This is a genomic window from Thauera sp., from assembly GCF_035444905.1.
Lineage (GTDB): Bacteria > Pseudomonadota > Gammaproteobacteria > Burkholderiales > Rhodocyclaceae > Thauera.
In genome coordinates this window covers 1-55,629 of record NZ_DAOMPS010000028.1, presented here as the reverse complement: position 1 = coordinate 55,629, position 55,629 = coordinate 1, and the positions used below count along the sequence as shown (strand labels likewise).

At 68.3% G+C, this 55,629-nt stretch carries 52 protein-coding genes (1 of these 52 only partly in view); 10 read left to right on the top strand and 42 right to left on the bottom strand.

Going from position 1 to position 55,629, the window contains the following annotated elements; genetic code table 11:
• On the top strand, positions 1-440 hold the 3' portion of the coding sequence (gene rsmA, locus PLC66_RS13350) for a 16S rRNA (adenine(1518)-N(6)/adenine(1519)-N(6))-dimethyltransferase RsmA (RefSeq protein ID WP_324541200.1). It extends 376 nt beyond the left edge of the window; 440 of the gene's 816 nt are visible here — the last part of the coding sequence; its start codon lies off the left edge, out of view; the stop codon is at positions 438-440.
• 79 nt (positions 441-519) lie between these two features.
• Here rsmA and PLC66_RS13345 read toward each other — a convergent pair whose 3' ends face one another.
• The 21 genes from PLC66_RS13345 to PLC66_RS13245 all read right to left on the bottom strand — a co-directional run bounded on the left by PLC66_RS13345 (position 520) and on the right by PLC66_RS13245 (position 20,763).
• Positions 520-711 (bottom strand): YgaP family membrane protein, encoded by a 192-nt coding sequence (locus PLC66_RS13345; RefSeq protein ID WP_324541198.1) that lies wholly within the window; start codon positions 709-711, stop codon positions 520-522.
• A gap of 127 nt (positions 712-838) precedes the next feature.
• Positions 839-1,555 carry a Crp/Fnr family transcriptional regulator gene (locus PLC66_RS13340; protein ID WP_324541196.1) on the bottom strand — a complete coding sequence of 239 codons (717 nt, stop codon included), beginning with the start codon at positions 1,553-1,555 and terminating at the stop codon, positions 839-841.
• A 39-nt stretch (positions 1,556-1,594) separates the two neighbouring features.
• Positions 1,595-2,359, bottom strand: coding sequence for an exodeoxyribonuclease III (gene xth / locus PLC66_RS13335; RefSeq protein WP_324541194.1), 765 nt, complete (start codon positions 2,357-2,359; stop codon positions 1,595-1,597).
• A 117-nt stretch (positions 2,360-2,476) separates the two neighbouring features.
• Complete coding sequence (locus PLC66_RS13330; RefSeq protein WP_324541192.1) at positions 2,477-2,884, bottom strand: helix-turn-helix domain-containing protein; 408 nt, start codon at positions 2,882-2,884, stop codon at positions 2,477-2,479.
• Positions 2,881-3,165, bottom strand: coding sequence for a type II toxin-antitoxin system HigB family toxin (locus tag PLC66_RS13325; protein ID WP_324541190.1), 285 nt, complete (start codon positions 3,163-3,165; stop codon positions 2,881-2,883). The genes PLC66_RS13330 and PLC66_RS13325 overlap by 4 nt, the downstream gene beginning before the upstream one ends.
• Before the next feature lie 94 nt (positions 3,166-3,259).
• Positions 3,260-5,356, bottom strand: a complete 2,097-nt coding sequence (locus tag PLC66_RS13320; RefSeq protein ID WP_324541188.1) for a M3 family metallopeptidase — start codon at positions 5,354-5,356, stop codon at positions 3,260-3,262.
• Between the two features lie 116 nt (positions 5,357-5,472).
• The gene (locus PLC66_RS13315; protein WP_324541186.1) at positions 5,473-6,246 is read right to left on the bottom strand and encodes a DUF2189 domain-containing protein; all 774 of its coding nucleotides are present in this window, start codon (positions 6,244-6,246) and stop codon (positions 5,473-5,475) included.
• Positions 6,247-6,416: 170 nt separating this feature from the next.
• Positions 6,417-7,352, bottom strand: a complete 936-nt coding sequence (locus PLC66_RS13310) for a phosphoribosylaminoimidazolesuccinocarboxamide synthase (RefSeq protein ID WP_324541184.1) — start codon at positions 7,350-7,352, stop codon at positions 6,417-6,419.
• 120 nt (positions 7,353-7,472) lie between these two features.
• Positions 7,473-7,865, bottom strand: a complete 393-nt coding sequence (locus tag PLC66_RS13305) for a type II toxin-antitoxin system VapC family toxin (protein WP_324541183.1) — start codon at positions 7,863-7,865, stop codon at positions 7,473-7,475.
• Positions 7,862-8,200 (bottom strand): FitA-like ribbon-helix-helix domain-containing protein, encoded by a 339-nt coding sequence (locus tag PLC66_RS13300; protein ID WP_324541181.1) that lies wholly within the window; start codon positions 8,198-8,200, stop codon positions 7,862-7,864. Before PLC66_RS13300 ends, PLC66_RS13305 begins: the two co-directional genes overlap by 4 nt.
• Positions 8,201-8,304: 104 nt before the next feature.
• Positions 8,305-8,829, bottom strand: coding sequence for a peptide deformylase (def, locus tag PLC66_RS13295; protein ID WP_324541179.1), 525 nt, complete (start codon positions 8,827-8,829; stop codon positions 8,305-8,307).
• Between the two features lie 107 nt (positions 8,830-8,936).
• Positions 8,937-9,599: a dioxygenase family protein gene (locus PLC66_RS13290; protein ID WP_324541177.1), complete on the bottom strand. Its 663-nt coding sequence runs from the start codon at positions 9,597-9,599 to the stop codon at positions 8,937-8,939.
• Positions 9,600-9,755: 156 nt separating this feature from the next.
• Entirely contained in the window at positions 9,756-11,054 is a 1,299-nt protein-coding gene (locus tag PLC66_RS13285) for a DUF3422 family protein (protein WP_324541175.1), read from the bottom strand.
• A 244-nt stretch (positions 11,055-11,298) separates the two neighbouring features.
• On the bottom strand, positions 11,299-12,348 hold the full coding sequence (gene fba, locus PLC66_RS13280) for a class II fructose-bisphosphate aldolase (protein ID WP_324541173.1): 1,050 nt from the start codon (positions 12,346-12,348) through the stop codon (positions 11,299-11,301).
• 27 nt (positions 12,349-12,375) lie between these two features.
• A complete protein-coding gene (locus PLC66_RS13275) occupies positions 12,376-13,614 on the bottom strand; it encodes a phosphoglycerate kinase (protein ID WP_324541171.1) in 1,239 nt (412 codons plus the stop codon).
• Between the two features lie 34 nt (positions 13,615-13,648).
• Positions 13,649-15,676: a transketolase gene (gene tkt, locus PLC66_RS13270; RefSeq protein WP_324541168.1), complete on the bottom strand. Its 2,028-nt coding sequence runs from the start codon at positions 15,674-15,676 to the stop codon at positions 13,649-13,651.
• Positions 15,677-15,855: 179 nt separating this feature from the next.
• Positions 15,856-16,737, bottom strand: coding sequence for a phosphoribulokinase (locus tag PLC66_RS13265; RefSeq protein ID WP_324541166.1), 882 nt, complete (start codon positions 16,735-16,737; stop codon positions 15,856-15,858).
• Between the two features lie 19 nt (positions 16,738-16,756).
• Entirely contained in the window at positions 16,757-17,845 is a 1,089-nt protein-coding gene (locus PLC66_RS13260; protein ID WP_324541164.1) for a class 1 fructose-bisphosphatase, read from the bottom strand.
• 67 nt (positions 17,846-17,912) lie between these two features.
• Complete coding sequence (cbbX, locus tag PLC66_RS13255) at positions 17,913-18,815, bottom strand: CbbX protein (protein ID WP_324541162.1); 903 nt, start codon at positions 18,813-18,815, stop codon at positions 17,913-17,915.
• 29 nt (positions 18,816-18,844) lie between these two features.
• Entirely contained in the window at positions 18,845-19,270 is a 426-nt protein-coding gene (locus PLC66_RS13250; RefSeq protein WP_324541160.1) for a ribulose bisphosphate carboxylase small subunit, read from the bottom strand.
• A 26-nt stretch (positions 19,271-19,296) separates the two neighbouring features.
• On the bottom strand, positions 19,297-20,763 hold the full coding sequence (locus PLC66_RS13245; RefSeq protein ID WP_324541158.1) for a form I ribulose bisphosphate carboxylase large subunit: 1,467 nt from the start codon (positions 20,761-20,763) through the stop codon (positions 19,297-19,299).
• Between the two features lie 140 nt (positions 20,764-20,903).
• Here PLC66_RS13245 and PLC66_RS13240 point away from each other — a divergent pair, with 140 nt between their 5' ends.
• Positions 20,904-21,824, top strand: coding sequence for a LysR substrate-binding domain-containing protein (locus PLC66_RS13240; protein WP_324541156.1), 921 nt, complete (start codon positions 20,904-20,906; stop codon positions 21,822-21,824).
• 56 nt (positions 21,825-21,880) lie between these two features.
• Here PLC66_RS13240 and fba (PLC66_RS13235) read toward each other — a convergent pair whose 3' ends face one another.
• Positions 21,881-22,945, bottom strand: coding sequence for a class II fructose-bisphosphate aldolase (gene fba, locus PLC66_RS13235; RefSeq protein WP_324541154.1), 1,065 nt, complete (start codon positions 22,943-22,945; stop codon positions 21,881-21,883).
• Positions 22,946-23,101: 156 nt separating this feature from the next.
• On the bottom strand, positions 23,102-24,556 hold the full coding sequence (gene pyk / locus PLC66_RS13230; RefSeq protein WP_324541152.1) for a pyruvate kinase: 1,455 nt from the start codon (positions 24,554-24,556) through the stop codon (positions 23,102-23,104).
• A gap of 169 nt (positions 24,557-24,725) precedes the next feature.
• Between pyk and PLC66_RS13225 the strand changes: the two genes are divergently transcribed.
• Positions 24,726-25,139 (top strand): hypothetical protein, encoded by a 414-nt coding sequence (locus PLC66_RS13225; RefSeq protein WP_324541150.1) that lies wholly within the window; start codon positions 24,726-24,728, stop codon positions 25,137-25,139.
• 58 nt (positions 25,140-25,197) lie between these two features.
• Here PLC66_RS13225 and PLC66_RS13220 read toward each other — a convergent pair whose 3' ends face one another.
• From PLC66_RS13220 to PLC66_RS13200, 5 genes are all read right to left on the bottom strand, one after another.
• Positions 25,198-26,382 (bottom strand): phosphoglycerate kinase, encoded by a 1,185-nt coding sequence (locus PLC66_RS13220; protein WP_324541148.1) that lies wholly within the window; start codon positions 26,380-26,382, stop codon positions 25,198-25,200.
• A 67-nt stretch (positions 26,383-26,449) separates the two neighbouring features.
• Complete coding sequence (gene gap, locus PLC66_RS13215; protein ID WP_324541146.1) at positions 26,450-27,478, bottom strand: type I glyceraldehyde-3-phosphate dehydrogenase; 1,029 nt, start codon at positions 27,476-27,478, stop codon at positions 26,450-26,452.
• 136 nt (positions 27,479-27,614) lie between these two features.
• A complete protein-coding gene (tkt, locus tag PLC66_RS13210) occupies positions 27,615-29,630 on the bottom strand; it encodes a transketolase (RefSeq protein ID WP_324541143.1) in 2,016 nt (671 codons plus the stop codon).
• Between the two features lie 162 nt (positions 29,631-29,792).
• On the bottom strand, positions 29,793-30,668 hold the full coding sequence (locus PLC66_RS13205) for a phosphoribulokinase (RefSeq protein WP_324541141.1): 876 nt from the start codon (positions 30,666-30,668) through the stop codon (positions 29,793-29,795).
• Between the two features lie 119 nt (positions 30,669-30,787).
• A complete protein-coding gene (locus tag PLC66_RS13200) occupies positions 30,788-31,597 on the bottom strand; it encodes an inositol monophosphatase family protein (RefSeq protein WP_324541139.1) in 810 nt (269 codons plus the stop codon).
• 51 nt (positions 31,598-31,648) lie between these two features.
• Here PLC66_RS13200 and PLC66_RS13195 point away from each other — a divergent pair, with 51 nt between their 5' ends.
• Positions 31,649-32,371 (top strand): 16S rRNA (uracil(1498)-N(3))-methyltransferase, encoded by a 723-nt coding sequence (locus PLC66_RS13195; RefSeq protein ID WP_324541137.1) that lies wholly within the window; start codon positions 31,649-31,651, stop codon positions 32,369-32,371.
• 161 nt (positions 32,372-32,532) lie between these two features.
• On the top strand, positions 32,533-34,014 hold the full coding sequence (pap, locus tag PLC66_RS13190; RefSeq protein ID WP_324541135.1) for a polyphosphate:AMP phosphotransferase: 1,482 nt from the start codon (positions 32,533-32,535) through the stop codon (positions 34,012-34,014).
• 19 nt (positions 34,015-34,033) lie between these two features.
• Here pap and PLC66_RS13185 read toward each other — a convergent pair whose 3' ends face one another.
• From PLC66_RS13185 to paaN, 13 genes are all read right to left on the bottom strand, one after another.
• Positions 34,034-36,694, bottom strand: a complete 2,661-nt coding sequence (locus PLC66_RS13185) for a bifunctional acetate--CoA ligase family protein/GNAT family N-acetyltransferase (protein WP_324541133.1) — start codon at positions 36,692-36,694, stop codon at positions 34,034-34,036.
• Positions 36,695-36,883: 189 nt separating this feature from the next.
• On the bottom strand, positions 36,884-37,981 hold the full coding sequence (locus PLC66_RS13180) for a 2Fe-2S iron-sulfur cluster-binding protein (protein WP_324541131.1): 1,098 nt from the start codon (positions 37,979-37,981) through the stop codon (positions 36,884-36,886).
• 19 nt (positions 37,982-38,000) lie between these two features.
• On the bottom strand, positions 38,001-38,510 hold the full coding sequence (gene paaD / locus PLC66_RS13175) for a 1,2-phenylacetyl-CoA epoxidase subunit PaaD (RefSeq protein ID WP_324541129.1): 510 nt from the start codon (positions 38,508-38,510) through the stop codon (positions 38,001-38,003).
• 11 nt (positions 38,511-38,521) lie between these two features.
• Positions 38,522-39,304, bottom strand: a complete 783-nt coding sequence (gene paaC, locus PLC66_RS13170; RefSeq protein ID WP_324541127.1) for a 1,2-phenylacetyl-CoA epoxidase subunit PaaC — start codon at positions 39,302-39,304, stop codon at positions 38,522-38,524.
• Positions 39,304-39,600, bottom strand: coding sequence for a 1,2-phenylacetyl-CoA epoxidase subunit PaaB (paaB, locus tag PLC66_RS13165; protein WP_004299876.1), 297 nt, complete (start codon positions 39,598-39,600; stop codon positions 39,304-39,306). The genes paaC and paaB overlap by 1 nt, the downstream gene beginning before the upstream one ends.
• A complete protein-coding gene (paaA, locus tag PLC66_RS13160) occupies positions 39,597-40,604 on the bottom strand; it encodes a 1,2-phenylacetyl-CoA epoxidase subunit PaaA (protein ID WP_324541123.1) in 1,008 nt (335 codons plus the stop codon). Before paaA ends, paaB begins: the two co-directional genes overlap by 4 nt.
• 111 nt (positions 40,605-40,715) lie before the next feature.
• On the bottom strand, positions 40,716-41,501 hold the full coding sequence (locus tag PLC66_RS13155) for an enoyl-CoA hydratase/isomerase family protein (protein ID WP_324541121.1): 786 nt from the start codon (positions 41,499-41,501) through the stop codon (positions 40,716-40,718).
• A 16-nt stretch (positions 41,502-41,517) separates the two neighbouring features.
• Complete coding sequence (pcaF, locus tag PLC66_RS13150; protein WP_324541119.1) at positions 41,518-42,723, bottom strand: 3-oxoadipyl-CoA thiolase; 1,206 nt, start codon at positions 42,721-42,723, stop codon at positions 41,518-41,520.
• A 10-nt stretch (positions 42,724-42,733) separates the two neighbouring features.
• A complete protein-coding gene (gene paaK, locus PLC66_RS13145) occupies positions 42,734-44,059 on the bottom strand; it encodes a phenylacetate--CoA ligase PaaK (RefSeq protein WP_324541117.1) in 1,326 nt (441 codons plus the stop codon).
• 36 nt (positions 44,060-44,095) lie between these two features.
• Positions 44,096-44,563 (bottom strand): hydroxyphenylacetyl-CoA thioesterase PaaI, encoded by a 468-nt coding sequence (paaI, locus tag PLC66_RS13140; RefSeq protein ID WP_324541115.1) that lies wholly within the window; start codon positions 44,561-44,563, stop codon positions 44,096-44,098.
• Positions 44,556-46,028 (bottom strand): 3-hydroxyacyl-CoA dehydrogenase PaaH, encoded by a 1,473-nt coding sequence (gene paaH, locus PLC66_RS13135; RefSeq protein WP_503012206.1) that lies wholly within the window; start codon positions 46,026-46,028, stop codon positions 44,556-44,558. The genes paaI and paaH overlap by 8 nt, the downstream gene beginning before the upstream one ends.
• Before the next feature lie 68 nt (positions 46,029-46,096).
• Positions 46,097-46,891: a 2-(1,2-epoxy-1,2-dihydrophenyl)acetyl-CoA isomerase PaaG gene (gene paaG / locus PLC66_RS13130; protein WP_324541111.1), complete on the bottom strand. Its 795-nt coding sequence runs from the start codon at positions 46,889-46,891 to the stop codon at positions 46,097-46,099.
• 10 nt (positions 46,892-46,901) lie between these two features.
• Positions 46,902-48,569 (bottom strand): phenylacetic acid degradation protein PaaN, encoded by a 1,668-nt coding sequence (gene paaN / locus PLC66_RS13125; RefSeq protein WP_324541109.1) that lies wholly within the window; start codon positions 48,567-48,569, stop codon positions 46,902-46,904.
• A gap of 460 nt (positions 48,570-49,029) precedes the next feature.
• Here paaN and paaX point away from each other — a divergent pair, with 460 nt between their 5' ends.
• Positions 49,030-49,974: a phenylacetic acid degradation operon negative regulatory protein PaaX gene (gene paaX, locus PLC66_RS13120; protein ID WP_324541107.1), complete on the top strand. Its 945-nt coding sequence runs from the start codon at positions 49,030-49,032 to the stop codon at positions 49,972-49,974.
• Between the two features lie 94 nt (positions 49,975-50,068).
• On the opposite strand, the gene paaY is transcribed toward paaX, so the two are convergent.
• Positions 50,069-50,686 (bottom strand): phenylacetic acid degradation protein PaaY, encoded by a 618-nt coding sequence (paaY, locus tag PLC66_RS13115; protein WP_324541105.1) that lies wholly within the window; start codon positions 50,684-50,686, stop codon positions 50,069-50,071.
• An 80-nt stretch (positions 50,687-50,766) separates the two neighbouring features.
• Between paaY and PLC66_RS13110 the strand changes: the two genes are divergently transcribed.
• The 4 genes from PLC66_RS13110 to PLC66_RS13095 all read left to right on the top strand — a co-directional run.
• Positions 50,767-51,585, top strand: coding sequence for an IclR family transcriptional regulator (locus PLC66_RS13110; RefSeq protein ID WP_503012205.1), 819 nt, complete (start codon positions 50,767-50,769; stop codon positions 51,583-51,585).
• A gap of 160 nt (positions 51,586-51,745) precedes the next feature.
• Positions 51,746-52,894 (top strand): ABC transporter substrate-binding protein, encoded by a 1,149-nt coding sequence (locus PLC66_RS13105; protein ID WP_324541101.1) that lies wholly within the window; start codon positions 51,746-51,748, stop codon positions 52,892-52,894.
• 122 nt (positions 52,895-53,016) lie between these two features.
• Positions 53,017-54,054, top strand: a complete 1,038-nt coding sequence (locus PLC66_RS13100) for a branched-chain amino acid ABC transporter permease (RefSeq protein ID WP_324541099.1) — start codon at positions 53,017-53,019, stop codon at positions 54,052-54,054.
• The coding region (locus tag PLC66_RS13095; protein WP_324541097.1) for a branched-chain amino acid ABC transporter ATP-binding protein/permease at positions 54,051-55,629 on the top strand (1,579 nt) is incomplete at its 3' end. The genes PLC66_RS13100 and PLC66_RS13095, both read left to right, overlap by 4 nt.

Here is a 55,629-nt window from a genome sequence, read left to right as displayed (position 1 = left end):
TGTTCCACCTCGCGGACTTCGCCGACCGGGTGAAGGACATGACCTTCATGCTGCAGAAGGAGGTGGTGATGCGCATGGTGGCCGAGCCGGGCACCGAGGAATACGGCCGCCTGTCAGTGATGCTGCAGTACCGCTTTCGCATGGGGCGGCTCTTCGATGTGCCGCCCGGGGCGTTCCGCCCGGCTCCGAAGGTGATGTCGAGCATCGTGCGCATGGCGCCGCTGCCGCGCGAGCAGCTCGGCGCGCAGGACGAGGCGCTGCTCGGGCGCATCGTCACCGCCGCCTTCGGCCAGCGTCGCAAGACGCTCAAGAACACGCTGCGCGAGTTCATCGGCGATGCCGACTTCGAGGCGCTGGGCATCGACAGCGGCTTGCGTGGCGAGCGGCTGGCGGTCGAGCAGTTTGTCGCCATCGCCAACCACTGCGCGCGACGGGGCTGAAGGGCAGGGTGGGCCGGCGGCGGTCGGTCAACGAACAAAGCCGGGTCGCCCCGGCTTTGTCTTGTCTGCGCCCTGCCGCTTACTTCTTGCTCAGCGGGCAGGTATTGACGCCGATCAGCATGTAGGCCGGGCACCAGCCCATCAGGCCGGTCACCAGCGGCAGGATGCCGATCCAGGCCCACACCGGGCCGCCGAACAGCGCCCATGCGATCAGCGCGACGCCGACCAGGATGCGCAGGATCTTGTCGATGCCACCAACGTTCGTCTTCATGGAGTTCTCCTTGCTGCCGATGAATGAGTGAGTCCATTGAAGCACGCCTGCAACAGCGTGGTCTGTAACCACGGTTACATAGCGACTGCATCCGATCGACAGCGGCAAGGGCGCAAGGTGCCGGTGCTCATCCCGCCTTGGTCGAGCCGTCGGTAGCGAGCCGGCGCAGCCCGGCCGGATCGAGGATCTCGACCTGCTCGCGGCCGAGGCGCACCAGGCCCTGCTCGGCGAGCCCCTTGAGCAGGCGGCTGACGATCTCGCGCACGCTGCCAAGCTCGTCGGCGAGCTGCTGGTGCGTGACGTGGATCGTGCGCCCCTTGCCAAGCAGCACCGCGGCAAGGCGCTGGTCGAGCTTGCGGAAGGCCACTTCCTCGATCAAATGCATCAGGTCGGCGATGCGCTCGGCGAACAGGTGGAAGACGAAGTCGCGGAAGGCGGGTTCGCCCATCATGGCGTCGAAGACCGGCTTGGGCAGCAGCATCAGCACGGTGTCGGCCTCGGTGACGCCGCGCGCGTTGTAGTCCTCGTGGCCGAGCAGGCAGGACGAGGAGATGATGCAGGTCTCGCCCGCGCCGACGCGGTACAGCGGCAACTCGCGCCCGTTGGGGGCGCACTTGCTGACGCGCACCGAGCCCTCGACGATGAAGGGAAAGCCATCGCAGGCCTGGTGGTCGTCGAACAGCAAGGTGCCGGCCGGCACGTGCAGCCATTGCGCACTGTGCGTCAGGCGCGCGCGCGCCGGCGCGGACAGTGCGGCGAGCACCGGGTAGCACGCGTCCAGGCGGGCATTGTCGGCGGGCACGGGCGTGGGTGCGGTAGCAGGGGCGGCGGGAGTCGGCGTCATGGATGCTGTACCGGGCGGGCGTTGGCGCGGCGCCTGGCCTCAGGCCAGCTCCAGCACCACCGGCGCGTGATCCGACGGCCGCTCCAGCCGGCGCGGTTCCTTGTCCACCACGCAGCTACGGCAGGCCTCGCGCAGCGCCGGCGACACCAGCAGATGGTCGATGCGCAGGCCGAAGTTGCGGCGGAAGGCCATCATGCGGTAGTCCCACCACGAGAAGGCGCGCTCGGGTTGCTCGAACAGGCGGAAGGCATCGATCAGGCCGAGCGCCTGCAGCGCGCGGAAGGCGGCGCGTTCGGGCGGCGAGACGTGGATCTCGTCCTTCCAGTCGGGGTGGGCGTCGCGGTCCTCGGGGGCGATGTTGAAGTCGCCGGCGAGCACCAGGCGCTCGTGCGTCTTCAGTTCCTCGCGCAGCCAGTCGGTGAGTGCGGCGAGCCAGCGCAGCTTGTACTCGAACTTGTCCGAGCCCACCGCCTGGCCGTTGGGGAAGTAGCCGCACACCACGCGCACGCCGGCGATGGTGGCGGCGATGATGCGCTTCTGCTCGTCCTCGAAGCCGGGGATGTTGCGCACCACGCCGGCCTCGTCGATCGGCTGCGGGCTCAGGATGGCGACGCCGTTGTAGGTCTTCTGGCCGATGAAGACGGCGTGGTAGCCGGCGGCCTCGAGCTCGGCGACCGGAAAGGCCTTGTCCTCGAGCTTGAGTTCCTGCAGGCACAGCGCATCGGGCTTGTTGGCCGCCAGCCAGTCGAGGACCTGGGGCAGGCGGACCTTGAGCGAGTTGACGTTCCAGGTGGCGATCTTCATGCAAGCCCTGTTGTTATGGAAATGGAGGGGGTTACCGAACGGGTCACGAGACCCGAATGCGATGGCAAAGGGCGATGAGGAGAGACGGGGCTCCGAGCACTGTCGAAGCCATCCGCCTCAGGCCGCGAACACTTCCATCGGAACCTTGAAACGTTCGGACAAGGCCTTGACCTGACGCAGGTTGAGCCCACGCTTGCCTGCCAGGACCTCGGATACGACCGACTGCGTGCCGACCTCGGGCAGGTCGCCTTGGCGGATCCCGTGCTCGGCCATCAATTCGCGCAGCAGCTCGGACGGCGGCAAGGTCCGCCAGGGATGGACGCGCGTCTCGTACTCGCGGATCCGGTCGGCCACGATCGAGACTAGGCCGAAGATTGGGTGCCCGTCGTCATGTCCGAACTGTTCGAAGGCGTCGTCGACGAAGGCCAGCAGCTCGGCGTAATGCGCCTCGTCGCGAATCGGTGCGGACAGGCCGAGGGCGTCGTTGATGGCGGCCCAGGGGGCAAGGACGTCCGTGACGCTCATTTCCAGTCTCCTTCATCGTATTCGGCATGCGTGAGCACGGCCTTCACCCAGAGCAGCTGCGGCGCAAAGGCGATAGCCGCGATCAACCGATACTTGTTGCCGCCGATGTTGAACACATAGCGCTCGCCGACCTTGTCGACGCCACGAAACGTGGCGCGCAAGGCGGCGAAGTGCGGATAGTGCCCTTTCTCGATCAGTTGCCGAAAGCCTTGCAGGGGAGCCTCGGCGTCGGGATGGCGCGAAGAGAAGTCTCGCAGCGGCTTGTTCGAGATCAACTTCATCGAAGCGAGGCTATCGCAATTTGCGATTTATAGCAAGTTGCGATAGTTCTGCTTGCTCATCGAATCGATCAGTTCAGTCCTTCGATGCTGGCCTTCATGCGTGCGCCACCATGCCGCTGTGGCGCAGCAGGGCGTCGACCCTAGGCTCGCGGCCGCGGAAGGCCTTGAAGGAATCGAGCGCCGGGCGGCTGCCGCCGACGGCAAGGATCTCGCGCCAGAAGCGCTCGCCGGTTTCGGGGTCGAGCAGGCTGCCACGGCCGGCGCCGGCTTCCTCGAAGGCCTCGAAGGCGTCGGCCGACAGCACCTCGGCCCACTTGTAGCTGTAGTAGCCCGCCGCGTAGCCGCCGGCGAAGATGTGCGAGAAGCTGTGTGGGAAGCGGTGCCAGGCGGGCGGGATCATCACCGCGACTTCGCGGCGCACCTCGTCGAGCAGGGCCATCACGCGTTCGATCGGCACCGGGCCGGCGGAGGCATCCAGTTCACTGTGCAGGCGCAGGTCGAACATCGAGAATTCGAGCTGGCGCACGGTCTGCATGCCGCTCTGGAAGTTCTTGGCGGCGATCATCTTGTCGTAGAGCGCGCGAGGCAGCGGCTCCCCGGTGTCGACGTGTGCGGTCATGCCCTGCAGCACGTCCCACTCCCAGCAGAAGTTCTCCATGAACTGGCTGGGCAGTTCGACCGCGTCCCACTCCACGCCGTGGATGCCGGACACCGCGAGCTCGTCCACCTGGGTGAGCAGGTGGTGCAGGCCGTGGCCGCACTCGTGGAACAGCGTCAGCACGTCGTCGTGGGTGAAGGTGGCCGGTTTGCCGCCGACCGGGCCGGGGAAGTTGCACACCAGGTAGGCGACCGGGGTGTCGCTGCCCCAGGTGTTGCGGTGGCGGCTGCGCGCCGAGTCCATCCACGCCCCGCCGCGCTTGGTGCTGCGCGCGTGCAGGTCGAGGTAGAAGTGGCCGACGAGTTCTGGTCCGTTGGCGCCCTCCTTCTCGATGCGGAAGAAGCGTACGTCCGGGTCCCAGCTCGGCGCCTCGTCCGGCAGGATGTCGACGCGGTACAGCGCGCGGATCACGCCGAACAGGCCGTCGAGCACCTTGGGTTCGGGGAAGTACTGCTTCACCTCTTGGTCGGAATAGGCATAGCGCTTCTCACGCAGCTTTTCGGAGGCGTAGGCGACGTCCCAGGGCTCGAGCGTGTCAAGGCCGAGCTCGGTCTTGGCGAAGGCCTTGAGTTCTTCCAGGTCCTTCTCGGCGAAGGGCTTGGCGCGGGCGGCAAGGTCGTGCAGGAAGCCGAGCACCTGCTCGGGCGTGTCGGCCATCTTGGGCACCAGCGACACTTCGGCGAAGTTCTTGTAGCCGAGCATGCGCGCTTCCTCATCGCGCAGCGCGAGGATGCGGCCGATCAGCGGGCCGTTGTCGAGCTCGGGCTTGCCGAGCTCGGAGGCGCGGGTGGCGTAGGCGCGATACATGCGGGCGCGCAGGGCGCGGTCGTCGGCGTACTGCAGGATCGGCAGGTAGGACGGCATCTGCAGGGTGAATTTCCAGCCTTCCTTGCCGTCGGCTTCGGCGGCGGCGCGCGCCGCCTGGCGGGCGTCGTCGGGGATGCCAGCAAGACCGCCTTCATCGGCGACCCACTCGGCGTGGGCGTTGGTGGCGTCGAGCAGGTTCTCGGAGAACTTGGCGGCGAGCTGGGACTGCTCTTCCTGGATTTCCTGGAAGCGCGGCTTCTGCGCGTCGGGCAGTTCGGCGCCCGAGAGGCGGAAGTCGCGCAGCGCATGCTCGAGGATGCGCTGGCGCACCGGCGATAGGGTGGCGAACTCGGGGCTGTCGTGCAGCGCTTTGTACTTCTGGAACAGCGCCAGGTTCTGCCCCACTTCGGCGTAGAAGCGCGAGATCTCGGGCAGCATGGCGTTGTAGGCCTCGCGCCACTCGGGCACGTCGAACACGCTGTGCAGGTGGCCGACCACTCCCCAGGCGCGCCCCAGGCGCTCGCCGGCCTCGTCCATCGGGCTGACGAAGCCGTCCCAGGTCGGTGTGGCAGGGTCGGCGGTGAGGCGTTCGATCAGCGTGCGGTTCTCGTCGATCAGGCCGCGGATCGCGGGCTCGACATGTTCGGGCTTGATGTCGGCAAAACGCGGCATGCCGCTGAAATCGAGCAGCGGATTCGTCGTCGGGCTGGGGATGGCGTTGTCCATGCTTGAGCGGTCTTGGCGGTGGTTGATGCGGGCTATTGTGCCGCAAAAATTGCTGCGGGCGCCGCTATGGGCGCCCGCAGCAAATTCAATCGGACTTCGGAATCAGTCGGTGCTGGTCATTCCACCAGTTCGCGGTAGGCGTGCCAGCTTGCATGACCCAGCAGCGGCAGCAGGATCACCATGCCGATCATCATGGTGGCGAAGCCGATGAGCACCATCGCGACGATGATCGCGGCCCACAGGGCCATGGTGTCGAAGTTCATCTGCACGGTGCGCAGGCTGGTCATGGCTGCCGTCACGCTGTCGGTGTCGCGGTCCATCAGCATCGGGATGGCGATTGCAGACAGCGCAAACACCACGGCCGCAAGGATGCCGCCGACCATCGCGTAGGCGAATACAAAGGACAGGTGTTCGCCCGACAGGAAGACGCTGCTGAAGAAGTTCGACACCTCGGCCAGTTCGCCCTGGAAGAGCAGCGCGAACAGGATCGCGGACATGCGCTCCCAACTGATCAGCGCGATCGCGAGGAAGGCGCCGAAGTAGGCCACGCTGTCGGCGTGTCCGCGCAAGCTGCTGAGCGAACCGAAGAAGGAAATCCTTTCACCGCGCTCCTGGCGGCGCGAGATCTCGTACAGGCCGGCTGCGGCAATCGGCCCGATGAGGAAGAAGCCCGAGATCGCCGCGGTGAACAGATAGGGCTTGTCGGCCGCGAAGGACAGGATGAAGTAACCGAGCGCTGCCAGGATGATCCCGTACGGCAAGCTCGCCCCAAGATTGGCGCGCATGTCCTCCCAACCCATCTTCAGCCACTGTATCGGTCGCGAGCGATCGACATGGCGTACGTGCGGCAGGTGGAAATGCTGGTCAAGCGAATTCATCGGTTTGTCCATGGCAGCCTCCCTGTTGGTTGCAGCGGAATGAGCCTCACACCTCAAGGACCGCGAGGCACACGGCCCCGGCAGTCGGTCCTTGAAGCGGCGGGCTGCTTCTTAGAGTAGGACAGATTTCGTGAGTTCGCGAATACGAGTTGTTCCCGGTATCGCTTGCGCTGCGCGGGTTGTCAGGCGAGCGTGCGGCCGGTCAGGCGCTCGTAGGCCTCGCGATACTTGGCAGCGGTGTGCTCGATGACGTCGGCGGGCAGACTGGGCGCCGGGGGCGCCTTGTTCCAGTCGAGCGTCTCCAGGTAGTCGCGCACGTACTGCTTGTCGAAGGACGGCGGGCTGATGCCTTCGCGGTAGCTGTCGGCCGGCCAGAAGCGCGACGAGTCGGGGGTGAGCGCCTCGTCGATCAGGTGCAGCGTGCCGGCAGCGTCGATGCCGAACTCGAACTTGGTGTCGGCGATGATGATGCCGCGGCTGGCAGCGAATTCGGCCGCCTCGGAATACAGTGCGATCGCCGCCGCACGGGCTTCTTCAGCCAGCTGGGCGCCGGTCTTGCCGCTGCCGGCCAGCGCCTCCTTCAGCATCGCTTCGCAGCGTGCCTGCGCCTGTTCGAAGGAGATGTTCTCGTCGTGCTCGCCCATTTCGGCCTTGGACGAGGGCGTGAAGATCGGTGCCGGCAGCTTCGCCGCCTGCTGCAGGCCCGCTGGCAGCGCGATGCCGCAGATGGCGCCAGTGGCCTGGTAGTCCTTCCAGCCCGAGCCGATCACATAGCCGCGCACCACCGCCTCGATCGGTAGCGGCTTGAGGCGCTTGACCACCAGCGCACGGCCGCGCACCTGCTCGCGCTCGTCGGCGGCCACCACGGTCTCGGGATCGATGCCGGTGAGCTGGTTGGGCAGGATGTGGGCGAGCCTGTCGAACCAGAAGTTCGCCAGCGCCACCAGCACGCGACCCTTGTCCGGGATCGGGTCGGGCAGGATCACGTCGAAGGCCGACAGGCGGTCGCTGGTCACGATCAGCAGCTTCTCGTCATCAACGGCGTAGATGTCGCGCACCTTGCCGCGGCCAAGCAGCGGCAGGCTCTTGATGGAGGTTTCAAAAAGGGGCGTTGCCACGATGGGGCCTCGGGTTGCTGGCAAAGGCGGGATTATAGGGGAGGGGCGCTCGCTTTCGGGGCTGCGCAGGCGCGTCGAGCAGTCGACATGCGCCGGGCGGTCGAGAGCGAAATCAAATCGTCAGGCTAAAAGCGAAAACGCGCGTTTCGGAAACGCCTTGAGTACTTTCTTATCCATCGTCATCAGCTTGACGTCCAGGCGATTGGCGAGCACCACGAACTCGCAGTCGTAGGCGGAGCAGTCGCTGTCCTTAGCCAGTTCCAGCACATCGCGCGAGGGCACCTCGAACTCGAACCCGTCCATCAAGGCCTCGGCTTCCGCCTGAAGACTGCAGGCGTGCTCGAAGCTCAGCAGGCCGCGCCGAAGGTAGCCCATCAGGATGTTTCGAAACTCGCTGCGCCATAGTAGCGGTGCGGCCCACTCCGGCTCGCGCTCCAGCAAGGCTTCTGCCCCCTCGGTGAACTCGCCGGGCAGATACAGGTACGCCAGGATGTTGGTGTCGACGACAATCACGGGCGTCCCGCGCGTTTGGCTGCGTCGATGTCCGTGGCAGTGAATAGACCTTCAGGCAAGCCGATTCGGAGCGCGCGGGCTCGCGCCAGTCGGTCGCTGGCCGCAACGCGGCTTGGTAGCAGCACCGTTTCCAGGCAGACAATCGCCTCACTGTTAAGGCTGCGGCGATGCAGCTCGGCAGCCGCCTTCAGGCGCTCGTACAAGGTGTCGGGGATGTTCTTCAGCGTCAGGGAAGTGGGCATTTCCAGGTTCTCCGGAGGAACCAAAACGGTTTCATTTTGGTGTATCGCCATGGCGAAAGCAATCGCTCCATCGACCACTCCTTGGATCAACACCCGGCACCGCCTCGTCCATGAGGTCTTCACCGACGAACAGGTGGTTCGCGTGCTCAGAATGTGGTCGCATTACGCACAGGAACGTAGGCTTCTTGCGCGCCGCCCTACGCCCCAAGCTCGGGAAATAGCACATCGGTGAAGCCGAACTTGCTGAAGTCCCGCACCCGCATCGGATACAGCTTGCCGTCGAGGTGGTCGCATTCGTGTTGCACCACGCGGGCATGGAAGCCCTCGGCGATGCGGTCGATCGCCTGGCCGTCGGGCGTGAAGCCCTGGTAGCGGATGCGGCGGTGGCGCGGCACGACGCCGCGCAGGCCGGGCACGGACAGGCAGCCTTCCCAGCCCTCCTCGGTCTCGTCGTCCAGTGGCGTGATCACCGGATTGACGAGGATGGTCATCGGCACCGGCAGCGCGTCCGGGTAGCGCTGGCTGTGCTCGAAGCCGAATATCACCACGCGCAGGCCGACACCGATCTGCGGGGCGGCGAGGCCGACGCCGCCTTCGGCTGCCATCGTGTCGAACATGTCGGCGATGAGTGTGGCGAGGTCGGGCGTGCCGAATTCGGTGACCGGGGCAGCGGGCTGCAGCAGGCGCGGGTCACCCATGCGCAGGACGGTGCGGATGCTCATGGGCGGGTGGATCTCCGGTCGTGCGCTGGGCTGCGTTGGGGTTTCATGGCGGTGGTGTGCATTGCTGAGGGGGCAGGTGCAGGCAAGAGCGGGCGGGCCATCTGCAGTCAGGCCGTATGGGCCTCGAAGAGTCCGGCCAGTACCGGCGACAGCACGAAGTCGAATTCTGCCGTGAATGCCGCGACCGGGTCATCCACGGCGACGAAGTCGGCCAGCAGCAAGGGTCGCAGCGCCTCGGGCACGCGCATGAAGAGGCCGTCGCGCAGGTTCAAGGGCTCGCCGGCGACGTAGATCTGGGTGACGAAGGGACGTGCGGCCTCCTGGAACACCGCGGCGTGGATGTGCGGCGTGCGCCCGGGATAGGGCACCGGGCGGATGGTGCGGAAGCGGTAGCGCCCGTCGGCGTCGGTGATCGTGTGGCCGAAGCCCTGGAAGTTCGGGTCCTCCTCGAGGCCGCCGCGGTCGCGCGGGTGGCGGTAGCGGCCGTTGGCGTCGCACTGCCAGATCTCGACGCGCAGGCCAGCCAGCGGGCGGCCGTCGAGGTCGAGCACGCGGCCCGACAGGTCGGCGATCTGCCCGGCGGCGCGCACCTTGCTGCCTTCAACCAGCGTGAGGTCGTTGTCCTTGTGCAGCGGCGGCGTGACCGGGTAGAAGGGGCCGAGCATCTGGCTCGGTGTCAGCCTGCGCTGTGCCGCGGCGAGCGGCGCGGACACCAGCGCGGCAGTGCCGCCGAGGACGAGTTGGCGGCGGCGTCCGGACGGTTGGGACATGGCTGCGGTTCCTTTGTCGTGCATGGTCAGAGGACCGCCCGTTCCTCGCTCGGTTCCGCGCCGTACCTGCCTGCGCCATGCCCACCCAGGCCATGCGCGGGCTTTGCCTGTGCGCGGTTCACCTTCAGTACGCGAGGGCGGGGGAGCGCCCGATGCTCAGGAGTGGGCTTCGCGGCCCTCTTCCTTGCCCAGCAGCTTCCTCATCCGCCGCAGCCCCAGGTACACCAGCCCCGCAATCACCGGGATCGACAGCGCCGTGAGCACCTCGGGCGTGGCCGGTGCGATGAAGTCCTTGGCGCCCTTGGCGACGTAGTTGACCAGTTGCGAGGCGTAGTAGGTGATGGCCACCACCGACAGACCTTCCACCGTCTCCTGCAGGTGGAGCTGGATCTTGGCGCGGCGGTTCATCTGCGCCAGCAGCTCCTGGTTCTGGCGCTCGATCTCGATGTCGACGCGGGTGCGTAGCAGCTGCGAGTTGCGCGCGATGCGGGCCGAGAGGTCGTCCTGGCGGCGGGCGATCGATGAGCAGGTGTCGATGGCCGGCACCAGGCGGCGGTCCATGAACTCGCCGATCGGCGAGAAGCCCGACAGGCGCTGCTCGCGCAGGTCGTCGATGCGCTGGCGCACGAGGCGGTAATAGGCCGCCGCCGCGCCGAAGCGGAAGGTGGTGCGCGCCACCGAGCGCTCGACCTCGGACGCCAGGCGTGACAGGCGGCCGAGCACCGCGCGGTCGTCCTCGGCGGTGCGCGACTGGCCCATGCCGTCCATCAGGTCGGCGAGCTCGTCCTCGGCGCGCGACACCAGTCGTCCCACCTCCTTGGCGACCGGGAAGGCCAGCAGGGCCATCACGCGGTAGGTCTCGATCTCGACCAGGCGCTGCGCGATGCGGCCGGCTTGGCGCGGCGTGAAGCCGTTGTCGACGAGCAGGAAGTGGGAGAAGCCTTCGTGCAGGTGGAAGTCGGTCAGCACCCAGCCGGCGCCGTCCGACACCGCCGAGGCGACCAGCGGCTGGCCGCGGCGCGACTGCTGGTGCAGCACGGTCTCGAGCGGGACGTCGGTCACGCTGCGCAGCTCGATGTGGGTGGCGGCGATCAACAGCCCGGGAATGCCTTTGCGCCAGGCCGCCGGCACGTGCAGCAGGGCGTACTCGTCAGGGCTGTCCTCGGCCTCGATGCGGCGGAAGAAGCAGTAGCTCGAGAACTCGTTGTGGCGTTCCCACTTCAGGCGAAAGCCTTCGGCCTCGAGCAGCACATGGCCGCTGGCGGTGCTCGGCGGCGGCAGGCCGAGCTGGGCGGCGAGGGCGCCAAGGTGTGCGTTTTCACGCGTGGCACTGCCGTCGTGATGCAGGAAGGCGAGGTAGGTAACGAACTCCGGCGTGTCGAGCGGAACCGGCGGGCGGGCGTGCACCTCGTCGCTGAGGGTCTGGCGCAGGGGGTGCTGTTCGAACAAGGACATGGAGGCGGGTTGGGCGGCAGGTGGAGCGGCATTCTTGCCCGCCGGCGCAGGCGATGACAAGCCGGGGTGGCGCGTGGGAGCTTCGCCGTGGCCAGATGCCGCACAGAAAAGTGCCCGCCTCCTGGATGGGAGGCGGGCGCAATGCCCGTGGGCAGGGAGAGAGCGGGGTCAGGACGGCTGCGAGGCGATGGCAGGGGGATGTGCGAGTCGCTGACGAGAAGACGAAGAAGGGCGGCGCAGCCCGTCAGGCGCTGCGGCTGGCGTAACGTCGCGCCAGCGCCTCGAGCGGCAGCGGCTTGATGCGGCTGGCCTGCCCCGCGCAGCCGAAGGCCTCGAAGCGGTCGCGGCAGATGTCGCGCGCGGCGTCGCGGGCGGCCTTGAAGAACTTGCGCGGGTCGAACTCCTTGCGGTCCGTGCTCATCAGCCGGCGCATCGCGCCGCTCATCGCCAGGCGCAGGTCGGTGTCGATATTGACCTTGCGCACGCCGCTTCGAATGCCTTGCACGATGGCCTCGACCGGCACACCGTAGGTCTCGCCGATCTCGCCGCCGTGCTCGCGGATGATGGCGAGCCACTCCTGCGGCACGCTGCTCGATCCGTGCATCACCAGGTGGGTGTTGGGGATGCGGGCGTGGATGGCGGCGATGCGGTCGATGGCGAGGATGTCGCCGGTGGGCGGGCGGGTGAACTTGTAGGCGCCGTGGCTGGTGCCGATCGCCACCGCGAGCGCATCGACGCCGGTGGCGGCGACGAAGTCGGCGGCCTCGGCCGGGTCGGTCAGCAGCTGGCTGTGATCCAGCGTGCCTTCGGCGCCCACGCCGTCCTCCTCGCCGGCCTGGCCGGTCTCGAGCGAGCCGAGGCAGCCGAGCTCGCCTTCCACCGACACCCCCACCGCGTGCGCCATCTCGACCACGCGGCGGGTGACCTCGACGTTGTAGGCGTAGCTCGCCGGCGTCTTCATGTCCTCGCGCAGCGAGCCGTCCATCATCACGCTGGTGAAGCCGCTGCGGATCGACTGCTGGCACACCGCGGGGCTGGCGCCGTGGTCCTGGTGCAGGCAGACGGGGAGGTCGGGCCACTGCTCGACGGCGGCCTCGACCATCTTCTTCAGGAAGGCCTCGCCGGCGTAGCCGCGCGCGCCGGCCGAAGCCTGCAGGATGACCGGGCTGGCGGTGGCCTCGGCGGCCAGCATGATGGCCTGGATCTGCTCCATGTTGTTGATGTTGAAGGCGGGCACGCCGTAGCCGTGGTCGGCGGCGTGGTCGAGCAACTGGCGCAGGGCGATCATGGCCATGGGGTGGGTCTCCGCAAGTGAAAGGGGTCAGCTCGGTTCGGGTTCGTGCTCGAACTGCGGCACGGGCTCGATGCGTCGGCTCGCCGGCCGGGCGCGGGCGCGCAGCGCGGCGACGGCAGGCAGCTCGCGGCCCTCGAGGAACTCGAGGAAGGCGCCGCCGCCGGTGGAGATGTAGTCGATGCGCTCGCCGACGCCGAAGCGCGCGATCGCGGCCAGCGTGTCGCCGCCGCCAGCGATGCTGTAGGCGGGGCTGGCGGCGATGGCCTCGGCCAGGCAGCGGGTGCCGGCGGCAAAGGCGTCGAACTCGAACACGCCGACCGGGCCGTTCCAGACGATGGTGCCGGCGCGCGCGAGCACGGCAGCGAGCGAGTCGCGGCTCTTCGGGCCGATGTCGAGGATCATCCAGCCCGCCGGCACGCGCTCGGCGTCGCTGATGCGGACATCGGCATCGGCTGCGAAGCGGTCGGCGATCACCACGTCCTCGGGCAGCCACACCACGCCGCCGCGCTCGGCGAGCCGGCGTTCGACCCGGCGCGCGGCCTCGAGCAGGTCGGGCTCGTGCAGCGAGGCGCCGACCTCGCAGCCGCGCGCGGCGAGGAAGGTGTTGGCGATGCCGCCACCGAGCACCAGCACGTCGACCTTGTCCGCGAGGCTTTCGAGGATGGTGAGCTTGGTCGACACCTTGGAGCCGGCGACGATGGCGGCGAGCGGGCGCGCCGGCTGGGCGAGCGCGCGGCCGAGCGCGTCGAGCTCGGCCGTCATCAGCGGGCCGGCGCAGGCGACCGGGGCGGCCAGCGCCAGCGCGTGCAGCGTGCACTCCTTGCGGTGGGCGGTGCCGAAGGCGTCGTTCACATAGATGTCGATGAAGCGCGCGATGCGTGCGGCGAGCCGGGGATCGTCGGCCTTCTCGCCGACGTTGCCGCGGCAGTTCTCGAGCAGCACGACCTCGCCAGGCTGCACGCGGAAGTGACCGCTGGTCCAGCCCTGGATGAGCGGCACCGGTCGGCCGAGCAGGGCGGACAGGGCGGCGGCGACCGGCGCCAGCGAGTCGGCCGCGGTCAGCGCGCCCTCGGCGGGGCGGCCGAGGTGGGAGGTGATCATCACCGCGGCGCCGGCGTCCAGGCAGTGGCGGATGGCGGGCAGGGTGGCGCGGATGCGGGTGTCGTCCGCCAGGCTGCCGTCGGTGTTGAAGGGGACGTTGAAGTCGGCACGGATGAAGACCCGTTTGCCGGCGAGGTCGAGCTCGGAGAGACGCAGGAAGTTCATCGGGGGATCCTCCATCAGGGGCGGGCGGGTTTGGTCACGCGGCCTGCAGCAGCGCGCGGGCGTGGCCGAGCACGGACTCGGCATCGAAGCCGTAGCGTCGCAGCAGCGCGGCGGCGGGGGCCGATTCGCCGAAGCCGTCCATGCCGATCACGGCGCCGCGCACCCCGGCGAGGTAGCGCCACCAGCCGTCGCTGCGCGCGGCCTCGATGACCAGGCGCGGTAGGTCGGGCAGCAGCACCTGCTCCCGGTAGGCGGCGTCCTGGCGGTCGAACACTGCGGTGCAGGGCATCGACACGACGCGGACGGCGACGCCTTCGGCGGCGAGGGTGGCGCGCGCCGCCATCGCCAGCGCCACCTCCGAGCCGGTGGCGATGATCAGCAGCGCCGGTTCGGCGGCGTCGGCCAGCACATAGCCGCCGCGGGCGATGGCCGGCAGCTGTTCGACCTCGCGCGCCTGGTGGGGCAGGTTCTGGCGCGACAGCGCGAGCAGGCTGGGGCCGTCGGCGCGCATCACCGCGGCGTTCCAGGCCGCCTGGGTCTCGACCGCGTCGCACGGGCGCCACACGTCCAGCCCAGGGATCAGGCGCAGGCTGGGCAGGTGCTCGACCGGCTGGTGGGTGGGGCCGTCCTCGCCAAGGCCGATCGAGTCGTGCGTCATCACGTACACCACGCGCTGCTTCATCAGCGCACTCATGCGGATGGCGTTGCGGGCGTAGTCGGAGAACACCAGGAAGGTGGCGCCGAAGGGGATGAAGCCGCCATGCAGCGCGATGCCGTTGAGGGCCGCAGCCATGCCGAACTCGCGCACGCCCCAGTTGATGTGGCGCCCGGCGCCGTCGGCGCGCACCGCGCCGCAGCCCGGCCAGTCGCTGAGGTTGGAGTGGGTCAGGTCGGCCGAGCCGCCGAGCAGCTCGGGCAGCGCCCGCGCCAGGCGGCCGATGGCCTGCTGGCTGGCCTTGCGGGTGGCGAGCGTCGCTGCTTCGTTGTGCACTCCGCGCAGGATGGCATTGGCCAGCACCGGTAAGCCGACCGGCAGCGTGCCGGCCAGGCGCCGGCCGAACTCCCTCGCCGCGTCCGGGAAGGCGTCGGCGTAGGCGTCGAAGGCGGCCTGCCAGGCGGCGCGCCGTTCGGCGCCGCGGGCGCGGGCGTCGAAGGCGCTGCGGATCTCGGCGGGGATCTCGAACGGGGGGTGCGGCCAGGCGAGCGCGGCGCGGGTGGCGGCGCTCTCCTCGGCGCCGAGCGGCGCGCCGTGCGCATCGGCCGTGCCGGCGCGCGCGGGGCTGCCACGGCCGATGGTGTTGCGGCAGCAGATCAGCGTGGGGCCGATGTCCTTGTCGGCGTTGGCAAGCGCTTCGCGGATGGCGCGGTCGACCGCCTCGACGTCGTGGCCGTCGACGGCCTCGACCACATTCCAGCCATAGGCGCGGAAGCGCGCCGGGGTGTCGTCGGCGAACCAGCCTGCGACGTCGCCGTCGATCGAGATACGGTTGTCGTCCCAGAAGCAGATCAGCCTCGACAGCCGCTGCACGCCGGCAAAACTGGCGGCCTCGTGGCTGATGCCTTCCATCAGGCAGCCGTCGCCGAGGAAGACCCAGGTGCGGTGATCGACGAGGGTGTGGCCGGGGCGGTTGAACTCGGCGGCGAGCAGCTTCTCGGCGAGCGCCATGCCGACGGCGTTGGTGAGGCCCTGGCCGAGCGGGCCGGTGGTGGTCTCGACGCCAGGGGTGTGACCGACTTCCGGGTGGCCCGGGGTGCGGCTGTCGAGCTGGCGGAAGCGCTTGAGCTCGTCCAGCGGCAGGTCGTAGCCGGAGAGGTGGAGCAGGGCGTAGAGCAGCATCGAACCGTGACCGTTGGACAGCACGAAGCGGTCGCGGTCGGCCCAGGCGGGGTCGGCCGGGTCGTGCTTCAGATGCCGCGTCCATAGGGCGACGGCGATCTCGGCCATGCCCATCGGCATGCCGGGGTGGCCGGACTGGGCGGCCTCGACGGCGTCGATAGAGAGAAAGCGCAGCGCGTTGGCGCACAGGGTGTCGATCGGCGCCTGGGTGAGTCGCATGTTCATGAGCGTTGCTCCGGTTCCAGATGGGGATGCGTTGCGGCGAACCCGCGGCCTAGCAGGCGGTATTCCTTCCGCTCGCTGCGGAACTCGCCCTTCGGGCTCGGACAGTCCTCGCCCGCTTCAGGAACACCGCCTGCTCTCCGCTGGACGTGGGGGGGGGCGGAGCGGCCTGCGCTGTGTCGTCATTGCGCCAGCGCCTTGCGGCGGCGGTCCATCAGGCGCCAGATGAAGGGGGTGAAGATCAGCTGCATGGCCAGCTCCATCTTTCCGCCCGGCACCACGATGGTGTTGGCGCGGCTCATGAAGCTGTCGTTGATCATGTTGAGCAGGTAGGGAAAGTCGATGCCCTTGGGGTTGGCGAAGCGGATCACCACCATGGACTCGTCGGCGGTCGGGATCGAGCGCGCGATGAAGGGGTTGGAGGTATCCACCATCGGCACGCGCTGGAAGTTCACATGGGTGCGGGCGAACTGCGGGCAGATGTAATGCACGTAGTCGTGCATGCGGCGCAGGATGGTGTCGGTGACCGCCTCGGTGGAGTAGCCGCGGGTGCTCTTGTCGCGGTGCAGCTTCTGGATCCACTCCAGGTTCACCACCGGCACCACGCCGATCAGCAGGTCGACGAAGCGGGCCACATCCACGTTCTCGTGCTGGACGGCGCCGTGCAGGCCCTCGTAGAACAGCAGGTCGGTCCCGGTGGGCAGATCCTCCCAGGGGGTGAAGGTGCCGGGCTCCTGCTGGTAGGGCTCGGCCTCTTCGAGGCTGTGCAGGTACTTGCGGCGCTTGCCGCCACCGGATTCGGCGTAGCTGCGGAAGAGGTGCTCGAGTTCGCCGAACAGGTTGGCCTCGGGCCCGAAGTGGCTGAGCTGGCAGCCGGCATTGCCCTCGCAGGCGGCGAGCTTCTCGCGCATCGTCTTGCGGTCGTAGGCGTGGAAGCTGTCGCCTTCGATGACCGCTGCGGTGACGCCTTCGCGGCGGAAGACCTCCTCGAAGGTGCGCTGCACGGTGCTGGTGCCGGCGCCGGACGAGCCGGTGATGGCGACGATCGGATGGCGTTCGGACATGATGTCTCCCCCTCGTTTCTTATTGAGCGAATTCGGTGTCGCGGAACAGCGAGCGGGCGTGGAACAGCGGCGGCTCGTCCTGCGGGCCACCCATCACCGGCTCGTGGTGGTAGCGCTCGATGCGCTCGACCTCGTCCTTCGAGCCGAACACGAAGCCGATGCGCTGGTGCAGGCTCTCGGGCTGGACCTCGAGCACCGGGCGCACGCCGGTACTGGCGCGGCCGCCGGCCTGCTCGATCAGGAAGCCGATCGGGCTGCATTCATAGAGCAGGCGCAGCCGTCCGGGCTTGGCGGGGTCCTTGCGGTCGCGCGGATAGAGGAAGACGCCGCCGCGCATCAGGATGCGGTGGGTCTCGGCCACCAGCGAGGCGATCCAGCGCATGTTGAAGTCGACGCCGCGCGGCCCGCTGCGCCCGGCCAGGCACTCGTCCACATAGCGCCGCACCGGCGGCTCCCAGAAGCGCGAATTGGAGGCGTTGATGGCGAACTCGCGCGTGGTCTCGGGAACGCGGATGTCGGGATGGGTGAGGTAGAACTCGCCGATGATCGGGTCGAGGGTGAAGCCGGCGACGCCGCTGCCGACCGACAGCACCAGCATCGTCGATGGGCCGTAGATGGCATAGCCGGCAGCGACCTGGCGGCTGCCGGGCTGCAGGAAATCCGCGGCGGCGGCGTCCTCGCCCGGCTTCGGCGCGCGCAGGATGGAGAAGATCGAGCCGACGGCGACATTGACGTCGATGTTGGACGAGCCATCCAGCGGGTCGAAGGCGAGCAGGTACTTGCCGCGCTGGTCGCTGGCAGGGAGCGGGATGGGGGCCTCGTTCTCTTCGGAGACCATGCCGGCGAGGTCGCCGCCCCAGTGCGTGGCGCGCAGGAAGATCTCATCGGCGAGCACGTCGAGCTTCTTCTGCTCCTCGCCCTGCACGTTGGCGCTGCCGTGGCTGCCGAGCACGTCCGCGAGCGCACCGTGGGCGACCGCGCGCGAGATCGCCTTGCAGGCCTGGGCGACCTGCAGGATCAGGGCATTGAACTCGCCGGTGGCCTCCGGGTTGCGGCGGCGGTGTTCGATCAGGTATTCGGTGAGCGTGCTGCGGTCGAGGCTGAACATGAGGGTCTCCTCCGATGCGGTGCCGGATTGCGGCTTGTTGTTGTGTGTCGTGGGGCGGTCGTGGCGCCTAGCCGGGCTCGGCGGGCTGGAAATGGCGGCTGGCGCGGACGTCGGCCTCGGTGATCGTGGTCAGCGCCTCGGCATCGACCGTGGCGCCGGATTCGAACAGGCGCAGGGCCTGGCGCAGGCGCATGCGGTCGAGCGCATTGCGGATGCTGCGTGCGTTGGCAAAGTGCGACTGGCGGCGGCGCAGCACGATGTAGTCGTCGAAGGCGGCCCGTGCAGCGTCGTCGAAGCGGTAGTTCCAGCCGGCGAGCATGCGCTGGGCGATCTCGCCGAGCTCGTCGTTGCTGTAGTCGGGGAAGTCGACATGGTGGGCGATGCGCGACTTCATGCCGGGGTTGGATTCGAAGAAGCGCTCCATGCGCTCGGCGTAGCCGGCGAGGATCACGACCAGGTCGTCACGCTGGTTCTCCATCACCTGCAGCAGGATCTCGATCGCTTCCTGGCCGTAGTCCTTTTCGTTCTCGGGGCGGTAGAGGTAGTAGGCCTCGTCGATGAAGAGCACGCCGCCCATCGCGCGCTTCAGGACTTCCTTGGTCTTGGGCGCGGTGTGGCCGATGTACTGGCCGACGAGGTCGTCGCGGGTCACGGCCACGACGTGGCCGCGGCGGCAGTAGCCCAGCCGATGCAGGATCTCGGCCATGCGCATCGCCACCGTGGTCTTGCCGGTGCCGGGGTTGCCGGTGAAGCTCATGTGCAGCGAGGGGTGCTCGGTGGCCAGGCCGAGGCGCTGGCGCACGCGGTCGACGAGCAGCAGGGCGGCGATTTCGCGCACGCGGCGCTTGACCGGGGCGAGGCCGACGAGATCGCGCTCGAGGGACTCGAGCACTTCGCCGATGCCGGCGTCGCGGAACTCGGCGCCGAGGTCGATGCGGGCGGGGGCTGGGGCCTTCTCGGGGGCGTTCATGGTCTCGTCTCCTGCTGTCGTCGGGGGGGTCAGGCGCTGTAGCGCGCGCCTTCCGGGGCGCGGCCGACGGCGTAGCTCTCCATCGTGTAGCGCAGCTTGCGGCCCTGCGTTTCCTGGCGGATGAGGCGGAAGCCGGGCTCCGCGGTGGGGCGCTGGACGATGAAGGACATGCGCACCGTCTCCCAGCCCTTGGTCGAGTCGAAGGCGTTGATGCGGATGTAGGTCTCGGGGTTGGCTTCGCGGCAGGCCTTCAATTCGCCCATCACGCCGGCGGGGTCGCGCAGGTCGAACATCGGCAGGCCCCACATGTTCCAGTAGGTGTTGCGCGGGTGGGGGTCGTCGGTGAACTCGATCGCGACCGCCCAGTTCTGGTCGAGGCAATAGTTGATCTGGGCCGCGATCTGGGTGTCGGTGAGGTCGGGCAGGAAGGAAAAGCAGCCTTGGGTGATGCGCATGATGGGTCTCCTCGGGGCTCGATGGCTCAGGCCACGCTGGCGGTGGGCACGAAGTCCGACGTGTCGGTGCTGGTGTAGTTGAAGGTGATGTCACCCCAGGTATCGAGCGCGGCGCGCAGCGGCTGGCACCACTTGGCGGCGTCGGCGAGGATCTGCGGGCCTTCGTTGGCGATGTCGCGGCCTTCGTTGCGGGCGAGCACCATGGCCTCGAGCGCGACGCGGTTGGCGGTGGCGCCGGCCTGGATGCCCATCGGGTGGCCGATGGTGCCGCCGCCGAACTGCAGCACGACTTCGTCGCCGAACAGGCTGAGCAGCTGATGCATCTGGCCGGCATGGATGCCGCCCGAGGCCACCGGCATCACGCGCTTGATGCTGGCCCAGTCCTGATCGAAGAACAGACCGCGCCGCAGGTCCTGCTTGGTCACCATGTCGCGGCAGACGTTGTAGAAGCCTTGCACCGTCATTGGGTCGCCTTCGAGCTTGCCCACCGCGGTGCCGGCATGCATGTGGTCGACGCCGGCCAGGCGCAGCCACTTGGCGATGACGCGGAAGGACACGCCATGGTTCTTCTGTCGCGTGTAGGTGCCGTGGCCGGCGCGGTGCAGGTGCAGGATCATGTCGTTGTCGCGGCACCAGTTGCTCATCGACTGGATCGCGGTCCAGCCGACGATGAGGTCGATCATGACGATGCAGGAGCCGAGGTCGCGGGCGAACTCGGCGCGCTTGTACATCTCCTCCATGGTGCCGGCGGTGATGTTGAGGTAGTGGCCCTTGGATTCGCCGGTCTGGGCCGCGGCCTGGTTGACGCCTTCCATGCAGTACAGGAAGCGGTCGCGCCAGTGCATGAAGGGCTGCGAGTTGATGTTCTCGTCGTCCTTGGTGAAGTCCAGGCCGCCGCGCAGGGCCTCATACACCACGCGGCCGTAGTTCTTGCCGGACAGGCCGAGCTTGGGCTTCATCGTCGCGCCCAGCAGCGGGCGGCCGTATTTTTCCAGGCGCTCGCGCTCGACGACGATGCCGGTGGGCGGGCCGCGGAAGGTCTTCACATAGGCCACCGGCAGGCGCATGTCCTCGAGGCGGGCGGCCTTGAGCGGCTTGAAGCTGAACACGTTGCCGATGATCGACGCGGTGAGGTTGGCGATCGAGCCTTCCTCGAACAGGTCGAGGTCGTAGGCCACCCAGCAGAAATACTGGCCCTCCTGACCCGGCACCGGCTCGACGCGGTAAGCCTTGGCGCGGTACATGTCGCAGGCGGTGAGGCGGTCGGTCCACACCACGGTCCAGGTCGCGGTGGACGATTCGCCGGCGACCGCGGCGGCGGCCTCGATCGGGTCGACGCCTTCCTGCGGGGTGATGCGGAAGACGGCGAGCACGTCGGTGTCCTTGGGCTCGTAGTCCGGGTTCCAGTAGCCCATCTGGGCGTATTTGAGCACGCCAGCCTGGTAGCGCTTCTTGGGGTCGAGGATCTGTTGCGGGGTGTCTGCGGCGCCCATGTCGTGTCTCCTTCCGTGTGTGTGCTGCGAGAGGTGGCTGTGAAGCTCTTGTGACCGTGAAGCGGTGGTGACTGGACAATAAGACCGCGCTTTAATAAGCTCAAATGACGTTTTTTGCGTCATTGAGATAAGGTTTCCTGATGAAGCTCGCGCAACGCATGACCCTCAAGCAGCTCCGCGCCCTGGTCGCGGTGGCCGACAGCGCCAGCTTCACCCAGGCGGCGCGGCTGCTGCACCTGACGCAGCCGGCGATCTCGATGCAGATCCGTGACGCGGAGGCCATCGTCGGCCAGGTGCTGGTCGATGGCCGGCGCGAGATCCACCTCACGCCGGCCGGCGAGATCCTGGTGCGCGCGGCGCGCCAGGCGCTGCACAGCCTGGAGCTCGCCGAGGTCGAGCTGAAGGCGAGGATGGGGGTGGCGGCGGGCACGCTGGACGTGGTGGCGATCACCACTGCGGAGTATTTCGTGCCCCACCTGCTGGCCGAGTTCGGCCGCCGTCACCCGGACATCACCTTCCGCCTGACGGTGGACAACCGCGAGCGGGTGCGCACCCTGCTGCAGGAGCAGCGCTGCGACGTGGCGATCATGGGCCAGCCGCCGCGCGGCATCGACCTGCGCCGGATTCCCTTCGCCCCGCACCGGCTGTCCTTCGTCGCGCGCCCTGACCACCGCCTGGCCGGACGCAAGCGCATCCCGCCCGCGGCGCTGACCGACGAGCGCCTGCTGTTGCGCGAGCAGGGCTCGGGCACGCGTGACAACCTCGAGCGCTTCCTGCGCGCGCACGGCGTCAAGCCGCTGGCGGCGGACGAGCTCGGCAGCAACGAGACCTTGAAGCAGGCGGTGATGGCCGGCATGGGCATCGCCTTCCTGTCGCACCACACCTTCGCGATGGAGGTGGAAAGCGGGCGCCTGGTGCGGCTGGACGTGGCCGACACGCCGGTCATCCGCGAGTGGAACGTGGTCTCGCGCACCGACCGGCCGATGACGCCCGCGCTCGACGCGCTGCTGGAGTTCCTGCAGACCGAAGGGGCGGCAAGGATGCGGGCGATGGAGCGCTGAGCACGTAAACGAAAAACGCGCCCGGAGGCGCGTCTTTCAAGGGGCGGGGCAGGCCCTCAGCGCACGACCTGCGTCAGCTCGCCCGCCTTGTAGCGCGCGGCCATCTTCTCGAGCGGCACCGACTTGATCTTCGACGCCATGCCGGCGCAGCCGAAGGCTTCGAAGCGGGCCTTGCACACCAGCTTGGCGGCCTCGCGCGCGGGCTTGTTGAACTCGCGTGGGTCGAACTTGGAGGGGTTCTCGGCAAGGAACTTGCGCACCGCGCCGGTCATCGCCAGGCGGATGTCGGTGTCGATGTTGATCTTGCGCACGCCGTACTTGATGCCCTGCACGATCTCCTCGACCGGCACGCCGTAGGTCTCCTTCATGTCGCCGCCGTACTGGCGGATGATCTCGAGCAGCTCCTGCGGCACTGACGACGAGCCGTGCATGACCAGGTGGGTGTTGGGGATGCGGGCGTGGATCTGCTTGATGCGCTCGATGGCGAGGATGTCGCCGGTGGGCTTGCGGCTGAACTTGTAGGCGCCGTGGCTGGTGCCGATGGCAATGGCGAGCGCGTCGCAGTCGGTCTGCTTGACGAAGTCGGCGGCCTGGTCGGGGTCGGTCAGCATCTGGCTGTGGTCGAGCGTGCCTTCGGCACCGACGCCGTCCTCCTCGCCGGCCTGGCCGGTCTCGAGCGAGCCGAGGCAGCCGAGCTCGCCCTCGACGCTGACGCCGATCGCGTGCGAGAACTTCACCACCTCGCGGGTGACGGCGACGTTGTAGTCGTAGGAGGAGGGCGTCTTGCCGTCTTCCAGCAGCGAACCGTCCATCATCACGCTGGAAAAGCCCGAGCGGATCGCGCCCATGCAGATCGCCGGGCTCTGGCCGTGGTCCTGGTGCATGACGATGGGGATGTTGGGATAGGCCTCGACGGCCGCGTCGATGAGGTGGCGCAGGAAGGCCTCGCCCGCGTATTTGCGCGCGCCGGCCGAGGCCTGCATGATCACCGGGCTGTCGCATTCGGCCGCCGCTTCCATGATGGCCTGGACCTGTTCGAGGTTGTTCACGTTGAAGGCGGGCAGGCCGTAGCTGTGTTCGGCCGCGTGGTCGAGCAGCTGGCGCATGGAAACGAGGGGCATGAGTATCTCCGTCAGGGGGCGCCGGTGGCGCGGGGCGAGGTTGAGAACGCTATTTTAGCCTGTGTCGCGCGCTGCATGAGCGCAGCACAAGCCCGTGCGGCACAGGCGTGGGGTCGAAGCGAAGCGGGCGGCGCGGCTCGTCGCCGCGCGAGTGGCTCACACCGGGTCGTCGAGCGTGCCCGGCATGTGGTGTTCGCCGACGCGCACGATCTTGAGCGTGTTGGTGCCGCCCGAGGCGCCGATCGGCTCGCCGATGGTGAGCACGATGAGGTCGCCGTAATCGACCACGCCCTGTTCCAGCAGCACCTGCTCGGCCTCCCACAGCAGCACGTCGCGGTCCTGGTGGGTCTGGCTCATCAACAGGGGATGGACCTCGCGATACAGCGTCATCTGGTTGCGTGCCGACACCTCGGGGGTCAGGGCGTAGATCGGCACCCCGGCATTGAGCCGGCTCATCCACAGCGCGGTCGAGCCGGTCTGGGTGAGCGAGGCGATCGCCTTCACCTTGAGGTGGTAGGCGGTCCAGATCGCCGCCATCGCGATCGACTGGTCGATGCGGGTGAACACGCGGTTGAGCATCTCGCGGTCGAGCCCGATCTCGGACGACTTCTCCGCCTCGAGGCAAACCCGGCTCATCGCCTCGATGACCTCGACCGGGTACTTGCCGGCGGCGGTTTCGGCCGACAGCATCACCGCGTCGGTGCCGTCGAGCACCGCGTTGGCGACGTCCGACACCTCCGCGCGGGTCGGCACCGGGCTGGTGATCATCGACTCCATCATCTGCGTGGCGGTGATGGTGAGCTTGTTGCGGTCGCGCGCGGCGCGGATCATCTTCTTCTGCAGGGCGGGCACGGCGGCGTCACCGACTTCGACCGCGAGGTCGCCGCGCGCCACCATGATGCCGTCCGAGGCGTCGAGGATCTCCTCGAGGTTGGCCACCGCCTCGGTGCGCTCGATCTTGGCGATGAGCAGCGTCTCCGCCCCCGCGGCGCGCACCAGCTGGCGCGCCATGTACATGTCGGCGGCGGTCTTGGGGAAGGACACGGCGACGAAGTCGACACCGATCTGCGCCGCGGTGCGGATGTCGTCCATGTCCTTGGCGGTGAGCGCCGGCGCGGTCAGGCCACCGCCCTGGCGGTTGATGCCCTTGTTGTTGGAGAGCTCGCCGCCCACCTTGACCACGGTGTGGATCTCGGCGCCGATCACGCGCTGCACGGTCAGCTTGAGGCGGCCGTCGTCGAGCAGCAGCACGTCGCCCGGCTTCACGTCCTTGGGCAGATCCTTGTAGTCGAGCCCGACGCGCTCGCTGTTACCGAGCTCGCAGCGCGCATCGAGGATGAAGGCCTGGTCGCGGCTGAGCGTGATGCGGCCCTCGGCGAAGCGACCGACGCGGATCTTGGGCCCCTGCAGGTCGGCCAGGATGCCCACCGGGCGGCCGGCGAGCGCCGCAGCCTCGCGGATGGCGCTGGCGCGTGCAACGTGGTCCTCGGCCTTGCCGTGGGAGAAGTTCATGCGCACCACGTCCACGCCGGCCTGCACCATGCGTTGCAGCACGTGGGGGTCGGACGAGGCGGGGCCGAGCGTGGCGACGATCTTGGTGTGACGGGACATCCGGGGCTCCTGCAGCGGGTTGGCGGGCGGGACAGTGTGCTCGGCGCATTCTAGCGGCTTGCCTCGTCGCCGCGTCGGCAAGGCCCTGTCGCGGTGTGCGGGCAAAGGGGAACAGGACATTCGCACCCGTCTGTACTATCTTTCGGTCAAAGGCGTGTGGAGAAAACCCATGGATGGTGCTGCGATGCTGGTCGCCTTTGCGGCCGCGGTGGGGGTGCTCGGTTTCCTGTTCCTGCGCCGGCGCGAGCCCGTGCCGGCTGCCGGGCCGCCTGCTGCCGCGGTGGCGGAGGATCATCATCCCTACCACTGCGTGACGATCCGCCCCGGCGCGGCTTGCTGCGCCCTGGCGCCTCGTCTCGAGGGGCTGCGCTTCCTGTCGGTCGAGGCGCCCGCGCTGCCCTTGCCAGGCTGCCGTGCGGGGCACTGCACCTGCGCTTACGAACACCATGACGACCGCCGTCATGAGGTCAGGCGCAATCCCTATCGCCGGCTGGCCGGGGCGCTGCACGAGCCGGCGATGGTCGAGCGGCGCAGCGCGCGTGGCCGCCGCCACACCGACTTCGAGCTGCACCCGGAGCTGTAAACGAGCCACGGCCGTCGCAGCGGACGGCCGTGGCTGGTGGCGTTGCGGGCCTGGCTGATCAGTCCTTGAAGCGTTCTTCCAGCGCGGCGATCGCCGGCAGGGTCTTGCCCTCCAGGAACTCGAGGAAGGCGCCGCCGCCGGTGGAGATGTAGCCGACGTCCTGGGCGATATCGAACTTGGCGATCGCGGCCAGGGTGTCGCCGCCGCCGGCGATCGAGAAGGCCTCCGAGTGGGCGATGGCCGAGGCCATCATCTTGGTGCCGCCGGCGAACTGCGGGTACTCAAAGACGCCGACCGGGCCGTTCCAGACGATGGTGCCGGCGTGGGCGATGATGTCGGCGAGCTTGGCCGAGCTCTTCGGGCCGAAGTCGAGGATGCGGTCGTGCGGGCCGACCTCATCCACCGGGATGCGGTTGGCGCGGGCGAGCGCCGAGACCTCGTCGGCCACCACCACATCGACCGGCAGCGGCACTTCGGCGCCGCGTGCCTTCATGATGTCCATCACCTGCTGCGCCTCGCGCACCATCTCGGGCTCGGCGAGCGACTCGCCGATGCGCTTGCCGGCGGCGAGCAGGAAGGTGTTGGCGATGCCGCCACCGACGATGAGCTGGTCCACCTTGTCGGCCAGCGTGCGCAGGATGGTGAGCTTGGTCGACACCTTGGCGCCGCCGACGATGGCCACCAGCGGGCGCGCAGGGTTGTGCAGGGCCTTGGAGAGGGCGTCGATCTCGGCGCCCATCAGCATGCCGGCGCAGGCCACCGGCGCGAAGCGGGCGATGCCGTGGGTGGTGGCCTCGGCGCGGTGGGCGGTGCCGAAGGCGTCGTTCACGTAGATGTCGCACAGCGCGGCCATCTTCTTCGCCAGCTCCTCGTTGTCCTTCTTCTCGCCCTTGTTGCAGCGGCAGTTCTCGAGCAGCACGACCTCGCCCGGCTTCACCTCGAAGCCGCCGTCGACCCAGTCCTGGATCAGCTTGACCGGCTTGTCGAGGAGCTGGCCCAGGCGCACCGCGACCGGCATCAGCGAATCCTCGGCGCGCAACTCGCCTTCGGTCGGACGACCGAGGTGGGAGGTGACCATCACCGCGGCGCCGTGGTCGAGGCAGTAGCGGATGGAGGGGATGGAGGCGCGGATGCGGGTGTCCTCGGTGATGTTGCCGGCTTCGTCCTGCGGCACGTTGAGGTCGGCGCGGATGAAGACGCGCTTTCCGGCGACGTCGAGGTCGGTGAGTTTCTTGACTTGCATGATGGGTTCGGTCTCGTGAAAACGCCCTGCAGGACAGGGCGTTGAGGTTCTGCGATGGGCAGCCGGCTTACCTGGCGTTGGCGAAGGCGCGGGCGGCGTCGAGCATGCGGCAGGAATAGCCCCACTCGTTGTCGTACCAGGCCAGCACCTTGACCAGCACCGAACCGTCCTCGCCCTTGATGACGCGGGTCTGGGTGGCGTCGAAGGTGGAGGACACGGTGGTGTGGTTGAAGTCGGAGGACACCAGCGGCTCGGTATTGACCGCGAGGATGCCCTTCAGCGGGCCGTTGGCCGCGGCGGTCATCAGTTCGTTGATCTCTTCCTTGGTGGTGGCGCGCTCGGCGGTGAAGGTGAGGTCGACCAGCGAGACGTTGATGACCGGCACGCGCAGCGCGAAGCCATCGACCTTGCCGACCAGCTGCGGCAGCACCAGGCCGACGGCCTTGGCGGCGCCGGTCTTGGTCGGGATGATGTTGGCGGCGGCGGCACGCGCGCGGCGCAGGTCCTTGTGGCGCACGTCCACCGTGACCTGGTCGTTGGTGTAGGCGTGGATGGTGGTCATCAGGCCCTGCTTGATGCCGACGCTGTCGGCCAGGATCTTGGCGACCGGGGCCAGGCAGTTGGTGGTGCACGAGGCGTTGGAGACGACGGTCATGTCGCCACGCAGCACTTCTTCGTTCACGCCCATGACGATGGTGGTGTCGACGTCGTCACCGCCCGGGGCGGAGATCAGCACGCGCTTGGCGCCCATGTCGAGCAGAGCCTGGGCCTTGGCCTTGGTGGTGTAGGCGCCGGTGCACTCGAGCAGCACGTCCACGCCGTGGCTGCCCCAATTGACGCCCTTCGGGTCCTTGGTCGAGTAGAACGGGATCGGCTTGCCGTCGATGATGATGAGGTTCTCGCCCTCGGTCTCGACCGAAGTCCCGAAGCGGCCGTGGGTCGTGTCGTACTTGAGCAGGTGGGCGTTGGTGGCCAGATCGCCGGAGGCGTTGATGGCGACCACTTCGAATTCGTTCTGCAGGCCCTGCTCGTAGATGGCGCGCAGCGTGCAGCGACCGATACGACCGAAACCGTTGATGGCGACCTTGATGCTCATCGATGCTTCTCCCTGAAATAACACTGTAAAACCGAGTGATTGTGTCCGTTGGTGCGTTGCTGGCCCGCATCGGGCGGGGACTCCATGTGCAGCGGGAGCGGTCCGTTTCCGGAGCCGCTCCCGCGCCAGGCTGTCGTCAGAGCACCGACCTCACGGCCTGCACCACCGCCTCCGCGGTGATGCCGAAATACTTGAAGAGCTCGCCCGCCGGTGCCGATTCGCCGAAGCGGTCGATGCCGATCACGCGCCCTTCGAGGCCGACGTACTTGTACCAGCCGTCGGTGCTGCCGGCCTCGACCGCAATGCGCGGCAGGCCGGCGGGCAGCACGCTCGCCTTGTAGGCGGCGTCCTGGCGGTCGAAGACGTTGGTCGAGGGCATGGACACCACGCGCACCGCGACGCCTTGCTCGGCCAGGGTCTTCTGTGCGGCCATCGCGAGGGCGACCTCGGAGCCGGTGGCGATGATGACCGCCTGCGGCTTGCCGCCCTCGGCTTCCGACAGCACGTAGCCGCCCTTGCGGATCGCGGCGACCTGATCGGAAGTGCGGGCCTGGAAGGGCAGATTCTGGCGCGAGAAGCACAGGCTGGTCGGGCCCGACTTGCGCTCGATCGCGTTGGCCCAGGCGACGGCCGATTCGGTGGTGTCGCAGGGGCGCCACACCTCCATGTTGGGGATCAGGCGCAGCGTCGCGGTCTGCTCCACCGGCTGGTGGGTGGGGCCGTCCTCGCCGAGGCCGATCGAATCGTGGGTGAACACGAAGATCTGGCGCAGCTTCATCAGCGCGGCCATGCGCAGGGCGTTGCGCGCGTACTCGCTGAACATCAGGAAGGTGGCGCTGTAGGGGATGAGGCCGCCGTGCAGCGCGACGCCGTTGGCGATCGCCGCCATGCCGAACTCGCGCACGCCGTAATACACGTAGTTGCCACCGCTGGTCTTGCTGACCCCCTTGGCGCCCGACCACAGCGTGAGGTTGGAGCCGGCGAGGTCGGCCGAGCCGCCGAGCAGCTCGGGCAGCTTGGGCGCGTAGGCTTCGATGGCGTTCTGGCTGGCCTTGCGGGTGGCGATGGTCTCGGCCTTGTCGCTGACCTTGGCCAGCACCGCGGCGACGTGGGCGTCCCAGTCGGCGGGCAGCGCGCCGGCCATGCGGCGCTCGAACTCGGCGGCGAGCTCGGGGTGGGCGGCGCGGTAGGCGGCGAAGCCGGCGTTCCACTGCGCCTCGAGCGAGGCACCCTTGGTGCGCGCATCCCACGCCGCGTAGACGTCGGCCGGGATGTGGAAGGGCGCGTGGTTCCAGCCGATGTGGGCACGCGCAGCCTCGATCTCGGCGGCGCCGAGCGGGGCGCCATGCACATCGTGGCTGTCCTGCTTGTTGGGCGCGCCGGCGCCGATGATCGTCTTGCAGCAGATCAGCGTGGGCTGGGTGGTGTTGGCCTTGGCCTGCTGGATGGCGGCCTCGATGGCGACCGGGTCGTGGCCCTGGACGTCGCGGATGACCTGCCATCCATATGCTTCGAACCTTTTCGGGGTGTCGTCGGTGAACCAGCCATCGACGTGGCCGTCGATCGAGATGTTGTTGTCGTCGTAGAAGGCGACCAGTTTGCCGAGGCCCCAGGTGCCGGCGAGCGAGCAGGCCTCGTGCGAGATGCCTTCCATCAGGCAGCCGTCGCCGAGGAAGACGTAGGTGTGATGGTCGACGATGTCGTGGCCGGGGCGGTTGAACTCGGCGGCGAGGATCTTCTCGGCCAGCGCCATGCCGACCGCGTTGGTGATGCCCTGGCCGAGCGGGCCGGTGGTGGTCTCGATGCCGGGGGCGTAGCCGTATTCGGGGTGGCCCGGGGTCTTGCTGTGCAGCTGGCGGAAGCGCTTGAGCTCGTCGATCGGCAGGTCGTAGCCGGTCAGGTGCAGCAGCGCGTAGATCAGCATCGAGCCGTGGCCGTTCGACAGCACGAAGCGGTCGCGGTCGGCCCACTTGGGGTTGGCCGGGTTGTGACGCAAGTGGTGGCGCCACAACACCTCGGCGATCTCCGCCATGCCCATCGGCGCCCCCGGATGGCCGGAGTTGGCCTGCTGCACGGCATCCATCGCCAGGGCGCGGATGGCGCCGGTGATGGGGTTGAAGACCGGGGGCTTGACGTTACGGGACGACTGCATGCTGTTCTCGGGCCGGAGGCCAACATTAGAAAGGCCGCAATTATCCCTTAAAAGTCCGGGTGGTTGGCAATGTTGCGGTGCAATTAGGGCGCGCACCCGCTACGGCGAACACGCGGCGAGTGCGCGGCGGTGCTGCGGCCCGAAGGGCCCGCCGCACCGCAGCTAAACCCACTGCCGGCGGCGCTCCATCAGTTTCCAGATCAGCGGCGTCAGGATCAACTGCATTGCCAGGTCGAGCTTGCCGCCCGGGATCACGATGGTGTTGGCGCGGCTCATGAAGGCGTCGTGGATCATGCGCAGCAGGTAGGGGAAGTCCACCCCGCGCGGGTCCTTGAAGCGGATCACCACCATCGATTCGTCCTGCGTCGGCACGTCGCGCGCGATGAACGGGTTGGACGTATCGACCACCGGCACGCGCTGGAAGTTGATGTGGGTGCCGGCGAACTGCGGCACGATGTAATGCACGTAGTCGTGCATGCGGCGCAGGATGGTGTCCTGCACCGCCTCGGCGGTGTAACCGCGCAGCTTGGTGTCGCGGTGCAGCTTCTGGATCCACTCGAGGTTGATCGTCGGCACCACGCCGATCAGCAGGTCCACATGGCGCGCCACGTTCACGTTCTCGGTCACCAGCGCGCCGTGCAGCCCTTCGTAGAACAGGCAGTCGGTACCCACCGGCAGGTCTTCCCATTCGGTGAAGGTGCCCATCGGCAGATTCCAGCGCATCGACTCGGCTTCGTTGTGGATGTAGTAGCGCCGGCGTCCGGTCGCGGCCTCGCCATAGGCCCGGAACAGGCTCTCGAGCTCGGAGAGCAGGTTGGCTTCGGGGCCGAAATGGCTGATGCCGCGCTGGCCGGCCCGCTCGGCCTCCTCGATCAGCGTCTTCATCTCGGTACGCGTGTAGCGGTGAAAGCTGTCGCCCTCGACGATGGCCGCGTTGACGTTCTCGCGATGGAAGATCGCCTCGAAGGTGTGCTTGACCGTGGTGGTGCCGGCGCCGGACGAGCCGGTGACGGCGATGATGGGATGCTTCATGGACATGATGGTCTCCGCCGTCGGCGAATGAATTCGCTACACGGCGATTTTGCACTGCCGCAATCGTGCGCGAAAGCGCGTGGACGCGATCTGGCCCCGAAAAGTTGGCGGCCGTGCAGCGGCGCTCAGGAGCGGCCCTTGATCCAGGCCGACCACTCGGCGAACAGCGAAGGCGTGACCGCTGCGATCACGCCGCGTTTGATGGCCGGGCCGGCCATCAGTTCGCCGCCGTCGAGGGCCTCGGCGTGACCGCCGGCCTCGGCCAGGATCAGGCGCCCCGCCGCGTAGTCCCACAGCATCTGGCCGCCGTGCAGGTACACATCGAGCCGGCCGGCGGCGACGAAGCACCATTCGAGCGCGCTCGAACCGAAGTTGCGCTGCGAGTAGTAGGGCGGCCGCACCGCAAGCTCGTCGCCCAGGTGATGGCTGATGCGCTTGAAGTCGACCCCGGCGACGGCGTCGCGCAAGGTGGTCGCGCCCTGGCGCAGGGGCAGCTCGGCGCCGTTGAGGAAGGCGCCGGCGCCGTGCGCGGCGTAGAAGGATTCGTCGGTGATCGGGTTGTAGACCACGCCGAGCACCGGCGCGTGGTCGATCAGGTAGGCGATCGACACCGCGAACAGCGGGATGCCGTTGGCGAAGTTGGTGGTGCCGTCGATCGGGTCGATGCACCACAGGCCACGACCGCCCTCGTTCCACAGGTGCGCCTGCTCGGTCGCGGTCATCTCCTCGCCCAGCACGGCGCCAGGCAGGAAGCGCGGCAGCTCTTCGGTAAAGCGGTGCTGGGATTCGAGGTCGGCCTCGGTGAACAGCGAGCCATCGGCCTTGCGGCTGCGCGCCGACTTCAGGTAGCGCGGCAGGATCTCCTCGCGGGCAATGTCGCGAACCATGGATTCGAGGGCGCGGGCGCGGGCCAGGCGTTGGGCGGCGGTGGGCATGCAGGACTCCTTGCCGGACGGACGGACGATGCTCGGGCCTATAATCTTACGATGATTTCCCGATTCCACTTTGATGGCAGCCTGCCCGCCAGCGGTGAGGTGGCGCTGCCCGAGGCGCTCGCCCATCATGCGCTGCGCGTGCTGCGCCTGCACGATGGCGCACCGCTGGTGCTGTTCGACGGCCAGGGCGGCGAGGTCGAGGCCCGGTTGGTCGTGCGCGGCAAGGCCGGCTTCGCGCAGCTGGGCGAGCGTCGCGCGGTGGAGCGCGAATCGCCGCTGCAGGTGGTGCTGGTGCAGGCGTTGGCGACCGGCGACAAGATGGATTGGGTGGTGCAGAAGGCGGTCGAGCTCGGCGTCAGCGCGATCCAGCCGGTGCAGGCCGAACGCTCGGTGCTGCGGCTCGCGGGCGAGCGCGCGGACAAGCGCCAGGCGCACTGGCAGCAAGTGGCGGTGGCGGCCTGCGAGCAGTGCGGCCGCAACCGCATTCCCGAGCTGAAACCGCTGCAACCCCTGCTGCACTGGCTGGCAGCGCATCGCGACGGCCTCAACTATGTGTTGGCGCCGGGCGGGGTGGCAGGCTTTGGCGAGGAGCCGCGGCCGCAGGCGGCGGTCCATCTGCTGGTGGGCCCGGAGGGCGGCTGGAGCGAGGCCGAGATGGCGGCCTTCGACGCCGCCGGCTGCCGCCGTGTGCGCCTCGGGCCGCGCGTGCTGCGCACGGAAACCGCCGGCCTCGCCGCGCTCGCGGCGCTGCAGGCGCGCTGGGGCGATTACTGAGCGGGCCGCGCGCGACGCAGGGCGCCGAGTCAGTCAGTCAAGTCAGTCAGCCGAGTCAGGCCGCCGGTTCAAGCCGCCGCTTCAAGGCGCCGCTTCAAGGCGCCGATTCACGCGGGTGGTGCGAGCCGCCGGCGCATCAGCAACAAGCAGGGAGCCTGACCATGTTCGAATCTGCCGAGCTCGGCCACCGCACCGCGCGCGAAGCCTTCGAGGCCGCGGTTCCTGGCCTGCGTGCCGAGTTGCTCGACGCCCAGTTCGATCTGCTCGAGTTGCGCCAGTTTGCCGTCGTCGTGCTCATCAACGGGGTGGACAAGGCGGGCAAGGGCGAGACGGTGAACCTGCTCAACGAGTGGATGGATCCGCGCCACATCCAGACCTGGGCCTTCGATGCGCCGACCGCGGAGGAGTCCGAGCGCCCCTTCATGTGGCGCTTCTGGCGCGCCCTGCCGCCGCGCGGCAAGATCGGCGTGCTGTTCAACAACTGGTATGCCCAGCCGCTCGCCGAGCGCGTCGAGGGCGCCAGCAAGCGGGCCCAGCTCGACCAGCGCCTGGACGACATCCGCCGTTTCGAGGCAATGCTGGCGCACGAGGGCGTGCTGCTGATCAAGTTCTGGTTTCATCTGTCGAAGGCCGAGCAGAAGAAGCGCCTGAAGGCGCTGGAGAAGGATGCCCGCACGCGTTGGCGCGTGACCGAGCGCGACTGGCGCTACTTCGAGCTCTACGACCGCTATCGCGAGGTTGCGGGACACATCCTGCGCACCACCAGCACGGCCGAGGCGCCGTGGCTGATCGTAGACGGCTCGGACGCCAACTACCGCGCCCTGTTCGTCGGTCGCACCCTGTTGTCGGCGCTGCGCCGCCGCCTGGATGCCGCCAGCCAGCACTGGATGCCGCGTCTGTCGGCGGCGCCGCTGCCGCCCAGGGTGGATGCGCTGAACGTGCTCGACGCGCTGGCGCGACAGGAGATGAAGCGCAAGGAGTACGACCAGTTGCTCGAGCCCCTGCAGGGGCGGCTGGCGCTGCTGTCGCGCTCCGAGGCGTTTCGCCGCCGTGCGTTGGTGCTGGTGTTCGAGGGCATGGATGCGGCCGGCAAGGGCGGCGCGATCCGGCGCGTGGTGGGCGCGCTCGACGCCCGCCAGTACCGCATCGTGCCGATCGCCGCGCCCACCGAGGAGGAGCGCGCGCAGCCCTACCTGTGGCGCTTCTGGCGTCACCTGCCGCCGCGCGGCAAGGTCTTGATCTTCGACCGTTCGTGGTATGGCCGCGTGCTGGTCGAGCGTGTCGAGGGCTATTGCACCGAGGCCGACTGGATGCGGGCCTACGCCGAGATCAACGACTTCGAGGACGAGCTGGTGGCGGCCGGGGTGGTGGTGATCAAGTTCTGGCTGGCGATCGGCAAGGATGAGCAGCTCGCCCGCTTCAAGGCGCGCGAGGCCGAGCCGCACAAGCACTTCAAGATCACCGAGGAAGACTGGCGCAACCGCGACAAGTGGGACGACTACAGCCGCGCCGTGTGCGACATGGTCGATCGCACCAGCACCGAGTACGCGCCGTGGACCCTGGTCGAGGCCGACGACAAGCACTACGCCCGCATCAAGGTGCTGCGCACGATCTGCGAGCGGCTGGAGGCGGCGCTCGGCTGAACGCCCGCTGCGCGGCCGCTCACTTGCCGTGCAGCGGCTTCACCACGCGTCGCAAGGCGCTCTCTTCCGGGTGGGGCTGGACGAGGAAGCCGAGCCCGTGCATCAGGCGCAGCATCTTGGCGTTGTTGCCGAGGACGTCGCCGAAGATGCTGCGGTAGCCCTTGCTGCGCGCGACCTCGATGAGCGCGCCCATGAGCCGGCGACCGAGCCCGAAGCGTTGCCAGCCGTCGGCGACGACGAGGGCGAACTCGACCGACTCGCCGTCGGCGGCGAGCGCGTAGCGGGCGCTGCCGACCATTTGCTCGGCGCCCTTGTCGTCGGGGGTGGTGGCGATCAGCGCCATCTCGCGGTCGTAGTCGATCTGGGTGAAGCGCGCCACCATCGCCGGGCTGAGTTCCTGCAAGTCCTCCATGAAGCGCAGGTAGCGGCTCTCCTTGCTCAGGCCGTCGAAGAAGGCGAGCAGCAGCTCGGCGTCCTCGGGGCGGACCGGGCGGGTGCGCACGGCGCGACCGTCGCCGACCTTCCAGTCCTGGATCAGGTGCAGCGGATAGGGGTGGATCGCCATGTGGGCGTAGCGGTCGCTGCCGGCGGGCAGGCCGTGGTCGATGGCGACGCGGGCATCCGCGGCGACCGCGCCATCGGCATCGACGATCAGCGGGCCGATCTCCAGCTCGCGCACCCAGGGCAGCTCGCACACCAGGTCGGATACCGACACCAGCACCTGCTCGACGGCGCCGCGGTTGAGCAGCCCGGCCTGGCTGCGCGGGCCTTGCGCCGCGGCGGGCATGGCCGAGTCGATGAGGTCGCGCGCCAGCACCGGGTTGAGCGGCGGCAGGGCGAAAGTGCGCGGCGCAGAGGCGTCCTGCGCGCCGAGGCTGATCACCGGACCGAAGGTGGGGTCGCGGTGCACCTGGACGCTGAACTCGCGCGCCCGCGGGCGGTACAGATAGGGCTCGATCGCCACGCCGTTCACCTGTGCCTGCGGATGGCGCAGGCGCACCGCGTCGACGATGTCCTGGTAGGCGGTCCACACCGACTCGGCGGTGTTGAGGTTGAGGCGCACGCCGCCCGCTTCGGACTTGCTGTCGAGCTCGGGCGCGTCGACCTTCATCGCCACCGGAAAGCCCACCTGCTCGGCGATGAACAGCGCCTCGGTGGCGTCGCGGGCGACGGTGGTGTGCGTGACCGGGATGCCGAAGCTGCGCAGCAGGGCCTTGGACTCCATCGCCGACAAGGTGTGGCGGCGCTGGTTGAGCAGGGTCTCGACCAGCACGCGGGCGCCGCCGGTGCGGCGATAGGTGCCGGCGCCACCGCCACCGGCGGTCTGCAGCAACAGGTTCTGGCTGTGGTGGAAGCGCGAGATGTTGTGGAACAGCTCGATCGCCGCCTCGGGTGAGCTGAACACCGGCAGGCCGGCCTGCTCGAGCAGTGCGCGCGCCTCGGCGACCTGGCCGCCGCCCATCCAGCAGCAGCACAGCTTGAGCCGCACCTGGGCAGCGAGGTCGATGATCTCCTGCGCCACCTCGACCGGTTCGACCAGGGCATGCGGCGACAGGATGACCAGCACGTTCGACACGGCGGCGTCCTCGGCCAGCGCGAGGATGGCATCGCGGAACAGCTGCGGGCTGGCGTCGCCGCCGAGGTCGAGCGGGTTGTGGCAGCCGCGCTCGCGCCCGCCGAGGCGCTCGAGCGTGGCGACGGTGGGTGAGCCGAGGCTGACCAGCGCGGTGCCGAGGTCCTTGGCGCGGTCGGCGGCTAGGTCGGCCGGGCCGCTGCCGTTGGAGACGATGGCGAGGCTGTCCTGGCGCGGGCGGAAGCCGCAGGACAAGGCCTTGGTGGCGAAGAACAGCTGGTCGATGTTCTGCACGCGGACGACGCCGGCGCGGCGCATGGCGGCGTCGAAGACCCGGTCGGCGAGGCCGGCGCTGTCCGCCGCCGGGGCATTGTTGTCGCTGCGACCGTGGCGGCCGGCCTTGAGCAGGATGATCGGCTTGACGCGCGCCGCCGAGCGCAGCGCGCTCATGAAGTGGCGTGCGTCGCGGATGTGGTCCACGTAGAGCAGGATGTAGCGCGTCTGCGGGTCGTGGATCAGGTACTCCAGGGTTTCGCCGAAGTCGATGTCCACCGTGCCGCCGAGCGAGATCACCGACGAGAAGCCGACGTTGTTCGTTTGCGCCCAGTCGAGCACGACCGAGCACATCGCGCCCGATTGCGAGACGAGGGCGATCTCGCCGGGCTTGACCGCGATGCGGGTGAGGGCGGCGATCAGGCCGCTGCCGGGGCGGGCGATGCCGAGGCTGCCCGGCCCGAGCAGGCGCAGCCGGGTCTCGCGCGCGGTCTCGATGATGCGCCGCTCCAGGGTGCGCCCGGTGGCGCTGACGATGACCGCATTGCGCACGCCGCTGCGGCCGCACTGGGCGGTCACGTTGTGCAGCACGCGCGCCGGGGTGGCGATGATGGCCAGGTCGACCGGCCGGCCGATGTCCTCGATCGAGCGGTGGCAGGGCTGATCCTGAATGCTGTCGTACTTCGGATTGACCGCGTACAGGGTGCCGCGATAGCCGCCTTCGATCAGGTTGCGGTAGATCAGGCGGCCCACCGAACCCGGTGTGTCGGAGGCGCCGATGACGGCGATCGAGGACGGTTCGAAGGCAGAGCTGAGTGCGTGGGGGCCGGCCATGGCGTTCGCAGTCCAAGGTGGGTCGAGATTGAAGTGATACCAGCGTAGCTGTGCTGCTTCGTTGATCTGTATCAGCTGTCGCCGACGACAGTCGCTGCCCGCAAGTCCCGCCGTAATGGAAAACGGCCGTCGAGACGGCCGTTGGCTGCTGCACGCGACGGGCGGGCCCCGTCGGCCCGCCATGCCGTGTCAGCGATCGTCGAAGCTGAGCCTGAGGCGCTTGGTGGTGGCGCGCGCCTGGCAGCTCAGCACGTAGCCCTGCGCCATCTCGTCGGCCTCGAGGGTGAAGTTCTTGTCCATCACGACTTCGCCCTCCGTGACCTTGGCGCGGCAGGTGCAGCACACGCCGGCCTTGCACGAGAACGGCAGGTCGAGACCGGCGTTCAGCCCGGCGTCGAGCAGGTGCTCGTCCGGACCGATCGCGATCTCGTGCTCCTTGCCGTCGAGCACCAGGACCATGGTGATGTCCTTGGTCGCGGCGGCGACCGCTTCGGCGGTGCTCGAGGCACCGACCGGGTGGGCGCCGGGGGGCAGGTTGACGGTGAAGCGCTCGGTGCGGATGCGGTCGGCGGGCACCCCGGCCTCGACCAGCGCGGTCTCGGTCGCGGTGATCATCTCGTCCGGGCCGCAGATGAAAACCTCGTCCATGCTGCCCACCGGCAGCAGGGCGTCGATGATCGCGCGCACCTTGGGGCCGTCGATGCGGCCCTGCAGCAGGTCGACCTCCTGCGCCTGGCGCGACAGCACGTGGATCATCGTCAGGCGGTCGCGGTAGCGATCCTTGAGGTCCTGCAGTTCCTCGTTGAACATCACCGTCGACATGCGGCGGTTGCCGTAGATCAGCGTGAACTTGGCGTCCGGCTGCTCTTCGAGCGTGCTTGCCGCGATCGACAGGATGGGCGTGATACCCGAGCCGGCGGCGAAGCCGACGCGGTGGATGGCGCGCTTCTTCTTGACCACGAAGCGGCCGTCGGGCGGCATCACCTGTAGGGTGTCGCCGGCCTTGATGGCGCGTGCGGCCCAGTTCGAGAACAGGCCGCCTTCCACCGGGCGGATGCCGATCTCGAGCTCGCCATTGCGCGCCAGGCGGCTGCGCGGGCTGCTGATCGAGTAGTTGCGGCGCACGTCCTGGCCGTCGATGGTGGCGCGAACGGTGAGGAACTGGCCCGGCTCGAAGGCGAAGCGTTCGCGCTCGGTCTCGGGGATGGCGAAGGTGATCGCCACCGCGCCGGCGGCCTCGGGGCTCACGCGCTTGACGGCGAGTTCTTGGAAACGGGGGGCTGACATGGCGTCTGGGCTCCGGCTCTTAATAGGGTTTGAAATAGTCGAAGGGCTCCTGGCAGTCGAGGCACTTGTACAGCGCCTTGCAGGCCGTGGAACCGAACTCGGAGGTGACGACGGTGTGGGTGGAGCCGCACTGCGGACAGGCGACCGGCTCGGTCGGCTGCCGGCGCACGAACTTCATCACGCTGACCTCGCCGGCGCCGCTGCCGCAGGTGCGGTGCGGCGGGGCGATGCCGTAGGCGCGCAGCTTTTCCTTGGCCTCGTCGCTCATCCAGTCGGTGGTCCAGGCCGGCGCGAGATGGGTGATCACCCGCGCCGCGATGCCGGCCTGTTCCAGGCTCGCCCGCACGTCGTCCTCGATCTGACCCATGGCGGGGCAACCGCTGTAGGTCGGGGTGATGACGACCTCGAGGCCCGTCGGCGTCTCCCGCACGTCGCGCAGGATGCCCAGCTCGCGCAGGGTCACGACCGGGATCTCGGGGTCCGTCAGGGGCTCGAGGGTGGCCCAGACCTTGTCCACGACGCTGCTCATGGCCTTCGTCCTTACCAGGTGGCGCCCGGGTGGGCGCGGGCCAGTCCCTGCATCTCGCCGAGCAGATAGCTCAGATGCTCGGAATGCAGGCCGATCTTGCCCTCGGTGATGTAGCCGTGGAAGTTCGGGCGGGTCAGCGTGGCTTCGGCCAGGGCGTCGTTCACCAGCGCATCCCAGGCCGGGCGCAGCGCCCACACGTCGATCGCGACCTTGGCCGCCACCGCGGCGCCTTCGGCCGGGCTGGTGGTCCAGAACTCTTCGGTGTAGGGCATCAGGTGGTTCACCGCCGCCTGTGCGCGGGCATGCGATTCCTCGGTGCCGTCGCCCATGCGCACCAGCCAGTCACGCGCGTGGTGGAGGTGGTAGCTGGTTTCCTTGAGCGACTTGGCGGCGATCGCGGCGAGGCTGGGGTCGGCCGACTGCTGCAGGCCGTCCCACACATGCACCATCAGTGCCGAGTACAGGAAATTGCGCACGATGGTGGTGGCGTAGTCGCGGTCGGCCGCGGCGTAGCCCACCAGCGGGCCGTGGTGCGGGAGCTCGAGCAGCGTGTAGTTGCGGAACTCGTGCGGGCCGCGGAAATAGGCCAGCTTGTCTTCGGTGGCGTCGCCGCCCATCAGCTCGGCGGCGCGCTGGTACAGCAGGCGGGCCTGGCCGATGAGGTCGAGGCTGACGTTGGCCAGCGCCATGTCTTCTTCCAGGATGGGGCCGTGCCCACACCATTCGGCGTTGCGCTGGCCGAGCACGACGGCATTGTCGGCCAGGTGCAGCAGGTAGTCGATCGGCGTGCTCATTACATGTGCCCCACTTCTTCAGGGATTTCGTAGAAGGTCGGATGGCGGTAGATCTTGTCGGCGGCGGGGTCGAACAGCTCGCCCTTGTCGTCCGGGTTGCTCGCGGTGATCGCCACCGAAGGCACCACCCAGATGCTCACGCCTTCCTGGCGACGGGTGTAGACGTCGCGCGCCATGTGCAGGGCCTGGGCGGCATCGGCCGCGTGCAGGCTGCCGCAGTGCTTGTGCTCGAGGCCTTGCTTGCTGCGGACGAAGACTTCCCAGAGCGGCCAATCCTTGAGTGCGGGGGTGTTCATGCTGCCTCCTTCAGTGCGCGTTCTTTTTGCTTGCGGGCGTAGGCCTGGGCCGCGTCGCGGACCCATTGGCCATCGTTGTGAGCCTTGACCCGGGTGGCCAGGCGTTCCTTGTTGCACGGTCCGTTGCCTTCGACGGTGTTCCAGAACTCGGCCCAGTCGATCTGGCCGTAGTCGTAGTGGCCGCGCGCCTCGTTCCACTTGAGGGCGGGGTCGGGCAGGGTCACGCCCAGCACCTTGGCCTGCGGCACGGTGGCGTCGATGAACTTCTGGCGCAGGTCGTCGTTGCTGATGCGCTTGATGCCCCAGCGCATGCCCTGCGCGCTGTGAGGGCTGTCGGCGTCCGGCGGCCCGAACATGGCCAGGCACTTCCACCAGTAGCGGTTTACCGCGTCCTGCACCATCGCGCGCTGCTCGTCGGTGCCCTTCATCATCACCAGCAGGGCCTCATAGCCCTGGCGCTGGTGGAAGGATTCTTCCTTGCACACGCGGACCATGGCGCGCGCGTAGGGGCCGTAGGAACAGCGGCACAGCGGCACCTGGTTCATGATCGCCGCGCCATCGACCAGCCAGCCGATCACGCCGACGTCGGCCCAGTTCAGGGTCGGGTAGTTGAAGATCGAGCTGTACTTGGCCTTGCCCGAGTGTAGGCCCTCGAGCATCTGGTCGCGGCTGGTGCCGAGCGTCTCGGCCGCCGAGTACAGGTACAGGCCATGGCCGCCTTCGTCCTGGACTTTGGCGATCAGGATCGCCTTGCGCTTCAGGCTCGGGGCGCGGGAAATCCAGTTGCCCTCGGGCAGCATGCCGACGATCTCGCTGTGGGCATGCTGGCTGATCTGGCGCACCAGCGTCTTGCGGTAGGCCTCGGGCATCCAGTCCTGCGGCTCGATGCGGCCGTCGGCGTCGATGCGGGCCTCGAACGCGGCTTCCAGCTCGCTCTGCGCGCTGGATACCGCGGCCAGTTTCTTCCCGGACTCGTCCGGAATGTCCATTGCCTGGGTGTACATGTGTTTCCTCCTAGCAAACACCGCACCGGGAAATACCGGCGCGGAACGCGGGACGTGGAAGCGGCCCGCCCTCTCCTCAATCGGCCGCCGCGCGTCGTGCGCGGCGGGTATTCATGCCATCCATGCCGGCGGGCGCTTGTCGAAGAAGGCCGCGAAACCTTCGCGGGCCTCGGCGGTGGCGCGCTGACGGGCGATGCGGGTGGCGGTTTCTTCGCTGACGGCGTCGTCGATCGGTCGCCCGGTCAGAGCGGCGATCAGCTGCTTGGCGGCGAGCTGGGCTTGCGGACCGCAGGCAAGCAGGGCCTGGACCAGGCGCTCGACCGCGGCGTCGAGCTCGTCTACGGCGACGACCTCATTGACCAGTCCCATGGCTTTGGCTTCCAGAGCGCCGAAGCGTTCGGCGCTCTGGAAGTAGCGCAGCGCGTGGCGCGGGCCGATGGCACGCAGCACGTAGGGGCTGATCACCGCGGGGATGATGCCGAACTTGACCTCGGAGGTCGCGAAGCTGGCGTCATCGGCGGCGATCGCCATGTCGCAGGCGGCCGTGAGGCCGGTGCCGCCGCCCAGCGCCGCGCCCTGGACGCGGGCGATGGTCGGCTTCGACATCCCCGACAGGGTGCGCAGCATGGCGGCGAACTTGCGCGAATCGGCGAGGTTGTCGGCCTCGCTGCCGTCGGCGGCGCGGCGCATCCAGTTGAGGTCGGCGCCCGCCGAGAAGTGCTTGCCGCGACCGGCGAGCACTACCACGCGCACGCCGGCGTCGGCGTCGAGCGCGGCGCAGGCGGCGGCGAGCTCGGCGATGAGCTGCTCGTTGAAGGCGTTGAACACCGCCGGCCGATCCATCCAGATCGTGGCGACGGCGCCGCGGCGCTCGATGGCGAGGGTTTCGTAGTTCATGGCCCTGTCCCGTGCCTCAGACGCGCTCGATGATCATCGCGATGCCCTGGCCGACGCCGATGCACATCGTGCACAAGGCGTAGCGGCCATTGCGGCGCTGCAGCTCGTAGGCCGCGGTGGTGACCAGGCGCGCGCCGCTCATGCCGAGCGGGTGGCCCATGGCGATCGCACCGCCGTTGGGGTTCACGCGCGCCTCGTCGTCGGCCAGGCCGAGGTCGCGGACCACGGCGAGCGCCTGCGCGGCGAAGGCTTCGTTGAGCTCGATGACGTCCATCTGCGCGAGGCTGAGGCCGGCCTTGGCCAGCACCTTGCGCACCGCGGGCGCCGGGCCGAAGCCCATGATGCGCGGCGGCACGCCGGCGCTGGCCATGGCGACGACGCGGGCGCGCGGGGTCAGGCCATGCTTTGCCGCGGCGGCCTCGGAGGCGAGCAGCAGCGCGCAGGCGCCGTCATTGACGCCCGAGGCGTTGCCGGCGGTGACGCTGAGCTCCGGGCCATTGACGCCCTTGAGCTTGGCCAGCATCTCGAGCGTGGTCTCCGGGCGCGGATGCTCGTCGGTGTCGAACACGATCGGCTCGCCCTTCTTGCGCGGGATCTCCACCGGCACCAACTCGTCCTTGAAGCGGCCGGCGGCGTGCGCGGCCGCCCAGCGCTGCTGCGAGCGCAGCGCGAAGGCGTCCTGGTCGGCGCGTGCGATGTTGAACTCGGCGGCGACGTTGTCCGCGGTCTGCGGCATCGAGTGCGTCTCGTAGAGCTTCTTCATCAGCGGGTTGACGAAGCGCCAGCCGATGGTGGTGTCGTAGATCGCGGCCTGGCGGGAGAAGGCGGACTCGGCCTTGCCCATCACGAAGGGCGCGCGCGACATGCTCTCGACGCCGCCGGCGATCATCAGCTCGGTGTCGCCCGACTTGATCGAGCGCGCGGCCAGGCCGATGGCGTCCATGCCGGAGCCGCACAGGCGGTTGACCGTGGTGCCGGGCACCTCGATCGGCAGGCCGGCGAGCAGGCCGGACATGCGCGCGACGTTGCGGTTGTCCTCGCCGGCCTGGTTGGCGCAGCCGTAGATGATGTCTTCCACCGCGGCCCAGTCGACCTGGGGATTGCGCGCCATCAGGGCCTTGAGGGGCACGGCGCCGAGGTCGTCGGCGCGCACGGCGGCCAGGGTGCCGCCGTAGCGGCCGATCGGGGTGCGGATGGCGTCGCAGATGAAGGCTTGGGTCATCGCCGGCTCCTCAGAGTTGCTTCGGGCGCTGGTCGATGACGCGGCGAGCCTTGCCGGTCAGCGTGCGCGGAATGGTGTCGAACTCCATCACGTTCACCTTGGTGGAGATGCCGATGATGGTCTTGATGTGGTGCTGCAGCTCGCGCGCGATGGTCTCGGTCTCGGTGCGGCTGAGCGTGCCCGACAGCTCACGCTGGACCTCGACGCGGATCTCGACGTTGTCGAGGTGGCCGTCGCGGGTGAGCACGATCTGGTAGTTGCCCGACAGGCGGCGGTCGCGCAGGATCTGCTCCTCGATCTGGGTCGGGAACACGTTCACGCCACGCACGATCAGCATGTCGTCCGAGCGCCCGGTGATCTTGCCGATGCGGCGGAAGGACCGTGCGGTCGGCGGCAGCAGGCGGGTGAGGTCGCGGGTGCGGTAGCGGATGACCGGGAAGGCCTCCTTGGTCAGCGAGGTGAACACCAGCTCGCCTTCCTCGCCGTCGGGCAGCACCTCGCCAGTGTCGGGGTCGATGATCTCCGGGTAGAAGTGGTCTTCCCAGATCACCGGGCCGTCCTTGGTCTCGATGCACTCGCTGGCCACGCCCGGGCCCATGACTTCGGTGAGGCCGTAGATGTCGATGGCGTCGATGCCGAGCTTGCGCTCGATCTCGGCGCGCATGCCTTCGCCCCAGGGTTCGGCGCCGAAGATGCCGACTTTGAGCGAGATTTCCTCAGGCTTGATGTTGAGGCGCTCGAACTCCTCGGCGATCACCAGCGAGTAGGACGGCGTGACCATGATCGCGTCGGGGCGGAAATCCATGATCTGCTGGACCTGCTTCTCGGTCTGGCCGCCGGACATCGGCACCGCGGTGCAGCCGGCGCGCTCGATGCCGTAGTGCGCGCCTAGACCGCCGGTGAACATGCCGTAGCCGTAGGCGTTGTGCACCATGTCGCCGGCGCGCACGCCGGCGGCACGCAGCGAACGGGCGACGACGTCGGCCCAGTTGTCGAGGTCGTTGCGGGTGTAGCCCACGACCACCGACTTGCCGGTGGTGCCGCTCGAAGCGTGCAGGCGCAGCACCTTGTTGCGCGGCACCGCGAACAGGCCGAAGGGGTAGTTGTCGCGCAGGTCCGTCTTCGTCATGAAGGGGAACTTGGCGAGGTCGGCCAGCGACTTCAGGTCGTCGGGGTGCACGCCGGCTTCCTCGCAGCGCTTGCGGTAGGGCGCGACGTTGTCGTAGGTGTGGCGCACCGACCACTGCAGGCGCTGCAGTTGCAGGGCGGAAATCTCGTCGCGGCTGGCGGTTTCGATCGGATCGAGGTCGCCGGGGCGGGGGCTCTTCACGGTCATGGTTTCGTGTTCTCCTCTCTGTTCTGGGGTGGCCGCTCAGGCCTGTTCTGCGTCGAGGCCGGCGATGACCTCGCCGGCGATGCGGTAGCTCTTGCCGCGGAAGAGCGCGACGGTCCTGCCGGCGCTGTCGCGCACGGTGATGTCATAGACACCGGTGCGGCCCGACGCCGAGCGCTCGACCGCCTCGGCCGTCAGGGTGTCGCCTTCCTTGCCCGGGGCGACGAAGTCGATGTTGCAGCCCGAGGCCACGGTGTTGCGGTTGTAGGCGTTGCAGGCGTAGGCGAAGGCGGTGTCGGCGAGCGAGAAGATCAGGCCGCCGTGGCAGATGTGGTGGCCATTCACCATGTCGCCGCGCACCCGCATGCTGAGCGTGGCGGTGCCGGGGCCGACGGCCTCGATGCGCATGCCCAGCGCCTGGGCGGCGCGGTCGCGCGACCACATCGCCGCGGCGACGGCCTCGGCCAGCGCCTGCGGGTCGGTAGGGATGTCGTGTCTTTCAGTCATGGATCTTCTTTCCGGCAAGGACGCGCTGCTGGATCAGCGGCGACACGCGATAGCGGTCTTCGCCGTAGAAGCGGGCGAGGTTGGCGAGCACCGTGCAGATCGTCGGCAGGCCGACGCGGTCGGCCCATTCCAGCGGACCGCGCGGGTAGTTCACGCCCAGTTTCATCGCCGCATCGGCGCCGGCGGCGTCGCACACGCCCTGGTTCACCGCGTCGGCGGCCTCGTTGGCGAGCATCGCCACGGTGCGCATCACCGCCAGGCCCGGCGTGTCGCCGAGGCGGCAGACCTCGAAGCCGGCGGCCTGCAGCAGGCTGACGGCGGCGCCCACCGCGGGGGCGAAGCAGTTGATCGCAGCGCCGAGGGCGATGCGAGGGGCGCTGGCGTAATCCAGCGCGAGGTCGATCAGCACCACGTTGGCGATGCCCATCTCTGCGGCGCGCTGCGTGGCGGTGCGGCCGTCGGTGACGAAGATCACCGCACCGCCGACTTCGGCGATGCGGCCGTCGTTGCCCTCGCCCCAGGAGTGGGGGATGTTGCGTTCGAACAGGCGATCGGCGAGCGCATGGACCGCGGCCGAGTGGCCGTGCAGCACGACCTCGTCCGGCGCCTGCTGGGCCACCGCGACCTGCGGCGCAGGGCGTTCGGCACCCTCGCGGTAATCGTAGAAGCCGCGCCCGTTCTTGCGCCCGAGGAAGCCGGCGTCGACCAGTTCCTGCTGGATCAGCGAGGGGGTGAAGCGCGGATCGTTGTAGAAGGCGTTCCACACCGAGCGGGTCACGGCGAAGTTAACGTCGTGGCCGATCATGTCCATCAGCTCGAACGGCCCCATGCGAAAGCCACCGGCGTCGCGCATGATGGCATCCAGCGTGGCGCAGTCGCCGCCGCCCTCGTTGAGGATGCGCAGCGCCTCGGCGTAGTAGGGGCGGGCGACGCGGTTGACGATGAAGCCCGGCGTCGAGCGCGCATGGACCGGCGTCTTGCCCCACGCGGCGGCAGTGGCGAACAGGGTGTCGGCGACCGCCTTGTCGGTGGCAAGGCCGGACACGATCTCGACCAGCTTCATCAGCGGCGCCGGGTTGAAGAAGTGCAGGCCGGCGAGGCGCTCGGGACGCTTGAGTGCAGCACCGATCGAGGTCACCGAGATCGACGAGGTGTTGGTGCCGAAGAGGCAGTCGGCGCCGACGATGTCTTCGAGGTCGCGATACAGCTTCTGCTTGGCCTCGAGGTTCTCGACGATGGCTTCGACCACCAGCGCGGCATCCGCGAGGTCGGCGAGCTGCTCGACTGCGACCAGGCGTTGGCCGGCCGCTTGCGCGGCCTCGGCGCTCAGCTTGCCCTTGTCGGCGAGCTTGCCGAACTGGGCGCGGATGCCTTCGATCGCCTTGGCGGCGGCGCCGGGGCGGTTGTCGAGCAGCTTGACCACATGACCGGCGGTGGCCGCCACCTGGGCGATACCAGCGCCCATGGCACCGGTGCCGACGACGGCGATGACGGTCGAGGTGGGGAGGGCGGAGGTGTGGGGCGACGTCACGCTCATTCCCCGGTGAACTTCGGTGCGCGTTTTTCCATGAAGGCGGCGACGCCTTCGGCGTAGTCCGGGCTCCAGCCCAGCTCGCGCATGAAGCCGCCTTCGAAGGAGAGCTGCTGCTCGAGCGTGTGGCCGGGCGCGGCGTGCATGGCCTGGCGGGTGCGCACCAGCGCCTTGGTCGGCATGCTGGCGAGCTGTGCCGCCATCGCATCCACCTTGGCGCCGAACTCGGCGTCGTCGTAGGCGGCCCAGATCAGGCCCCAGTCGGCGGCCTTCTCGGCGGGCAGCTTGTCGGCCAGCAGCGCCAGGCCCATCGCGCGCGCCATGCCGACGCGCTGGGGCAGGAACCAGGTGCCGCCAGTGTCGGGCACCAGGCCGATTTTGCTGAAGGCCTGCAGGAAGGAGGCGGATTTCGCCGCAACCACCAGGTCGCAGGCCAGCGCCACGCTGGCGCCGGCGCCGGCGGCAATGCCATTGACCGCAGCGATGGTGGGCACGCGCAGGTTCTGCAGGCGCAGCACCAGCGGCTTGTAGTTCTTTTCGACGACGTTGCCGATGTCGGGCATCTTGCCGCCCACCGCAGCCATGTCGGGATCGGCGAGGTCCTGGCCGGCGCAGAAGGCGCGCCCGGCGCCGCTCAGCACCAGCACGCGCACGGCCTTGTCGGCCTGGACGCGGTCGAGCGCGTCACGCAGCTCGGCGTGCATCTCGCCGGTGAAGCTGTTGAGCTTGTCGGGGCGGTTCAGCGTCAGGCGGGCGATGCCTGCCTCCACTGCGAACTGGATGTTCTTGTAGTCCATGAGCGGCTCCTTAGGCGTGATAGCGACGCTGGACAACGCGGAAGCGGTTGGCGACGAAGGCCGAATCCGAGTACGAGGCGTTGGCCGAAGGGTTGCCGCCGGTGCCGTGGTAGTCGGAGAAGGCCGCCGACTGGTTCACGAAGATGCCACCCGTGAGATTGATCGACAGCGCGACCTTGCCGCGCCAGGTGGCCTCGGTCATGGCGTCGATGACGTCCTGCCTGGTGGAGTAGAGGCCGACCGTCAGCGCGCCATGAGTGCTGACCACGCGCTCGGACAGCGCGATGCCGGCGGCGGTGTCGGCGACCTTGACGATGAAGCTGATCGGGCCGAAGCGCTCTTCCATGTAGGCCTTCTCGTCGGCCGCATCGCAGGCGAGCAGAGCCGGGGTGCGCACCTTGGCGCCGGGGAACTCGGGGTTGTCGAGCTTCTGCGAGGCGAGCACGACCTTGCCCAGCGCGCCGCTGTTGGCGATGTCGATGCGCTCGGCAGTGTCGGCCGACTGGATCGCGCCGAGCACAGCAAAGGCGACTTCGGGCTTGGACAGGAAGCGCTCGACCGACCTGGCGAGGTCGGCGCAGAACTCGTCATAGCTCTTGTGGCCGTCCTCGGTGTCGATGCCGCCGGCGGGCACGAAGATCGCCTGCGAGGTGGTGCACATCTGGCCGGAGTAGAGCGACAGCGTGAAGGCGAGGTTGTTGAGCATCGCCTTGTAGGCGTCGGTGGAGTCGATGACGATGTTGTTCACACCGGCGAGCTCGGCATAGACCTGGGCCTGGCGGCAGTTGTCGATCAGCCACTGGCCGAACACGTTGCTGCCGGTGAAATCGACCGACTTGACCGCCGGATGGGTGGCGAGCGCCTGGGTCACGGTGCGCTTGGTGGCCACGCACAGCGAGACCAGGTTGGGATCGATGCCGTTCTCGGCGAGCACGGCGCGGATCGTGCGCACGGTGATCGCGGCGGGCAGGATGGCGTTGCTGTGCGGCTTGACGATCACTGCATTGCCGGTGGCGAGCGCGGCGAACAGGCCCGGATAGGTGTTCCAGGTCGGGAAGGTGCCGCAGCCGATCACCAGGCCGACGCCGCGGCCGACGATCTGGAAGTGCTTCTTCATCACCAGCGGCGGATTCTTGCCCTGCGGCTTCTCCCAGGTGGTCTCGGCCGGCACGAAGCTCTGCTCGCGCCAGGCGTAGGTCACGGCCTCGAGGCCGCGGTCCTGGGCGTGCGGGCCACCGGCCTGGAAGGCCATCATCCAGCCCTGGCCGGAGGTCATCATCACCGCATGGGCGATCTCGAAGCTCTGCTTGTTGAGGCGGTCGAGGATCTCCAGGCAGACGCCGGTGCGGCCGTCCGCGCCCACTGCCTGCCAGCCCTGCATCGCCTCGAGACCGGCGGCGATCAGCGCATCGGGCTCGCACACCGGATAGCTGACGTCGAGCGTGATGCCATAGGGCGAGGACTCACCCCCGTGCCAGCCGGTCTGGCCCGGCTGATCCAGCTCGAAGCGCTTGCCCAGGTGGGCCTCGAACGCACGCTTGCCCTCGTCCGGCGCCGTCTCGCCATACAGCTTGGGGCTCGGCATCTCGGGGAACGGGGACCAGTAGCCGCGGGTGGCGATGGCGTTGAGCGCGCCTTCCAGGGTGGCGCGATGCTTCTCGAGCAGGGGGTGGGTCATTGGTCTCTCCGGGTGGGTGGTCTTGTGCTTCAAACGATACAAATTGATTCTGTCTATGTCAATCATCTGTATCTCGTTTATGGTATCGGATCGTTCTGTGTTCTGTTATACATAACTTGTTTCCGAGATCGTAACTATAGACAAATCATATATTTAATGTTTTCATGAGAATCATTCATCATTTTTGTGGAAGTTAATGAATGATAATGCCGCTCTTGATGGTATTTATTAGATACCTTTGTGATACTTATCATCGTATCGTATGTATCATTTAAAAGGCTCGCGATGATGCTCGCCGAAACGCTGTGCCGCAGCATCGTGAGCGTTCGCCCTGAGCGCCTGCCCGGACACCCAGACCATGCCCACGACCACACCGCTTCACGCTGCCCGCAGGGGTGCTATGCGCAATCCGCTGGAGCCGATAGACTTCGCGCCCGCAAGTGCCCAAACCCGTCAATCCGTGACCACTTCCATTCAGGACCGCCTCGAAGCATTTCGCAAGCAGGATCGCGTGCAGGCGGGGTCGCTGATCATCTCGGCCTTTGGCGACGCGGTGGTGCCGCGCGGGGGGCGCATCTGGCTGGGCAGCCTCATCCGCCTGCTCGAGCCGCTGGGATTGAACGAGCGACTGGTGCGGACCTCGGTGTTCCGGCTGGTGCGCGACGAGTGGCTGCGCAGCGAACCCTGCGGTCGGCGCACGGACTACCTGCTCACCGCTTCCGGACTGCAACGCATCGAGGACGCCTCGCGCCGCATCTACGCATCGACCGCCCAGGGCTGGGATCGGCGCTGGCGCCTGGTGGTGACGGTGGGCGAACTCGCTGCGAAGGATCGCGAGCGCTTGCGCCGGGCCTTGTTCTGGCAGGGTTTCGGCACATTGAACGGCGACTGCTTCATTCATCCGAGCGCCGACCTGATTGCGGCCTTCGACGCCCTCGTCGGCGAGGGCCTGGGCGGGCTCGTGCCCAAGCTCAAGCCGCTGTTGGCGGCCGATGCCGCGCTTGGCACGGCGGCAAGCGACGCCGAGCTGGTGCACGCGGCGTGGAACCTCGAGGGCTTGGCCGCGACCTATCGAGACTTCGTCGAGCGCTACCAGCCGGTCCTGACGCAACTGCGCGAGGGCGCCTGCGACGACGAGAGCGCCTTCCTCGGCCGGATGCTGCTGATTCACGACTATCGCCGCCTGCTGCTGCGCGATCCCGGTCTGCCGGACGTGTTGCTCGCCGCCGACTGGCCCGGGCAGCGCGCGCGCCTGCTCTGCCGTGAGCTTTACCGTCGCCTGCTGGCGCCGTCCGAGCGCCATCTGGAGATGCACTTTCAGCTGGCCGACGGGCGCACGCCCGAGGCTTCGCCGCGCCTGTTCGAACGCTTCCAGGACGCCGATCCGCTGAGCGACGCAGGTTGATCGCCCGCTTTGTGGCGCGGCGCACCGACGCGCGGTGCGCCTGCGCCGGATCCAGCAAAGCGTCCGCACGGCGGCGACCTGCTGGATCCCGCCCTCAATCTTCCTTGCGCCGCAGTTCCACCAGCGGCACGACATCGGGCATGTGGATGCGCTTGCGTCCAGGCTCGACCGCCGTCAGCGCCGTGGTCTCCTGCATCGTCGCCAGGCTGCGGCGAGTGAGGTCCTGGTAGGTCGCAGTGCCCTCGCTCTTCCAGCGGATCTCGTCGTCCGACAGCGGACGGATCACCTTCGCCGGCATGCCCGCGGCCAGCACCCGTGGCGGGATCTCGGCGCCGGCCTTGACGAAAGCCGACGCGGCAACGATGGACGCCTCGCCGATCACCGCGTTGTCCATGATCACCGCGTTCATCCCGACCAGCGCATTGCGCCCCACCCGGCAGCCATGCAGCACCGCGCCATGGCCGATGTGGCCATCTTCCTCCACGACCGTGTCGGTACCGGGGAAGCCATGCATCACGCACGTATCCTGGATGTTGGAGCCGCGCTCGAGGATGAGCCGCCCGAAGTCGCCGCGCAGGCTGGCGCAGGGGCCGACGTAGCAGCCCGGACCGACGATCACGTCGCCGATCAGCACCGCCGAGGGATGTACATACGCGGTCGGATCCACCACCGGCACGATGCCGTCGATTGCGTAGACTTTCAGTTGGGTCATTGCCGTTCTCCGCTGTTTGGGCTTATGTTACATATAAAGAAAATAATTCTTCAATAAGTAATTTTATGAACAGTGCCCTCATGAACGACGAACTCGACGGCAAGCATGGCGTGCAGTCCCTCGAAGTGGGCATGAGCATCCTGCGCGCGATGGTCAGCGGTAAGCGATCCATGATGCTCAAGGACATCGCGCAGGCTGCGGACATGCCGCCTTCCAAGGCCCATCGCTACCTGGTCAGCCTGATACGCTCGGGGCTGGTCGAGCAGGACCGGCTCACCTCGCGCTACGACCTCGGGCCCTTCGCCCTCAACCTCGGCCTCGTCGCCCTCGACCGGGTGGACCGCATCCGCCTCGGCCTCGCCGCGATCAGCGAGCTGCGCGACCTCACCAACGAGACCGTCGCCCTCGCGGTGTGGAGCGAGCGCGGCCCGGTCGTCGTGCGCTGGGAACGGCCGCGGCGCCCGATCACGGTCAACGTGCTCACCGGCACCCACCTTAGCCTGCTCGGCTCGGCCGCCGGCCGCGTGTTCGCCGCCTGGTTGCCCGAGCAGCAGACCGATGCGCTGCTGCGCCAGGAGATCAAGTCGGGCAAGCTGGCTACCCCGGTCGCCAGCCTCGAGGAGGCGCGTCGGCTGCTCGCCGACGTGCGCGCACAGGGCCTGGCCGTCATCTCGAGCGGCTATTTCGCCCGCGGCGTCGAGGCTGCAGCCGGTCCGGTGTTCAACTTCAAGAACGAGATCAGCATGAGCATCGCCGTTGTCGGTGTCGAGGGCACGCTCGATCTTGATCCTGAGGGCCCGACGCTGAGCACACTGAAGCGCGCCTGCGTCCAGTTGTCGATCCGTCTCGGCTCGACCACCGCAGCTGCCAGCCTCCTCGACGAGCGTGCCGAGCCCTGAAGTCTAATCGATACATTTTTTTTTCTTGACTGGTTCTTTTGTATCACTTCTAATTCACAGAATCAGTTCTGCATTTCAGAATTACCGCCACCCGAGCGGGCGCCAACGACACGCCGGAACAGGCGCACCGGCATACGGCACCACCACTGGAGGAGACATCATGAAACTGCGTAATACCCTGCTGGCCGCCCTCGGCCTCGCCTTCGCCGCGACCGCCGCGCAGGCGGAAATCAAGGTCGGCGTCGTCGTGTCCGCGACCGGCCCTGCCGCCTCGCTGGGCATCCCGGAGCGCAACACGGTGTCGCTGCTGCCGACCACCATCGGTGGCGAGTCGGTGCGCTACATCGTTCTCGATGACGCCTCCGACACCACGACCGCGGTCAAGAACGCACGCAAGCTGGTTGCCGAGGACAAGGTGGACGTCATCATCGGTTCCACCACCAGCCCGGCCTCGCTCGCCATGGTGGACGTCGCTGCCGAGACCCAGACGCCGATGATCTCGATGGCCGCATCGGCCCGCATCGTGGCGCCGATGGACGACAAGAAGCGCTGGATCTTCAAGACCCCGCAGAACGACCAGCAGATGGCCTCGGCGATCATCGAGCACATGGGCGCCAACAACGTCAAGAAGGTGTCCTTCATCGGCTTCGCCAACGCCTACGGCGAGGGCTGGTACGAGCAGTTCAAGAAGCTCGCCGATGAGAAGGGCATCGAGATCGTCGCCAATGAGCGCTTCAACCCCGCCGACACCTCGGTCACCGGCCAGGCGCTCAAGCTGATGTCGGCCAAGCCCGACGCGGTGTTCATCGTCGGCTCCGGCACGCCGGCGGCGCTGCCGCAGAAGACGTTGCGCGAGCGCGGCTACAAGGGGCCGATCTACCAGACCCACGGCGTCGCCAACAACGACTTCCTGCGCATCTGCGGCAAGGACTGCGAAGGCACGCTGTTGCCGGTCGGTCCGGTGCAGATGGCGCGCAGCCTGCCCGACAGCCACCCTGTGAAGGCGACCGCGCTGGCCTATGTCGAGAAGTACGAGGCGGTCCATGGTCCGGGCTCGGTGTCGAGCTTCGGTGCCTACGCCTGGGACGCCGGCGTGCTGCTCGAGGCCGCCGTTCCGGCCGCGCTGCAGTCGGCCAAGCCCGGCACGAGCGAGTTCCGCGCCGCGCTGCGCGATGCGCTCGAGGGGATCAAGGAAGTCGCCGGCGCCACCGGCATCTACACCATGAGCGCCGAGGATCACCTCGGCCTGGACGAGCGCTCGCGCGTGATGATCGAGATTCGCGATGGCCAATGGTCGCTGCTGAAGTAAGCGCCTGAGCGGGAGCGGGGCGTGCGAGCGCCTCGCTCCCGCTTTGTTTTGCCGGCATCGCCGGCGCGAGTGAGGAAGAGCAGCCGGCTCTCGATGACGGCCGGCTCGGATGGGGCATATCCATGGATGCAACAATTGCACTGATCCTGGGCCAGGACGGCATCACCAACGGCGCGATCTACGCGCTGTTGGCGCTGGCCCTGGTGCTGGTGTTCGCGGTCACGCGGGTGATCTTCATCCAGCAGGGCGAGTTCGTCGCCTACGGGGCACTGACGCTGGCGATGATGCAGTCGGGCACGCTGCCGGCGACCGTGTGGCTGCTGCTGGCGATGGGGGTGCTGGTGACCGTGCTCGATGGCGCCAAGGCCTTGAAGGCCGGCCAGATGCGCCGCGCCGCGGGCGTGGCGGGCTGGAACCTGGCCTATCCGCTGGCGCTCGCCGGGCTGCTCTCCGCGCTGCCCGCCAATGAACTGCCGCTGGCGCTGCAGGTGATCCTGACCCTGGCGATCGTGGTGCCGATGGGCCCGATGATGTACCGCCTGATGTACCAGCCGATCGCCTCCGCCCCGGTGCTGATCCTCTTGATCGTGTCGGTGGCGCTGCACATCGCGATGGTCGGCCTCGGTCTGCTCTTCTTCGGCGCCGAAGGCCAACGCACGCCCGCCTTCAGCGACGCCAGCTTCGAGCTCGGCCCGCTGATGGTGTCCGGGCAGACGATCTGGGTGCTGGTGGTGTCGGTGCTGCTGATCGTGGCGCTGTACCAGTTCTTCGAGCGCACGCTGTACGGCAAGGCGCTGCGCGCGACCGCGATCAACCGCGTCGGCGCCCAGCTGATGGGGATCTCGCCCACGCTCGCGGGCAAGCTCACGTTTTTGCTGGCCGCCTTCATCGGCGCGCTGTCCGGGGTGCTGATCGCCCCGATCACCACCATCTACTACGACACCGGCTTCCTCATCGGCCTGAAGGGCTTCGTTGCCGCCATCATCGGCGGCCTGGCGAGCTACCCGCTGGCCGCGGCCGGCGCGCTGGTGGTGGGCCTGCTCGAAGCCTTCGCCTCGTTCTGGGCCAGCGCCTACAAGGAAGTCATCGTCTTCACCCTGATCATTCCCGTGCTGCTGTGGCGCTCGCTCACCAGCCGTCACGTGGAGGAAGAAGAATGAGAACCGACCGTCTGGTGCTCGGGGCCTTCCTCGCCCTGCTGCTCGCGGTGCCGGCGCTGCTGTCGCCGTACTACGTCACCTTGTTGAACTACATCGGCCTGTACGCGATGGTGGCGCTGGGCCTGGTGCTCCTGACCGGGGTGGGGGGCCTGACCAGCTTCGGCCAGGCCGCCTTCGTCGGGCTGGGGGCCTACACCACCGCCGCGCTCAGCACCGCTTCTGATCTGCCCGCCTGGATCGCCTGGGTGGGCGCCTCGCCCTGGCTCACGCTGATCGCAGGTCTCATCCTCACCGCGGGGGTCGCGGTGCTGATCGGCTCGCTCACCCTGAAACTCTCGGGCCACTTCCTGCCGCTGGGCACCATCGCCTGGGGCATCAGCCTGTACTTCCTGTTCGGCACCATGGCGAGCCTGGGCGGGCACACCGGCATCACCGGCATCCCGCCGATCAGCCTCTTTGGCTGGACGCTGGACGAGGGCGGCGAGATCTTCTACCTGATCTGGGCCTTCCTGCTGCTGGGCATGCTCACCACCCACAACCTGCTCGACTCGCGCGAAGGCCGCGCCATCCGCGCCTTGAAGGGCGGGCGGGTGATGGCCGAGGCGATGGGGGTCGATACCGCACGGGCGCGCATGGTGATCTTCGTCATCGCCGCACTCTTGGCCTGTGCCTCGGGCTGGCTCTACGCCCACATGCAGCGCTTCGTCAATCCGACCCCGTTCGGCGTGCACATCGGCATCGAGTACCTGTTCATGGCGGTGGTGGGCGGCGCGGGCTACGTGTGGGGCGCGATCGTCGGCGCCGGCGTCATCACCGTGCTCAAGCAGTGGTTGCAGGACTGGCTGCCCAACCTGCTGGGGGCGAGCGGCAACTTCGAGATGATCGTGTTCGGCATCCTGATGGTGCTCGTGCTGCACCGCGCCCGCGAAGGCGTGTGGCCGATCCTGAAGAAACTGGTGCCGATGCGCGCCATCCACAAGACCATCGACCCGAATGCCGAACCGCTGCCGCGGCGCACGCTGCCCGCTGCCGGCACGCTGATCCTCGAAGCCAAGGACGTCACGCGCAAGTTCGGCGGCCTGGTGGCCAACAACGCCATGAGCCTGGAGGTGCGCGCGGGCGAGATCCTTGCGCTGATCGGCCCCAACGGCGCGGGCAAGAGCACCATGTTCAACCAGATCTCGGGCGTCGACACCCCGACCTCGGGCGAGGTGCGCTTCCTCGGCAAGCCGATCGCCGGCCACGACTCGCGCGAGATCGCCCGCATGGGCATGAGCCGCAGCTTCCAGCACGTCAAACTCTTGCCGACCATGAGCGTGCTCGAGAACGTCGCCATCGGCGCCCACCTCAGAAGCAACAAGGGCGTGCTGAGCGCGGCCTGGCGCCTGGACCGCGCCGAAGAAGCGCGCATCCTGAAGGAGGCCGCGTATCAGATCGAGCGCGTGGGCCTCAAGGACCACATGTATGAGGAGGCGGGCAGCCTGGCCCTGGGCCAGCAGCGCATCCTCGAGATTGCGCGCGCGCTGTGCGCCGACCCCTGCCTGTTGCTGCTCGATGAGCCCGCGGCCGGCCTGC

Excerpts from the sequence above, each read along its gene's own strand:
- PLC66_RS13345 (WP_324541198.1), bottom strand. The coding sequence starts at position 711 with ATGAAGACGAACGTTGGTGGCATCGACAAGATCCTGCGCATCCTGGTC.
- PLC66_RS13340 (WP_324541196.1), bottom strand. The coding sequence starts at position 1,555 with ATGACGCCGACTCCCGCCGCCCCTGCTACCGCACCCACGCCCGTGCCC.
- xth (WP_324541194.1), bottom strand. The coding sequence starts at position 2,359 with ATGAAGATCGCCACCTGGAACGTCAACTCGCTCAAGGTCCGCCTGCCC.
- PLC66_RS13330 (WP_324541192.1), bottom strand. The coding sequence starts at position 2,884 with ATGAGCGTCACGGACGTCCTTGCCCCCTGGGCCGCCATCAACGACGCC.
- PLC66_RS13325 (WP_324541190.1), bottom strand. The coding sequence starts at position 3,165 with ATGAAGTTGATCTCGAACAAGCCGCTGCGAGACTTCTCTTCGCGCCAT.
- PLC66_RS13320 (WP_324541188.1), bottom strand. The coding sequence starts at position 5,356 with ATGGACAACGCCATCCCCAGCCCGACGACGAATCCGCTGCTCGATTTC.
- PLC66_RS13315 (WP_324541186.1), bottom strand. The coding sequence starts at position 6,246 with ATGGACAAACCGATGAATTCGCTTGACCAGCATTTCCACCTGCCGCAC.
- def (WP_324541179.1), bottom strand. The coding sequence starts at position 8,829 with ATGAGCATCCGCACCGTCCTGCGCATGGGTGACCCGCGCCTGCTGCAG.
- PLC66_RS13290 (WP_324541177.1), bottom strand. The coding sequence starts at position 9,599 with ATGTCCCAACCGTCCGGACGCCGCCGCCAACTCGTCCTCGGCGGCACT.
- PLC66_RS13285 (WP_324541175.1), bottom strand. The coding sequence starts at position 11,054 with ATGTCCTTGTTCGAACAGCACCCCCTGCGCCAGACCCTCAGCGACGAG.
- fba (WP_324541173.1), bottom strand. The coding sequence starts at position 12,348 with ATGGCCATGATCGCCCTGCGCCAGTTGCTCGACCACGCCGCCGACCAC.
- PLC66_RS13275 (WP_324541171.1), bottom strand. The coding sequence starts at position 13,614 with ATGAACTTCCTGCGTCTCTCCGAGCTCGACCTCGCCGGCAAACGGGTC.
- tkt (WP_324541168.1), bottom strand. The coding sequence starts at position 15,676 with ATGAACATGCGACTCACCCAGGCGCCGATCGACACCCTGTGCGCCAAC.
- PLC66_RS13265 (WP_324541166.1), bottom strand. The coding sequence starts at position 16,737 with ATGTCCGAACGCCATCCGATCGTCGCCATCACCGGCTCGTCCGGCGCC.
- PLC66_RS13260 (WP_324541164.1), bottom strand. The coding sequence starts at position 17,845 with ATGTTCAGCCTCGACCGCAGCACGCTCACCGAATACCTGATCGAACAC.
- cbbX (WP_324541162.1), bottom strand. The coding sequence starts at position 18,815 with ATGAACGCCCCCGAGAAGGCCCCAGCCCCCGCCCGCATCGACCTCGGC.
- PLC66_RS13250 (WP_324541160.1), bottom strand. The coding sequence starts at position 19,270 with ATGCGCATCACCCAAGGCTGCTTTTCCTTCCTGCCCGACCTCACCGAC.
- PLC66_RS13245 (WP_324541158.1), bottom strand. The coding sequence starts at position 20,763 with ATGGGCGCCGCAGACACCCCGCAACAGATCCTCGACCCCAAGAAGCGC.
- PLC66_RS13240 (WP_324541156.1), top strand. The coding sequence starts at position 20,904 with ATGAAGCTCGCGCAACGCATGACCCTCAAGCAGCTCCGCGCCCTGGTC.
- fba (WP_324541154.1), bottom strand. The coding sequence starts at position 22,945 with ATGCCCCTCGTTTCCATGCGCCAGCTGCTCGACCACGCGGCCGAACAC.
- pyk (WP_324541152.1), bottom strand. The coding sequence starts at position 24,556 with ATGTCCCGTCACACCAAGATCGTCGCCACGCTCGGCCCCGCCTCGTCC.
- PLC66_RS13225 (WP_324541150.1), top strand. The coding sequence starts at position 24,726 with ATGGATGGTGCTGCGATGCTGGTCGCCTTTGCGGCCGCGGTGGGGGTG.
- PLC66_RS13220 (WP_324541148.1), bottom strand. The coding sequence starts at position 26,382 with ATGCAAGTCAAGAAACTCACCGACCTCGACGTCGCCGGAAAGCGCGTC.
- gap (WP_324541146.1), bottom strand. The coding sequence starts at position 27,478 with ATGAGCATCAAGGTCGCCATCAACGGTTTCGGTCGTATCGGTCGCTGC.
- tkt (WP_324541143.1), bottom strand. The coding sequence starts at position 29,630 with ATGCAGTCGTCCCGTAACGTCAAGCCCCCGGTCTTCAACCCCATCACC.
- PLC66_RS13205 (WP_324541141.1), bottom strand. The coding sequence starts at position 30,668 with ATGTCCATGAAGCATCCCATCATCGCCGTCACCGGCTCGTCCGGCGCC.
- PLC66_RS13200 (WP_324541139.1), bottom strand. The coding sequence starts at position 31,597 with ATGCCCACCGCCGCCCAACGCCTGGCCCGCGCCCGCGCCCTCGAATCC.
- PLC66_RS13195 (WP_324541137.1), top strand. The coding sequence starts at position 31,649 with ATGATTTCCCGATTCCACTTTGATGGCAGCCTGCCCGCCAGCGGTGAG.
- pap (WP_324541135.1), top strand. The coding sequence starts at position 32,533 with ATGTTCGAATCTGCCGAGCTCGGCCACCGCACCGCGCGCGAAGCCTTC.
- PLC66_RS13185 (WP_324541133.1), bottom strand. The coding sequence starts at position 36,694 with ATGGCCGGCCCCCACGCACTCAGCTCTGCCTTCGAACCGTCCTCGATC.
- PLC66_RS13180 (WP_324541131.1), bottom strand. The coding sequence starts at position 37,981 with ATGTCAGCCCCCCGTTTCCAAGAACTCGCCGTCAAGCGCGTGAGCCCC.
- paaD (WP_324541129.1), bottom strand. The coding sequence starts at position 38,510 with ATGAGCAGCGTCGTGGACAAGGTCTGGGCCACCCTCGAGCCCCTGACG.
- paaC (WP_324541127.1), bottom strand. The coding sequence starts at position 39,304 with ATGAGCACGCCGATCGACTACCTGCTGCACCTGGCCGACAATGCCGTC.
- paaB (WP_004299876.1), bottom strand. The coding sequence starts at position 39,600 with ATGAACACCCCCGCACTCAAGGATTGGCCGCTCTGGGAAGTCTTCGTC.
- paaA (WP_324541123.1), bottom strand. The coding sequence starts at position 40,604 with ATGTACACCCAGGCAATGGACATTCCGGACGAGTCCGGGAAGAAACTG.
- PLC66_RS13155 (WP_324541121.1), bottom strand. The coding sequence starts at position 41,501 with ATGAACTACGAAACCCTCGCCATCGAGCGCCGCGGCGCCGTCGCCACG.
- pcaF (WP_324541119.1), bottom strand. The coding sequence starts at position 42,723 with ATGACCCAAGCCTTCATCTGCGACGCCATCCGCACCCCGATCGGCCGC.
- paaK (WP_324541117.1), bottom strand. The coding sequence starts at position 44,059 with ATGACCGTGAAGAGCCCCCGCCCCGGCGACCTCGATCCGATCGAAACC.
- paaI (WP_324541115.1), bottom strand. The coding sequence starts at position 44,563 with ATGACTGAAAGACACGACATCCCTACCGACCCGCAGGCGCTGGCCGAG.
- paaH (WP_503012206.1), bottom strand. The coding sequence starts at position 46,028 with ATGGGCGCTGGTATCGCCCAGGTGGCGGCCACCGCCGGTCATGTGGTC.
- paaG (WP_324541111.1), bottom strand. The coding sequence starts at position 46,891 with ATGGACTACAAGAACATCCAGTTCGCAGTGGAGGCAGGCATCGCCCGC.
- paaN (WP_324541109.1), bottom strand. The coding sequence starts at position 48,569 with ATGACCCACCCCCTGCTCGAGAAGCATCGCGCCACCCTGGAAGGCGCG.
- paaY (WP_324541105.1), bottom strand. The coding sequence starts at position 50,686 with ATGACCCAACTGAAAGTCTACGCAATCGACGGCATCGTGCCGGTGGTG.
- PLC66_RS13110 (WP_503012205.1), top strand. The coding sequence starts at position 50,767 with ATGAACGACGAACTCGACGGCAAGCATGGCGTGCAGTCCCTCGAAGTG.
- PLC66_RS13105 (WP_324541101.1), top strand. The coding sequence starts at position 51,746 with ATGAAACTGCGTAATACCCTGCTGGCCGCCCTCGGCCTCGCCTTCGCC.
- PLC66_RS13100 (WP_324541099.1), top strand. The coding sequence starts at position 53,017 with ATGGATGCAACAATTGCACTGATCCTGGGCCAGGACGGCATCACCAAC.